Source organism: Rhodanobacter sp. C06 (assembly GCF_002001105.1).
Taxonomy (GTDB): domain Bacteria; phylum Pseudomonadota; class Gammaproteobacteria; order Xanthomonadales; family Rhodanobacteraceae; genus Rhodanobacter_A.
Window position 1 is genome coordinate 1 of record NZ_MUNP01000043.1, and the last position, 56,523, is coordinate 56,523.

The following is a 56,523-nucleotide window of genomic DNA, read 5'->3' on the forward strand; positions in this document are numbered from 1 at the left end:
TGCATCGCCCTGCTTTTGCTCTCGCTGTTGCTTCTGGCGCGCACGATGCGCACCGGCTCTTGTGGGGCCCCTCGGCGGGGGTGAGGCGTGGACGACAAGGCCGCGCAGCGGGCGAGGCCATGGATGGGCTCGCCTTTTCGCGCGGGCAGGAGCCCGCTCGAAAAGCCCGGCCCCGCCTCACGGACTTGCCGGGCAGGAGCCCGGCAAGCGCCAACCGGGGTGTCGTTTCCTCTTGGTTACTTCTCCTTGACTCCGGGCATCCATGCCCTCCGCCCTTCGGGCCGGCTTCGCCGTTCGCACGTGCTCCTGCACGCGCGTGGACAAGCAAAGGAGAAGTAACTCGGGCCGCGGCAGCGGCACGAAACCGCCTTGAAACTTGCGGGAGCGTAGAAGCCCCCCTCACCCCAACCCTCTCCACCAACGGACAAGCTGTTGGGGGAGAGGGAGGCATCTCGCCTGCGGTGAAGGGGAGAGCGGCAAACCACCACCACGGGCGCGCAAACCGCGCCGCCGGCTTCACCCTGCTCGAAGTGCTGGGCGCGCTGGCCCTGCTGGCGCTGCTGCTGGTGGGCGTGTACGGCGGCGTGCGCAGCGCGATCCACGGCGTGCGTTCGGGCAGCGCGGCGATCGCGCGGGTCGACCAGATCGGTTCGGCCCAGCGCTTCCTGCGCGGCGAGCTGGCGCAGGCACTGGCGCAGCCGATCGCGCACACCGACAACGGCCGGCCGATCTACTTCGCGGGCAGCGCGCATGAGATGCGCTACGTGGCGCCGCTGCCGGGTTACCTCGGCAAGCTGGGTCCGCAGTTGCAGGTGCTGAAGCTGGTCGATGACGGCAAGGGCGGCCAGCGGTTGGAACTGCAACTGGCCCTGCTGCCGCCGGACGGCCAGCCGCCGAAGCCGCTGGGCGAACCGCAGGTGCTGCTCGACCACATCAAGGATGGCGGCTTCAGTTATCGCGGCCGCGATGCGCAGAACCGTGAGCTGCCATGGGGCGCGGACTGGGCCGACGGCAGCCGGCTGCCGCAGCTGGTGCGCATCCGGCTGCAGCCGCATGGCGGTTACGGCTGGCCTGAGCTGGACGTGCCGCTGCGGGTCGATCCCGCGGCCGCGGTGGGCCGGGTCGGCCTGCTGCCCGGCAGCATGCTGTCGCCCGGAGGCGTGCGATGAAGCGCGCGCGGCAACGCGGCGTGGCCCTGCTGCTGGTGCTGTGGGCCTGCACCTTGCTGGCGATCCTGCTCGGCGGCTATGCGGTGCTGGCGCGCACCGCCGCGCTGCAGACGCGCTACCAGTTCGCGCAGACGCGTGCCCATTACGCCGCCGAGGCGGGTCTGATGCGCGCGATCTACAGCCTGCAGGACCCGGACGCGAAGCGGCGCTGGGCCGGCGACGGTCGCGTCTATCCGTTCCAGTTCGACGGCGCCGGGGTGCAGGTGACGATGACCGACGAGGGCGGCAAGGTCGACCTCAACGCTGCCTCGCCCGAGGTGTTGCAGGCGCTGTTCCGCGCCGCGGGACTGGACGCGGCGGCGGCCGGCAAGCTCGCCGCCAACGTGGTGGACTGGCGCAGTTTCGTCACCGTGCCGGGGCAGGCCGATCGCGCCCGCGCCGCCTACGTCGCGGCGGGGCGGGACTATGGCCCGCGCCACGGTCCGTTCGCCAGCCTGGAGGAACTGCAGCAGGTGCTGGGCATGACGCCGACGCTGTACCGGAAACTGGAACCGGCCATCACGATCTGGTCCGGGCGTTCCACGCCGGACCCGAACACCGCGCCGCCGCTGGCGCTGGCCGCGATTCCCGGGCTCGATCCGCAGCAGCTGCAGGCGGTGCAAGCCGCACGGCAGCGTAACGCGGGTGCCGGCGGGCCACCCATCGGCAATGGAATCACGCATAGTATCCGCTCGCAGGCCGAGCTGGCCGACGGGACGCGCGCGGTGATCCGCGCCACGGTCCGCCTCCAGCCCGGGGGGATGGGCGCGCAGCCGTACACGGTGCTGCGCTGGCAGGAGGGTGACGGGGAATGAGTGCAGCAACGCCATCGTCGAGGGCGCTGCAGGATCGCCTGCGCCAAGGCTGGCGCACCTCGCCGCTGCCGGGCTTCTTCGCCTGGTGGGGGGGCGAGTTGGGCGCGCTGTTGCCGCCGCGCTGGCGCGCCGCGCTGGCCGACGGCGCCGGCTGGCACCTGCTGCAACAGGTCGACGGCGACTGGCGGCTGCGCCGCGCCGGCCACGCCGAGCCGCTGGCGCGCTGGAGCGACGAGCTCGATCCGGTCGCGCAGCAGGCCGCGCTCGCCGGCGCCTGGCAGGGCACGGACCCCGAGGATCGCCGGCTGGCCCTGCTGCTGCCCGCCCACGCGGTGCTGCGCCGCGTGCTGCAGCTGCCCGTGGCCGCGCGCGGCAAGCTGCACCAAGTGGCGGGCTACGAGATGGATCGGCAGACCCCGTTCGGCGCCGCCCAGGTGTATTACGCCGTGCGCGAGCTGGCGCGACCGGTCGTGGCCGGCCGCTGCGCGGTGGAACTGCTGGTGGTGCGACGCGACACGCTGGATCCGCTGCTGGCCCGGTTGCGCACGCTCGGCATCACGGTCGACGCGGTGGACCTGGCGCAGGATGCCGGCCGGCTCGGCGTCGACCTGTTGCCGCCGGACCAGGCATCCCACCGCACGCGGCCGCGGCGACGCCTGAACCTGTTGCTCGCGGCGGCCTGCGTGCTGTTGCTGCTGCTGGCGATGGGCAGCTGGCTGCACAACCGCGAGAATGCGCTGACGCAGATGCAGGCACAGGTGGAGGCGATGCGCGGCGAGGCGCAGCAGGTGGCCGGCCTGCGCAAGCAACTGCAGGACGATGCCGGCGCGGCCGGCTTCCTGGCGCAGCGCAAGGCACAGCGCGCCACCGTGCTCGGCGTGCTGCTCGATCTCACCAGGCGGCTGCCGACCAGCGCGTGGCTGGAGCGCTTCAGCCTCGACGACAACGGCCAGATCGGCTTCCAGGGTCAGAGCCCGCAGGCGGCGAAGCTGCTTGACCTGCTCAAGGGCTCGCCGCTGATCGACAACGCGAACTTCCAGGGCAGCATCCAGTCCGATCCGTCCACCGGCAAGGAACGCTTCTACATGGTGGCGCAGCTGCACAAGCAGGCGCCGGAGCATGCCGCTGCCGCCCAGCCGGCCAGCGGCGGGAGCGCGCCATGAAGGCGCTGAAGCTCAGCCCGCGCGACAGCCGCATCGCGGCGCTCGGCCTGCTGCTGCTGGCGCTGCTGCTGGCCTACTTCCTGCTGCTGCACTGGTGGTTCGTGGCGCCGCTGCGCGACATCGCCGCGCAGATGGACGACTTGCGCGACACCCAGAGCCGCTACGCCGCGGCGATCGCCGAGCAGCCGCAGCTGCGCCAGCGCATCGCCGCGCTGGGCGCGGGGCAGGCCGCCAGCAGCGCGTTCCTGCCCGAGGACGATCCGAACACCGCCGCCGCCGACCTGATGCAGCGCGTGGTGGACGCGGTGGGCGCGCACACCGAGGGCGGCAGCTGCACGGTGACGCAGAAGATGCCGGTGCCCAACCCGCAGGTGACCTCGGGCGAGCCGTACCGCAAGGCGGCGGTGAGCATCAACCTCAGTTGCGACATCGAGCCGCTGGTGAGCGTGCTGCAGGCGCTGGAGCAGGGTACGCCCTACCTGTTCGTGGACAACCTCAACGTCTATCGCAACCCGGTGGCGGCGCGGCAGGGCAACGGACCGTCGCTGGAAGTGCAGTTCACCCTGTCCGGCTACGTGCGCCCCGGTGGCGCCACGCCCGCGGCAGCAGCCTCGGCGCCCGCGCCCGATGACGCCGCGGACGAAGCGGGAGCGACGCCATGAACGCCGCCAGCCAACGCCGGCTGACCCCGGTCCTGGTGATCCTCGCGCTGCTGCTGGGCGCGCTGTGGCTGGCGTTGCTGGCCGGCTTCGGCCGCGGCGTGCATTGGGACGCACCGCGCGCCGCCGCGCTGCCGCCCGCGTCCGGCAAGCATGCCGGCCTGCCGACGCCGCTGCCGCTGGCGGAGTTCGCACCGGTGTGGCAGCAGTCGCTGTTCAGCCCCGACCGCAAGCCCGAGGCGCACGCCGCCAGCGGCGGCAGCAGCCTGGGCGACCTGGTGCTGACCGGCATCATCCTCACCCCGCAGCTGCACATGGCGCTGCTGCACGACAAGAACGGCAACAAGGAGCTGCGCCTGCGCGAAGGGCAGTCGCTGCCCGACGGCAGCCTGAGCCTGGTCGAGGTGAAGCCGCGTTCGGTGATCCTCGATTCCGCGCAGGGCCGCACCGAACTGAAGCTGCCCGCCGGTGCGCCGATCGACGCCGCGAAGGCAGTGCCCCCGACGGCTGCATCCGCGATGGCCGCGGACCCGATGGGTGCACCACGGGGCGATGCCGGGACCCCCGGCGGCGGCGCCATGCAACAGGTGGTGCCGATGGGCCAAGGCGCTTCGCGCCAGCAGCCTCCGCCATATACCCCGCAGCAACTCGACCGCCTGCGCAAACTCAAGGCCGCGATCCTGCAGCGCCGCGCCGCCAGCCAGGCCGCGAACCACGAAGGAGCTCACTGATCCATGTCCCGCCAGCACACCCTCGCGCGTTCGCGGCCGCTTGCCCGCCTTCGATCCGGCCTGCCGCGCGTCGTCGCGCTGACGGCGCTGACCCTCCTCGCCGGTTGCGCCAGCCTGCCGCCACAGCCCGACGACGCCTCGTTGCAGCGCGAGGCGATGGCCGGCACCCATGCACCGGTGCCGGCGCCGCTGCCGCTCAACAACGGCCAGACCACCACCACGAATGCCGCGGTGCTGCCGCAGATCAGCCGCGGCAGCGGCCAGTTCGTGCGGCCGACCGCGTTGGCCACGCCGCGGCCGGCGGTGTCCGGGGCGAACGGCGTCACCTTCAACTTCGAGAACCAGCCGGTGCAGGCGGTGGTGAAGGCGATCCTCGGCGACCTGCTCAAGAAGAACTACACCATCGTGCCCGGCGTGCAGGGCAACATCTCGTTCTCCACCGCCGAGCCGGTGGACGCCAGCCAGGCGCTGCCGATCCTGGAGACGCTGCTGTCGTGGACGAACAACGCGCTGGTCGAGCGCAACGGCAGCTACGTGGTGCTGCCGGCCAAGGAGGCGGTGGGTGGCAACCTGGTGCCCAGCCTCCGCGCGACGGCACCCGCCGGCGGCCTGCAGGCGCGGCTGTTCCCGCTGCACTACATCGCCGCCAGCGAGATGCAGAAGCTGATCAAGCCGTTCGCGCGGCCGGATGCGGTGCTGCTGGTCGATCCGGCGCGCAACGTGATCGTGATGTCCGGCACCCCGGAGGAGCTGGCCAACTACCAGCGCACCGTGCAGACCTTCGACGTGGACTGGCTGCGCGGCATGTCGGTGGGCGTGTTCAACCTTCAGCACGCCGACGTCGACCAGCTGATGCCCAAGCTGGACGAGATGTTCGGCCCCAAGGGCGACACCCCGCTGGCCGGCATGCTGCGCTTCATCCCGATCAAGCGCACCAACGCGCTGGTGGTGATCAGCACGCAGCCGAACTACGTGGACGAGGTGGGCAACTGGATCGCGCGCATCGACCAGGGCGGCGGCAACCAGCCGCAGCTCTACGTCTACGACGTGCGCAACATCAAGGCCTCCGACCTCGCCAAGTACCTGGCGCAGATCTACGCCAGCGGCGGTGGCGGTGGTGGTTCCGGCGGTGAAGTCGGGCCCGGCCTCAGCTCCGGCACGCTGGGCAGCGCCGAGAACGCGCGCGGTTCGGCCAGCGGCATGGGCAGCACGGCCGGCAGCTTCGGCAGCACCAACACCACGGGTGGCGGCTTGGGCGGCCTCGGTGGTGGCAACGGCGTCGGCGGCATCGGCAACAACGGCTACGGCAACAACGGCGGCAACGGCACGGGTGGCCTGCAGGGCGGCGCGTCGTCATCCACCAGCTTCGGCAACACCAACGCGGCCAGCCAGGACCAGCAGTACGTCTCGCAGGACGGCAGTATCCGTATCGGCTCGGTGGACGCGAACAACCAGCTGCTGGTACGCGCCCGGCCCTCGCAATGGGCCGAGATCGAGGCGGCGATCAAGCGGCTGGACACCATCCCGCTGCAGGTGCAGATCGAGACGCGCATCCTCGAGGTGAACCTCACCGGCCAGTTCCAGTTCGGCGTGCAGTGGTACCTGCAAGGCCTCTCCGGCAGCACCGGCAGCACGGCCGATGGCAGCTTCAAGCCCGGCCAGCCCGGCAACCCCCGCCAGATCGCGCTGGGTGGTGGCGGCAACGCCTACGGCGGCGAACCGCTTTTCTACTCCTTCCTCAACAGCAAGATGCAGGTGGCGGTGCGCGCGATGGAGGACAGCGGCAACACCAAGACGCTGTCCGCGCCCTCGCTGGTGGTGATGAACAACCAGCCCGCCAGCATCCAGGTGGGCAACCAGGTGCCGGTGAACCAGAGCTACATCACGCCGGGCCTCGGCACAGGCGGCAGCACGATCGGCACGCTGGGCCAGGTGCAGTACCTCAACACCGGCGTGATCCTCAGGGTGGTGCCGCGGGTGAACCCGGGCGGCCTGGTCTACCTCGACGTCAGCCAGGAAGTGAGCAACCCCACCACCCAGGACAAGAACGGCAACTACACCATCTCCGACCGCAGCATGCAGACCCAGGTGGCGGTGCAGAGCGGCCAGACCGTGCTGCTCGGCGGCCTGATCCAGCAGAACGAGAGCACCGACGACAACGGTATTCCCGGCCTCAACCGCATCCCCTTCTTCGGCCGCCTGTTCGGCACCACCAACCGCAAGCGCGACCGCACCGAGCTGATCGTGCTGATCACCCCGCAGGTGATCCGCAACAGCGATGAGGCGCGCCAGATCACCGACGACTACCAGCACGGGTTCGAATCGCTGAAGCCGTTGCAGGCGGAGCGGGCGGCAGCGCCTGCAGTAGCGCCGGCGGGCGGAGCGCAGACGGCGCCGTTGAAGCATTGAGGAGGAGGGCATCATGGAGATGACCATGGATCGGATTCGTCGCGCACCCCTGCTTTGCGCCATCATGTTGTCGGTTGCGGCATGCGCATCCGTGCCGCGCGGCCCGGCCGTATTTGGCGGTGAGTACTTCTACAACTTCGAATACGCCGTACTTACTCCTGATGGCAGCAAGGCCAGATGGTGCGTCCACGGAGACATGTCGAAGGCGGAATTGGCCGCCACGGATACTTCCCAACCGTGGGGCACATCGCATGTTGTCGTCGAAGGGACGCTGGGGCCGACCGGACACTATGGCAACCTTGGATCCTGCGAGCGAGTCCTCACTGTTACCAAGATCCTCAACGTGAGCGACATGAAAGGGCGCGAATAGAGCGTGCAGTACGATGGCTGCTCTCATTGAGTGCCATCGCGGCCGGTAAAATCGCCGTGAATGACTACCTCCGCTTCCAGCTTCCCGATCACCCCGCTGCTCCCCGACATCCGCGCGTCGCTGGAAGCGACGCCGCGGCTGGTGCTGGAGGCGCCGCCGGGTGCGGGCAAGACCACCCAGGTGCCGCTGGCCCTGCTCGATGCGCCGTGGCTGGATGGCCGGAAGATCGTGATGCTGGAGCCGCGGCGCATCGCCGCGCGCGTCGCCGCGCAATTCATGGCACGGCAGCTGGGCGAGGACGTTGGGCAGACGGTGGGCTACCGTATCCGCTTCGAGTCGAAAGTGAGTGCGGCCACACGCATCGAGGTGGTCACCGAAGGCATCCTCACCCGACTGATCCAGAATGATCCGGAACTGACCGGCATCGGCGCGATCCTGTTCGACGAATTCCACGAACGCCATCTCGCCGGCGATCTTGGCGCCGCGCTGGCGTTGGACGTGCAGGCCACGCTGCGGCCCGAGCTTCGTCTGGTGGTGATGTCCGCCACGCTGGACGGCGAGCGCATCGCGCGCTGGCTGGATGCGCCGCGCATCACCAGTCCCGGCCGCAGTTTTTCGGTGCGCATCGAGCACCCGCCGGCGCGCGCGCAGGAGAGCGTCGAGCACCACCTTGTTCGCGTGGTGAAACAGGCGCTGGCTGAGAACGACGGCGACGTACTGGCCTTCCTGCCTGGCCGGCGCGAGATCGCGCGGGCGCAGGCGGTGCTGGAAGAAGCCATTGCGCGCGACGCGGTGCTTTCGCTCCCATCCCCCGCGAGCGAGGCCGAATCCGTGGGTCGGGATTCATCCCGACCGGTTTCGCGTGTCGGGCTGAAGCCCGACCCACGTCGGCCGGGTGGGCGAGTGGGAGGCCCGCGCATCGAGATCGTGCCACTGCACGGCGAGCTGTCGCTGGCCGAGCAGCAGTTCGCCTTGTCGCCAGCCGAACCCGGTACACGTCGCATCGTGCTGGCGACCAACGTGGCCGAATCCAGCGTCACCTTGCCGGGCATCCGCGCGGTGATTGACGCCGGTCTCGCGCGCGAGCCGCGCTTCGATCCGAACTCCGGCTTCACCCGGCTGGAGACGGTGGCGATCTCGCAGGCCTCGGCCGACCAGCGCGCGGGCCGTGCGGGACGCGTGGCGGAAGGCACGGCGTACCGGCTGTGGCCGCAGAGCAAGCGCCTCGATCCCGCGCGCTCGGCGGAGATCGCGCAGGCGGAGCTGTCCGGCCTCGCGCTGGAACTGGCGGCCTGGGGCATCACGGCGAGCAGCCGCGACACGTTGCCGTGGCTGGATGCGCCGCCGTCCGGCGCGCTGGCGCAGGCACGCGAGCTGCTGGCGAAGCTCGGCGCACTCGATACGGACGGCCGTATTGCCGCGCTGGGCCGGCGCATGCTGGAACTGGGTGCCACGCCGCGGCTCGCTGCCGCGGCGCTGCGCACGCCGGAAAACTTGCGGCCGCTGGTGGCCGACTTGCTGGCGTTGATGGAGGCGCGCTCGCCGTTGCGCGGCGAGCAAGGACGCAGCGACGACTTCCGCATGCGCGTCGCCGCGCTGCATGCCTGGCGCGACCGCCGAAGCCACGGCGCCGACGCCGGCGCGCTGGCCGCGATCGAACAGGCCGCGAAAGGCTGGCGGCGCCGGCTGGACGTGCGCAGCAGCGCCAGCGGCACGCCCGACAGCCACGCGGTGGGCGACTTGCTGCTGCACGCCTTCCCCGACCGCATCGCGCGCCGCGACGAGGTGAACCCGCTGCGCTACACGCTGGCGAACGGTCGAGGCGCACGCCTGCACGAGCAGACCGCGCTGCTGGGCGAGCCGTGGCTGGTGGCGCTGGACCTGCGCCACGAGGCGCGTGACAGCCTGATCCTCGCCGCCGCGCCGTTCGACCCGCGCGTGCTGGAACGCGACTACCCGCAGCGTTTCGTGCGCGAGCGCGTGCTGCGCTGGAACGAGTCGCGCGACGCGGTGGAGGCCTTCGAGGAACGTCGCTACGCCGCCATCGTGCTGGAACGCCGCAGCGTGCCGGTGCAGCCGGAAGATGCGCTGCCCGCGCTGCTCGCCGCGATCCGCAGCAAGGGGTTGGATGCCTTGCCGTGGAGCGAGTCCGCGCGTCGCCTGCGCCTCCGCGTGCAGGCCTTGCGCGCCTGGATGCCCGAGCTTGGGCTGCCCGATGTTTCCGACGCGCAACTGCTCGCCACGCTGGACGACTGGCTGGCGCCGTATCTCTCCGGCAAGCGCCGACTCGATGCGCTGGGCGCGGAGGAATTGTCGCAGGCGCTGTCGTCCCTGCTTGATCATGCGCAGCGGCAGGCACTGGATGCGCAGGCGCCGGATGCGCTGACCGTGCCCAGCGGGCAGACGCGAAAACTCGAATATGCGCCCGACGCGCCGCCGGTGCTCGCGGTGAAGCTGCAGGAACTGTTCGGCCTCGCGGACACCCCGCGCGTGGGCGGCGGCCGCGTGCCGGTGACCTTGCATCTGCTGTCGCCCGCGGGCCGACCGATCCAGGTCACGCAAGATCTGAAGGGCTTCTGGGAGCGCACCTATCCCGAAGTGAAGAAGGAATTGAAGGGGCGTTACCCGCGCCACCCGTGGCCCGACGATCCGTGGAGCGCCGCGCCCACGCACCGCGCGAAGCCGCGCGGCACGTGATGCCCCTCTCGCGTGGCGCTAGTCCAGCCGATATTCCAGCGTCGCCACCACGCGCACGGTCTTGTTGATCTGCTTGTCCGCCTGCAGCATCGGCGCCTTGTCGCGCGGCAGGATCTCGAACACGCCCTGGCTGGCGCGCTGGATGCCGCCCAGCCGGCTGCCCGAGTCGCGCGCGAACTGCTCCGCCGCGTCGCGCGCGTTCTTCGTGGCCGCGGCGATCATCGCGGGCTTCAGCGCGTTGATGCCGTCGAACAGGTAGGTGGGGCCACCGCTGTTGCCCGGGTTCTCGCCGCCCAGCACCACGCCCGCGTCGACCAGCGCGCTGCTGGCCTGGTAGGCGGCGGCCACCTTGTCCACGTCGGCGCTGCGCACCATCACCGTGCGCACGATGATGTAGCGGCTGGGGTACTTGCCTTCGCCCCAGGTCTGCGCGGCGCGGTCGGTGACTTCGAGGTCGCGGAACGCGATGGACTCCGGCCCCAGTCCCCGCCTGGTGAGAAACGCGGTGACCGCGGCGTCGTCCTGCTGGATCGCCGCCTGCACGGCGGCGAGCTGGTCGCCCGCGCGCACGAAGCGCAGCTGCCACAGCGCGAGGTCGGCCTTCACGTCGCGTTCGGCCAGCCCCTTCACGGTGACGATGCGCGCGTTGCGCCCGGCCTCGAAGCCGTGGCCGGTGAACCAACCGCCCAGCGCGAGGCCGATGGCGAGCAACAGGCTGCTGGCGATCCACTTCATGGCGCGTCTCCGGCGTGGGCAATGCGCCGAGTCTGCCACGCCGCCGCGCGCTACACCTCGGCCTTGAACGTGCGGCCCAGCGCGGGCCCCACGCCGTAGTAATGGCGGAACACGTAGAACAGCGGCCGGTAGCGGCGTGGATCGATGTGCGAAGTGCCGGGCACCACGATGTCGGCGTGCGCATGCACCTGGCACACCTCCAGCTCCAGCGTGACGTAGCCGCCGGCATCGCCGCGCCAGGCTTCCAGCGGGCGTTCGATCGCGTCGAGCACGCGCGCCTCCAGTTGCAGCGGCGCCTCGGCGATGCGCGGTGCGCTCACCCGCAGCGAAGGCAGCGCGCGCCAGCCGGCCAGCGTGAACTTGTCCGGCTCGTGGCGATAGCCGCGCTTCCACGCCGGTACCGGATCGCAGCCACTGGTGGGCGCCAGCCGTTCCACCGCCTCGCGCATCGATTCACTCGCGAGGTTGAGTACGCATTCGCGCTCGCGCAGCAGGTTCGCCAGGCCCTGGCCGCCGCCGGTCAGGCCGATCGTCACGCGGTCGGCCAGCGCCCAGGCCGAGGACATCGGCGTGATGTTGGCCGAGCCGTCGGGATTGCGCGTGGTGATCAGCACGACGGGCGTGCCGAAGTAGAGGATGGAGGGGCGGATCTGCAACGTGTCGGGGGCGTGGTACATGTCCATGCCGGCAGTGTCGCGGCGTCGCCCCGCCGATGTTTCGCTGCACGTCGAAACGAGCGCGCAGGGCGAGCACTACACTGCGCGTATGAGCCGCAGCGGACTTCCCAATCACTACCAACTGGCCGAGTTCGGCGCCCTGCTGGCGGAACCTGCGCGCGCGGCGATGCTGCTGGTGCTGCTGGACGGCAGCGCGCGTCCCGCCGGCGAGCTGGCGCGTGTGGCCGGTGTGGGCGCGGCCACCGCCAGCGCGCACTTGAAGCGCCTGCTCGACGGCGGCCTGCTCGCGGTACAGGTGCAGGGCCGGCATCGCTATTACCGCCTCGCCGATGACGAGGTGGCGGCGTGGCTGGAGGCGATGGCGCTGCCGCGCGCGCCCAAGGCGCCGCGTCCGCCGGGCAGCGATCCCGCCTTGTGCCGCGCGCGCACCTGTTATCGCCATCTTGCCGGCGAGCTGGGTGTGGCGATGTGCAGCGCGTGGCTGGAGCGTGGCTGGCTGCAATCGGCCGGCGACGGTATGCGCCTGCAGGCGCCAGCGGTCGAGGCGCTGGTGGGCGCAGGCTGGCAGGCGGAGCCGGCCGGACACCTGCTGCGCCTGCGCGGCCGCGGCTGCATCGACTGGACCGAGCGCCGCCTGCACGTGGGCGGCCCGCTGGGCGTGGCGCTCACCGACGCGATGCTGGAGGCCGGCTGGCTGCGCCGCGCCAGCCGCAGCCGGGCCCTGCTGCCCAGCGACGATGGCCTGCGCCGCTTCGCGCAGCTGGGCGTGCGGCTGGATTGAGAGCCTTTTCAATATCTCCACGTGGCCCGCGTTGCCTTGCCGTAGCCGTCAGGTGGTGGCGTGCGGCGCAGCGCCTGCCTGGCTGGCAGGTCAAGCCACGCGCTGCCGCATGGCGGCTACGGCAAGGCAACCCGCAGGGCCGGGTCTGTTTGCCCGCATGCCTGCGTCATCACTCGGTCATGGACGGACGTCCACTCCCTCCTTTTTCCTTGGCCTGCGTGCAAACAGCTCCCGGCGCGGGCCACGCGGAGACATTGAACAGGCTCTAAGCAACGCTGTCGACACGGATTTCATTGGCTGCGCGGTTTGATGGGGCTTCCCATACTTGGAGACCTGCCCATGAAATCGCATGGTGTATTCGTCGCGTTGGCGCTGCTCGCGGCGCCGATGCTGGTCCATGCTTCGTGTGATGCGGTGAAGGCGAGCATCGACGCGAAGCTCAAGGCCAAGGGGCTGGAAGGCTACACGCTGACGGTGGTGGCGCACGACGAACCGGCCGGGGACGGCAAGGTGGTCGGCCAGTGCGAGGGCGACAAGCAGATCGTCTACAAGAAAGGTTCGGGCGCCGCCGGTGAGGCGGAAGGCGGCACGACGCCGCCCGCCAAGACGGACACGAAGCCCGCCGCGAGCAAGGATTCGTCGGGCATGCCGCGCAAGAGCGACGAGCCGCAACCGGCCGTGCCCTCGTCCAGCGGGGGGTGAGCGTCAGGGTTTCGGGGCCGGCGGCGAACGCTCGAAGCTGCCGGCATCGCCGGGGAACACTACCGGGCTCTCGTAGCCGTCGGCGGAAACCGCGGACACGCCGAAGAACCAGTCGTCGATCACCACGTCCTTGAGCACGGCGTGGGCTACGTCGCCCACCGCGCGTGCGTGCTGCCATTGCGGCGCGGTGGTGTCGCGCCAATGCACGCGGTAGCCGGCGGCGCCCGGCACCTTGCGCCAATCCAGCGTGGTGTCGGTGGCCAGCGCGCCGTGGATTTCCACGCCGTCGGGCGGTGCGGGCGCGCGGCTCAGCGCGGCCATGGTGATCGCGTTGAGCGCGGTCACCCGCGCCAGGTAGCGGAAGTCGATGCCGTCGATGGTGTCGCCGTAACGCACCCCACTCTCCGTGCGCAGGTCCTGGTGCTGATGCGTGTAGTCCTCGTGTGCCTCGGTGACGCGCACCGCGGGATAGCCGGCTTCGAGGAACGGCACCTGGTCGCCGCCGCGGCCGTAGCGGTCGGTGCGGTAAACCATGCGCACGCGGAAATCGGGCAGGTAGCGGTCGGCCAAGCTGGCCATGGTGCGCGCGAGGTTGCGCGAGGGCGAGTCCACCTCGCCGCCGTGGTAGCGCCGGTACGCCGCCTGCGCGGGCGTCTCATTGGTTTTCGTGCCTTCGGAGAACACCCGCACCACGGTGTTGTCGATCACGCCGTTCTGGCCGCGGCTGTTGCCCACGATGTCGTTGTTGAGCTCGGCCTCCACCTGCCAGCCGTGTGCGACGGCGTAGTCGGCCAGCACCTTGCCGCCGTACAGGCCCTGCTCCTCGCCGGACAGTGCGGCGAACACCAGGGTGGCGCGGTTGTCCTGTTTCGACAGCAGCCGCGCCGCCTCGATCAGCGCGGCCACACCGGAGGCGTCGTCGTTGGCGCCGGGCGCATCGCTGCGGGCGTTCATCACGTCGCTCACGCGCGAATCCAGGTGCCCGGTGATCACGATCACGCGCTGCGGATCGGTGCTGCCGCGCTTGATCGCTACCACGTCCATCACCTCGGTGGGCTGCGGGATGCGCTTGCCGGTGAACGTCTGCGCGGGCGTGACCACTTCCAGGCAGCCGCCGCAGTCGCGCGAGATCGCCGCGAAGCGCGCCTGCACCCAGCGCCGCGCGGCGCCGATGCCGCGCGTGGCGGATTTCGTGTCGGACAGCGTGTGGCGGGTGCCGAAGCCCACCAGGGCGGTGATGGTGGCGCGCAACTCGGTTTCGCTGGGCGCCGTGCCCAGTGCCAGCAATCCGGGATGCTCCCGCGGCACGGCGGGCAACTCGGCGGCATGGGCGGACAAGCTGGCGCACAGGGCGATCCAGCACCACGCGGACAGGATTCGACGCATCGCGACAGCTCCCCGGCAACGATTCGGTTCGGCGGGCCCGCGGCCAGTGTGTTGCAGCAAGCCTGCCCCCGGAATACCCGGTACGACCAATTGATCGATTCGATCACGGCCACGGTATCGCAACTTCATGCCCGGCGCTTCCCTCGCGCTTTTGCGAAATGGCAGCGGTGTCACTCCGATTGGAACGAGATAATCGAAAATAATTGCCGATTTGTATTTGCCACAACTACGGACTTCGGCTTCGACAATTCGTTTCTTGTTGCGTGGATGCCTGCGTTCCGTCGGCGCGGCGATTACCCGTAAGCCGCATGGAATGGGCGTTCTTGTGGCTACGGTGCCGTGACCATTGCGTCGATAAATCGAATGTAATTGCGTTTTCGCTGCGCTTTTTTATGCGATGAAACCCAACATGAAGCTTGCGTAAATGATTAGTGTGCTGTCGGTACGCATTTGCGCTTTTTGGTATTGACGAGTGCAAATTCGATTGCTTAGTTTCGAATGATTCGCCATGGGGAGCATCGGCGAATGGTTCCGGATGACATCTGCGGGGGCGGGTGTCGTCGAGCGAAGCCCCAAGGCCGACCGCGAGAGGGAATCTCTCAGGGGGACGGTGGCCGTAGCGGGCGCTCGGGAATCGTCTGGCAAGCAGAAAAACGGCGTCGCACGCGGGTGCGACATGTCATTGCCACGGGGTCACGCGACCGCGTCAGGTCCGTTCGTCCCGAAATTGGGGAGTCATCCATGCATCACGTTCGCTTGAAAGCACTGGCCGCCGCCATCGCCATGGCCGCGGCCTCTTCGGTGTGCGCCGGCACGGCCCACACCACCAGCAGCGCACTGTTCACCACCGTGCGACACGCCACCACCCTGCACACGGGCGACCGCGTCGTCGGTCCGCTGGAAGTCGCGCAATCGATGCACGTCGCGGTATCGCTGAAGTTGCGCAACAAGGCGCAGCTGGATGCGTTCATCGCCAACCCGCACCATCCCAACCTCACGTCCGCGCAGTTCAACGCGCTGTACGCGCCGACCCAGGCGCAGGCGCAGCAGGTGGCCGACTTCCTGAAGCAGTCCGGCTTCGGCAACGTCACCATCGAGCCGAACCGCCAGCTGGTGACCGCCAGCGGTCGCGCCGACACGGCCGCTTCCGCGTTCCGCACCTCGCTGGTGCGCGTGCACACGCATGACGGGCGCAATGCCTACGCCACCGCCAGCGACGTGAAGATCCCGGTTGCGTTGCAGGGCATCGTGAACGAGGTGCTGGGCCTGCAGACCGTGCACACCTTCCACGTGCTGAGTCCGGTGCACACCAACGCGACCGGCTCGGCCGGCGCGCACAACCCGGCCGATTTCGCCGTGATCTACAACGCGGGCAGCACGGCGACCGGCGCCACGATCCCGGTGGGCATCATCGCCGAAGGCAGCATGACGAACGTGCAGAGCGACTTCAGCTCGTTCCTCAGCCAGAACCCGAGTCTCGGCAGCATCCCGATGAACGTGGTGACGGTGGACGGCGGCAGCAGCGACACCAGCGGCGACGGCGAGTGGGACCTGGACAGCCAGGACATCGCCGGCATCTCCGGCGGCGTGAAGTCGCTCACCCTGTACACCACCTCCAGCCTGAACACGCAGCCGCTGGTGGATGACTTCAACAAGGCGGTCACCGACAACACGGTGCGCATCATCAACGTCTCGATCGGCGGTTGCGAAACCGGCATGGAGACGAGCGGCGCGGCCACGGGCGACAACATCTTCGAGCAGGCCGACGCGCAGGGCCAGACCTTCTCGATCTCCTCCGGCGACAGCGGCGCGGACGAGTGCGGCACCGGCGGCATCGTGCCGAGCTGGCCGGCCGATTCGCAGTACGTGGTGGCGGTGGGCGGCACCGAGCTGTACACCTCGGGCACCACCTGGACCAACGAGACGGTGTGGAACAACCTGAGCTCCAGCGAAGGCGCGACCGGCGGCAGCCCCAGCACCTTCGAGGCGCAACCGAGCTGGCAGAAGAACGTGGGCCAGAACGCCGGCAGTTCCTATCGTGGCCTGCCCGACGTGGCCTTCGACGCCAGCCCGGTCAGCGGCGCGAACGTGATCGTGGACGGCGCCAGCCAGCAGATCGGCGGCACCAGCCTCGCTTCGCCGCTGTTCGTGGGCGTGTGGGCGCGCGTGCTGGCGGCCAAGCCTTCGCTGGGCTTCGCCGCACCGCTGATCTACGCGGATGCCGCGTCGCATTATTCGACCGACTTCCATGACGTCACCTCGGGCAACAACAGCGGCGAAACCGCCGCCGTGGGCTGGGACTACACCACCGGCTTCGGCTCGATCAACATCGCGAACTTCGTGGCGAACGTGGCCGGCAGCAGCACTGTGACGGTGCCCACCGCCAGCAACGGCGCGGTGAGCACCAACCAGAACACCGCGGTGTCCGGCACGCTGTCGGCCTCGGCCGGCGGCGCCAGCATGACGTTCGCGGTGGTGGCCCAGCCCACCCACGGCACGGTGACGATCACCAATGCCTCCACCGGCGCGTTCACCTACACGCCGGCCAGCGGCTACACGGGCAGCGACTCGTTCACCTTCGATGCCAAGGACAGCGCGGGCACCTCGAACGTGGCCACCGAGAGCGTCACCGTGAATGCGGCAGGCGGCGGCACGCCGGTCGCCAACTTCACCGACACGACGAGTGGCCTGACGGCGAGCTTCACCAACACCTCGACCGACACCGGCGGCACGATCAGCAGCTACGCCTGGACGTTCGGCGACGGCGGCACCTCCACCAGCGCCAGCCCGAGCCACACCTACACCGCGGCGGGAACCTACACCGTCTCGCTGAAGGTGACCGACAACACCGGCGCGACCAACACCAAGAGCGGCTCGGTGACGGTCACTGCCCCCAGCGGCGGCACGTTCAGCAACAACACCAGGAAGGCGATCAACGACAACGCCACCATCACCAGCAGCATCAAGGTGACCGGCGAGCCGGGTGCGGCGCCGTCGACGCTGCAGGTGCATGTCAACATCACGCACAACTGGTCGGGCGATCTGGAGATCGACCTGGTTGCGCCTAACGGTGCCTACGCGGTGCTGCAGTCGCCGGACTACAACGACGACGGCAACATCAACACCACCTACACCGTGGATGCCTCCTCGGTGCAGGGCAACGGCACCTGGAAGCTGCGCGTGATCGACAACGATCCGTACTACAGCGGCGACTACGGCACGCTCAACAGCTGGAGCATGACGTTCTGATGCATGGCGGCGCGCAGCGATGCGCGCCGCTTTTTTCCCGGGCTGAAGGCCCGCCGGACCTGCGGCTCAGGGAACTCCGAACAGCAGTTGTCGTACCCGCGAAAGCGGGCGCGATGCCCGGACATTTGTCCATTCCGTCCTTGAAAAAAACCGAATGCATGTGCGGGGGCACATGTTTGCGAACACCTGTTTCCTGATTGGGGAGATCACATGAAAAGCATCGTGTTGAAGACACTCGCGGCATCCGTTCTGCTGGGCCTGATGGCCGGACCGGCGTTCGCCCAGGCCGACGGGGCCACGAACCCGCAGGGCAATCCCTACTCGCCCGCCCACGGGCACAGCTACCGCCGCGGCGTGATTCCCACGCGGGCAGTGCACGAGAAGATGAAGCACTACAAGGACACGCACACGCCCGCCGTGATGACGGCGGCGACCGGCGCCAACACGCTCAGCTACGCCGGCGGCATCGACGGCGTCGGCGTGATGGACGGCCACGTGAAGGTGTACATCGTGTACTACGGCAACCAGTGGGGCTCGCAGAGCACGAACGCGAATGGCGACGATGTGTTCTCCGGCGACTCCTACGGCGCGGCGGCCCAGGCCGAGGAGATGTTCAAGGGTATCGGCACCGGCGGCGAACTGTGGTCGGCCGACCTGACCCAGTGGTGCGACGGCCCGAATGTCGCAAGCGGCGCCACCAGCTGTCCGTCGAATGCGAGCTTCGTGCCGTACCAGAGTGGCGGCGTGTACGCCGGCTCGTGGTACGACAACTCCGCGGCGGCACCCAGCGCGCCGACCGCGACTGACCTCGCGAACGAGGCGATCGCGGCGGCAGCGCACTTCGGCAATACCGCGGCCGGCTCGAACCGCTACACCTACTACATCATCATGTCGCCGCATGGCACCGACCCGGACAATTATCAGGATCCGAACCAGGGCTACTGCGCGTGGCACAACTACACCACCTCGTCCTACGGCGACATCGCCTACAGCAACCAGCCGTACAACATGGATCAGGGCTCGGGCTGCGGAGTGGATTTCGTCAATGCGAGCCCGGGCGGCGACCTGGACGGCTGGACGATGACGCTGGGCCACGAGTGGCACGAGATGATGTCGGATACCTATCCGGCGGGTGGCTGGACGAACCAGGTCAGCGGTTCGGCCGACAACGGCATGGAGAACTCCGACGAGTGCGCGTGGATCGCGGCGGGCCAGCCGGGCGGCGCGGCGAACGTGAGCATGAGCACCGGCACCTTCACCGAGCAGGCCAGCTGGTCGAATGACACCAACGCCTGCGCGATCTCGCATCCGATCGTGGGCGGCGGCAGTGGTGGTGGCAGCACGCCGGTGGCGAATTTCACCGACACGGTGAACGGCCTCACGGTGAACTTCACTGACAGCTCCACCGACACGGGCGGCACGATCAGCTCCTACTCGTGGAATTTCGGTGACGGCAGTGCGGCGGCGACCACGGCCAACCCCAGCTACACCTATGCGGCGGCCGGCACCTACAACGTCACCGAGACGGTGACCGACAGCACCGGTGCGAGCAACAGCAAGTCCGCGTCGGTGACCGTGACCGCTGCGGGCGGTGGTGGCGGCACCTTCAGCAGCACCGACACGCCGGTGACGATAGCCGACAACGCCACGATCCAGGACGGCATCGCGGTGGGCGGCCAGTCGGGCAACGCGCCGGCCACGTTGAAGGTGAGCGTGAACATCGCGCACAACTGGTCGGGTGATCTGGAACTCGACCTGATCGCGCCGGACGGCACCTCGTACACGCTGCAATCGCCGGACTACAACAACGACGGCAACATCAACACCACTTACACGGTGAATGCCTCGGCGGATCAGGCGAACGGCACCTGGCAGCTGCAAGTGATCGACAACGATCCGTACTACAGCGGCGATGCGGGCACGCTCAACAGCTGGAGCCTGCAATTCTGACCAAGGATGCGGTGCGCAGGGAGGCGCGCCGCCGATATTCAAACCAGGCCCGGCCGGTGACGGCCGGGTTTTTCTCCGTACTCGTCCCGCATGCGACCATGCACGGATGACGACGAACAACACACCGCGCTTGGCGATCATCGGCGGCGGCCCCGCCGGCCTGATGGCGGCCGAGACCGCCTGCGCGGCCGGCATCCGGGTCGACCTGTACGACGCCATGGGCTCGGTGGGCAGGAAATTCCTGCTGGCCGGCAAGGGCGGCCTCAACCTCACCCACGGCGAGCCGTTCGCACGCTTCGTCGAGCGCTACGGCGAACGCCGCGACGAGATCGCGCACTGGCTGCGCGCGTTCGATGCCGAGGCGTTGCGCGCCTGGGCTCGCGGGCTGGGCGTGGAGACTTTTGTCGGCAGCTCGGGCCGGGTGTTCCCCGCCGACATGAAGGCGGCGCCGCTGCTGCGCCGCTGGCTGCACCGGCTGCGCGCCGACGGCGTGGCCTTCCACATGCACCATCGCTGGCTGGGCTGGCAGGACGACGGCGAGTTGCGCTTCGCCACGCCGGACGGCGAGCGCCTCGTTGCGGCCGACGCCGTGGTGTTGGCGCTGGGTGGCGCCAGCTGGCCGAAGCTCGGTTCCGATGGCGCGTGGCTGGCGCCGCTGCGTGCCGCCGGCGTGGACGTCGCGCCGCTGCAGAGCGCGAACTGCGGTTTCGAGATCGCGTGGAGCGAACACCTGCGCACGCGTTTCGCCGGCGTGCCGCTCAAGGCAGTGACGGCGCACTGGACCGATCGCCGCGGCGCCGCGCAGGTGCGGCAGGGCGAATGCGTGCTCAGCGAGTACGGCATCGAGGGCAGCCTGGTCTATGCGATCGGCGCGGAGTTGCGCGAGCACATCGCGACGCACGGCGAGGCGCTTCTGCGGCTCGATCTGGCCCCGGGCCTGCCGCAAGGAGCGCTGGCCGAGCGGCTCGCCGCCCCGCGCGGCAAGCACAGCCTGGGCGACTGGCTGCGTCGCCGCGCGCATCTCGATGCCGCCAAGTGCGCGCTGGTGTTCGAAGGCGCGGACAAGGCTGCGCTCGCCGATCCGGTCGCGCTCGCGGCGCGGATCAAGGCGCTGCCACTGCTGCTGCGCGCGCCGCGCCCGCTGGCCGAGGCGATCAGCACGGCCGGCGGCGTGCGGCTGGAGGCGCTCGACGAGCAGCTGATGCTGCATGCGCGGCCGGGCACGTTCTGTGCCGGCGAGATGCTGGACTGGGAGGCGCCCACCGGCGGCTACCTGCTTAGCGCCTGCTTCGCGAGCGGCTTGCTCGCCGGGCGTGGCGTGGCGCATTGGCTGCAGCGCCAGGCTGGCATTTGAGCTTGCTTGAGTCGAGTCGCTCCCGCGCGCTCTCCCCTTTGCATCGGGGGAGGGTCGAGGTGAGACGCGGGGCGCGATGGATTTTCCTGCTTGCCGTGGGGGCTTTGGCCAAGCCGTCTTGTCGCTCGCGATCAGGAATCAGCGCTGGATCAAACGCCCCAGCCGCAGCTCCAGCCACCGGCTGACATCCCCCCATTCGCGGTCGAGGATGGAATAGCACACGGTGTCGCGCAGGCTGCCATCGGGCCGGCGCCGGTCGGCGCGCAGCACGCCATCACGATGGGCGCCGAGGCGCTCGATCGCGCGCTGCGAATCGAGATTGCGGTGGTCGGTGTGCAGCAGCACCGCCACGCAGCCCAGCGTGTCGAACGCATGCGCCAGCAGCAGGCGCTTGCAGGCGGTGTTGAGGTGGCTCTGCTGCCAGCGCTTCGCGTACCAGGTGTAGCCGATCGCCAGCCGCGGCAGTTCGGGCGTGATGTCGTAGTAGCGGGTGCTGCCCACGATCTCGCCGCTGCCCGGTTCGCGCACCGCGAACGGCAACATCGTGCCGTCGCGCTGGCCTTCCAGCGCCTTCTCCACGTAGGCCGCGACCTGGCCGGGGGCGGGTACGCTGGTGAACCACAGCTTCCACAGTTCGCCATCGGCGGCGGCGGCCTCCAGCGCGGGAACGTGATCGAAGCTCAGCGGTTCCAGCGCGACATGCGCGTCGCGCAGCAGGACAGGGTCGGTGAAAGGCATCGGCGGGCGCGTCAGGCGTCGAGGTCGGGGATCAGCTTGCTTTCCAGCCGCGCGATGTGATCCTTCAGCAGCAGCTTGCGTTTCTTCAGGCGGGTGAGCTGCAACTCGTCGCGGCCGATCGCGCTGGCCAACTGGTTGATCGCGCTGTCGAGGTCGCGATGCTCCAGCCGCAATTCGGCGAGCAGTTGGGCGGTTTCGGCGTGATCCTGTACCTGCATGGCGGTGTACGGCGCTGCGGACGGTGCCCCGTAGTGTAGCGCCGCCGGAAGCGGGTGGAGCAGGGCAGGTACAATGGGTGTCCCGTCGCCCGCAAGTTCGCCATGTCCGCGCTGCTCGAAACCGTTGCCACGCCTGCCGCCGAGGTCGAGCGCCTCGCCACCCGGCTGCGCCACCAGGTCGGCAAGGCGATCACGGATTTCCGCATGATCGAGGACGGCGACAAGGTGATGGTGTGCCTGTCCGGCGGCAAGGATTCCTACACCTTGCTGGACATCCTGCTGCAGCTGCAGGCGAAGGCGCCGGTGCGTTTCGGGCTGATCGCGGTGAACCTGGATCAGAAGCAGCCGGGCTTTCCCGAGCACGTGCTGCCGGAGTACCTGGAATCGCGCGGCGTGCCGTTCCACATCATCGAGCAGGACACCTACAGCACGGTCACCCGGGTGATCCCCGCGGGCAAGACGATGTGCAGCCTGTGCTCGCGCTTGCGCCGCGGCGCGCTGTACACCTGGGCGGCGGCGAACGGCATCACGAAGATCGCGCTGGGCCACCATCGTGACGACATCCTCGCCACCTTCTTCCTCAACCTGTTCCACCAGGCCAGCCTGAAGGCGATGCCGCCCAAGCTGCGCTCGGACGACGGTCGCCACGTGGTGATCCGCCCGCTGGCCTATTGCCGCGAGAGCGAGATCGCCGAATACGCGGCGCTGCGGGAGTTCCCGATCATCCCCTGCAACCTGTGCGGCTCGCAGGAGAACCTCCAGCGCAAGCAGGTGCGGCGCATGCTCGACGAGTGGGAACGCGAGTATCCCGGCCGCAGCGAGACGATGTTCCGCGCGCTGGGCAACGTGGCGCCGTCGCAGCTGGCCGACCGCAGGCTGTTCGATTTCGAGGGGCTGGGCGCGGGCGAACGGGCGGCCGGCGACGAAATCTGAGATCATCGGGTGTCCGTCCGATTGGACGTCCATACTTCCATACGAAGAAAAGCGAGAAATCACGTGTCCATCTTTGCTTCCGTTGAAATGGCCCCGGGCGATCCCATCCTCGGCCTCACCGAAACCTACCTCGCCGATCCGCGCAAGGAGAAGGTGAACCTGGGCGTGGGCATCTACGTGGACGAGCAGGGCAAGGTGCCGGTGCTGGACGCGGTGCGCCAGGTGGAACAGGCGTTGGCGCGCGACAACCTGCCGCGCAGCTATCTGCCGATCGACGGGCTGCCCGCGTACAACCGCGCCACGCAGAAGCTGCTGTTCGGCGAAGGCGCGCCCATCCTCGACGCGGGCCGCGTGGCCACCGCGCAGACCATCGGCGGCAGTGGCGCTCTGCGCGTGGGTGCGGACCTCCTGAAGCAGGTGCTGGGCGCGAACGCGAAGCTGGCGATCAGCAACCCCAGCTGGGGCAACCACCATGTGGTGTTCCGCACCGCCGGCTTCCAGCTGATCGACTACCGCTATTACGACGACGCCAGCCACGGCCTCGACTTCGCCGGCATGCTGGCGGACCTGGGCAAGCTGGAGCCCGGCACCGTGGTGCTGCTGCATGCCTGCTGCCACAACCCCACCGGTGTGGACCTGGACGCCGCGCAGTGGGCGCAGGTGGTGGCGCTCTTGAAGGATCGCGGCCTGCTGCCCTTCGTCGACATGGCCTACCAGGGCTTCGACAAGAACGCCACCGCGGACGCCACCGCGGTGCGCCTGCTGGCCGATTCGGGCATCCCCGCCTTCGTGGTGGCGAATTCCTACTCCAAGTCGTTCTCGCTGTACGGGGAGCGCGTGGGCGCACTCAGCTTCGTGGGCGCCGACCGCGACGAGGCCGCGCGACTGCTGTCGCGCATCAAGACCACCGTGCGTGCCAATTACTCCAGCCCGGCCACGCACGGTGGCAAGCTGGTGGCGGGCGTGCTGGATAGCGCCGAACTGCACGCGCTGTGGGAGCAGGAACTGGGCGCGATGCGCAGCCGCATCCACACGATGCGCGCGGCCTTCGTGGACAAGCTCGCCGCGCTGGGCGCGCCGGACTTCGGCTTCATCAACAAGCAGGCCGGCATGTTCTCCTACTCGGGCCTGAGCAAGGCGCAAGTGGATCGCCTGCGCGAGGAGTTCGCGATCTACGCGCTCGGGAGCGGCCGCATTTGCGTGGCCGCGCTCAACACCGGCAATATCGACTACGTGACCAAGGCCGTCGCGGCCGTGTGCCGTTGATTCCTACGGGTCGTCTTACACGCGCATGGCCGCCGCAAGGCGGCCTTCGCTTCTTTAGCATGGATATCGAATGTTCTTCCGCAACCTCACCCTGTTCCGTTTTTCCCCCGCCGTCGCGGATGACTTGAAGCGTCTGGACGAAGCGCTGGGCGAGCACCGTCTGCGCCCCTGCGGCCCGCTGGAAATGTTCACCAAGGGCTTCGTGCCGCCGGTCGGCCGCGGCGACGACGCGCCGCTCACCCACGTGGTGAAGCACTGCACCATGGTCACCGTGGGCGGCGAGGACAAGCTGCTGCCCGCCGCGGTCATCAACGACGAGCTGCATCGCAAAGTGCAGAAGATCGCCGAGGAGGAAGGTCGCAAGGTGGGCGGACGCGAGCGCAAGCGCCTCAAGGAAGACCTGCTCACCGAACTGCTGCCGCGCGCCTTCGTGCGCAGCTCGCGGATGTCGGCTTACGTGGACACGAAGCAGGGCTGGCTGGTGCTCGACACCTCCAGCCGCAAGTCGGCCGAGAACGCGCTCACGCAAATTCGCGAAGCGCTGGGCAGCTTCCCCGCGATCCCGCTGGCGCCGGAGGAAGGCCCGCGGGTGCTGATGACCGACTGGCTCGCCAACGGCACGCTGCCCGCCGGCCTCGCGTTCGGCGACGAGGTGGAACTGCGCGACCCGGCCACCGCCACCGGTGCGATCGCCAAGTGTCGTCGTCAGGATCTCGATGCGGAAGAAGTGAAGGAGCACCTGCGCAACGGCAAGCAGGTGTTCCAGCTCGGCCTGGTGTTCGACGACCGCATGAGCTTCGTGCTGGGCGAGGACCTGATCGTGCGCAAGCTGAAGTTCCTCGACGTGGTGCTGGACGAGATGGGCGACGGCCACGAGGACGCCCAGGCCGAGGCCGACGCCAGCTTCGCCCTGCTCACCCTGGAACTGGAGCGCCTGCTGGCCAAGCTGGAGGAGTGGTTCGGCTTGCCGCGTCCCAACGACGGTTGAGATTGGCGTCAGAACGGGCTTTCCGCAAGCCGTGACCGCCGACCCTTGCGCCGGGACGTGGTTCTCCCCACATACTGTCCCTCCGGGCACGCCGACCACGGCGGCGCCCGGACGTACAGGCAGCAGGCACATGGCGCAGCATCTCGAAGGCGACTGGCTGGAACTGGCGACCGCAGGCGGCAACACCATCCGCGTGCTCAAGGCCGCCCACCCGCGTGCGCGGCGCTTGCGCCTCACCGTGACACCCAAGGGCGCGCGCGTCACCTATCCCGACGGCACCCATCCGGCCCAGGTCAGCGCGTTCCTGCGCCATCACGCCGACTGGCTGGAGCAGAAGCTCGACGAGCTGAACCTGATCGTGAAGCCGCTGCCGCCGCTGCGCGTGGGCCACGCCACTACGCTGCCGCTGCGCGGCGAGCTGGCCACGCTGGACTGGGCCGATGGCGCCTACCCGAAGATCGAGGCGCAGGCCGAAGGCCTCACCCTGGTGATCCCGCGCCCGCACACCCGCGCCCTGCCGGTGGCACGTGGCCTGCTGGCCTCGCATTTCGAATCGCTGATCCGCCGCGACGTGTCACGCTGGCTCGCGTTCTACGTGCCGCAGCTCGGCCTTGCGCCCACCGCGCTGAAGGTGCGGCCGATGAAGAGCCTGTGGGGCAGCCTGGACACCCGCGACCGCATTAACCTCGACCTCGCGCTGGCGCTCGCGCCACCCGCTGCGCTGCGCTACGTGCTGGTGCACGAACTCTGCCATCTGCGCGTGCGCAGCCACGCGCCGCGTTTCTGGGCGCAGGTGGAAGGCTTGCTGCCCGACTGGCGCGAGCAGCGCGACTGGCTGCGCGGCAACGGCGCCACGCTGAAAGCCGAACTGGATCGGCTGGTGGCGGATGTGGCGGATTAAGGGGGCGCGGAGACGATAGCGACTTTCATCGCTGTCGCACCGTGCTTCTACTTGTGGCGTTTCAATTGCCCCTATGATCTGGCGATGTCCGCTTTGGGTCGAAGGCGGGCGTTAGCTGGATGTCTCCAACACTTTTACGGCGGGCTTATAGCCTTGACTCGCCGCCCGTTTCAGCCAGAACTTCGCACGCCTTCTGTCGTCGGGAGCCACTCGAGTACGGAGTAGTGCATAGGCAGTGAATGCACAGTTCGCGCTCCCGTTTTCCGCTCCGATGATCGCCCATCTCAGTGCCTCATCCAGATTGACGGTGACGTTTGAGTAGAAACGCGAAAGGCGAAGAGCTGAGCCCCCCGATCCATCGAGGGCCTCTTGGGAAAGTTGCTGAACTTGCGAAGGCGTCAGAACAAACTCTTGCTCAGCGAATGTTTGATCGGCAGCTAAAAGGCGATTGGAGGGGCACGCCAACGTCATCAAACTGAGCAAGAGTACAAAGTGAAATCGATGCCGCATCGTCTATTCCTGGGTTTGGGCGTGCAGGCTAAATCGGCTTCTTCAGTGCCCGCTCCGTGTCGAAAGAGGGCAGCCGAGTATACGAGTCGCCTGACAACCGTCACTCGATCATGGCGCAGCGCAAGTGCATGCTGACGGCATCGCTCCCGCGGAAGTCACCGCCATGTCCCTTCCCTTCGGCACCGTCGTTTCCCTGATCTGGGCGGCTTGGCTGCTGTACTGGTTCGTCAGCGCGTTTGGCACCAAGCGGGCGGCGCGGGTGGACAGCCTGGGCACGATGCTGGTGTACCGGGTGCCGCTGCTGCTGGGTTTCGCCCTGCTGTTCTCGAACCTCCCCTGGGCGGGATTGGAATGGTTGTGGCGAGCTTTCCTTCCGGCCGCGATGGGTTGGGCCTGGCTGGGCCTGCTCCTGCTGCTGCTCGGCGTGGGCTTCGCCTGCTGGGCGCGCGTGGCGCTGGGGCGCAACTGGAGCGCCACGGTGCAGTTGAAGCAGGGTCACGAGCTGGTCGTGGTCGGCCCGTACCGCTGGGTGCGCCATCCGATCTACACCGGCATCCTGCTGGGCCTGTTCGGCACGGCGCTGGTCATCGGCGAGTGGCGCGGCTTGCTCGCGCTGGCGCTGGTCGCCGCCGGCTTCTGGTTCAAGCTGCGCCACGAGGAGGTCTGGATGCGCGAGCGCTTCGGCGCCGCCTACGTGGACTACATGCGGCATACCAAGGCGCTGATTCCCGGCATCGTGTGACATCGCGGCCAAGGTGAATGGACGTCCATCCGCACTTGTGCGGGCAAGGGCGTGCGGCGCATGCTCGGCCGGTTCTTCCCTGGCCACCGGAGCGATGCCGGACATGAAGCATTACTGCTGTCGATTGCTGGCGCCGCGTGCCACGTTTCCCGGTGACATGACGCCGGCCGAGGCGGCGGCGATGCACGAGCATGCGGGCTATTGGCGCGAGCGCATGCGCGAGGGCAAGGTGGTGGTGTTCGGGCCGGTGCGCGATCCGGTGGGCGCGTGGGGCCTGGCCGTGTTGCAGCTGCCGGACGACGAGGAACCTGCCGCACTGATCGACGGCGATCCGGTGATCCGTGCCGGCCTCGGCTTCCGCTTCGAGATCCACCCGATGCAGGCGGTGCTGCCGGAGTCGTCGCGCGGCTAGCGGCGTCAGCTGTCGAAACGGCCGGCGCCGGCGCGTCTAGGCCGTGGGCGACGCGATGCCGCGTCGCCATCACCGGGAGCCCTGCCATGAATTACAGCATCCTGATCTACGAGACCGCGGCCGATTTCGCCGTGCGCAACGACCCCGATCCCGAGCGGCGCGAAGCCTACTGGTCGGCGTGGCCACCGTATGCCCAGGCGCTGCGCGAGGCCGGCGTGTTCGCCGGCGGCGCCGGACTGGAGCCGCCGGATACCGCCACCACGCTGCGCTTCCGCGGCGACGAGCAGCTGGTGCAGGACGGCCCGTTCGCCGACACCAAGGAGCAGCTCGGCGGCTTCTTCATCGTCGACGTGCCCGATCTCGACGCCGCGCTGGCCTGGGCCGCGCGCGTGCCGCGTTCGCCCGGACGGGTCTGCGAGGTGCGGCCCAACCTGAAACCTATGGGTTGACGCGTTCTGTCGAAACCATCGTTGCCCGCGCGTCCATGTCACGGACGCCCACCGCGCCCGCCCATCCTTCGGAGAACCGCCATGCAATGCACGATCTTTGTCCACGAGCAGGCCCACATCATCGCCATGCGCAACGATCCGGTGCAGCGCGCCGCGCTGTATCCGCCGATCGGCGCCTACCTCGACGCGCTGAAGGAGGCCGGCGTGTTCGTTGCCGGCGCCGGGCTGGAAGAACGGTCCACGGCCACCGTGCTGTCCGCCGCCGGCAGCAGCTGGCAGGCGCAGGACGGCCCGTATGCCGACACCAAGGAACAGCTGGCCGGCTTCTTCCTGATCGACGTGCCCGACCGCGCCACTGCGCTGGCCTGGGCGCGGCGCTGTCCGGTGTTGCCGGGACGCACGGTCGAGTTGCGCGGCAACTTGTGCCGGCCGGAGGAGATGCAACCGGCCGTGCACGCGGTACAGGCATGAGCGCTCGGCTCCGGCCATGAAGGAACGCGCCGCCGCCAGTGTGCCCGTCGATGCCGAGGCGCTGTTCCGCGCGCTCGCCTCGCGCCTGGGCGAAGCGAGCACGGTCGCGCCTGCGCAGCGTTTCGGCGACGGCGCGCTGAAGGTCGATGGCCGCATCTACGCCGCGCTCAGCCACGGCCGCCTCTTGCTCAAGCTGCCGGTCGCGCGCGTGGAGGCGCTGCTGGCGGCGGGGCAGGGCGAACGTTTCCGCTCCGGTGGCCGCGTGATGAAGGCGTGGGTCACGGTTGGGCCGGAACACGGCGAGGAGTGGCTCGCGCTGGCGCGCGAAGCGCGCGCCTTCGTCGCCGGCCCTGCACGATGATGGCGGCCGCATGAGCGTCGACGCGACGCATCGCGCGGTCGAGCAGGCGGCACGCGAATCCTACGGCCGCCTGCTCGCCTTCCTCGCCGCGCGCACGCGCGACGTGGCGGCCGCCGAAGACGCGCTGGCCGAGGCCTTCCATGCGGCGCTGGAGCACTGGCCGCGCGATGGCGTGCCCGCACAGCCGGAGGCCTGGCTGCTCACCGCCGCGCGGCGCCGGCTGATCGATGCGTCGCGGCGCGCACAGGTGCGTCGCGACGCGTTGCCCGCGCTGCTGGTTGCGGCGGATGCAGCGGAGGAACAACTCGTGCCCGATCTCGCGTTTCCCGACGAACGTCTCAAGCTGCTGTTCGTCTGCGCGCACCCGGCGATCGCCCGCGACGTGCACACACCGCTGATGCTGCAGACCGTGCTGGGGCTGGATGCCGCGCGCATCGCCTCGGCCTTCCTGGTGAAGCCGGCCACCATGGGCCAGCGGTTGAGCCGCGCCAAGGCGAAGATCCGCGATGCCGGCATCGCGTTCGAGCTGCCGCTGGCCGGTGACTTGCCGGCGCGGCTCGGCGCCGTGCTGGAAGCGATCTACGCCGCCTACGGTAGCGGCTGGGACGACGTGGCAGGCGCCGATCCGCGTCGTCGGGGCCTGGCCATCGAAGCGGTGGCGCTGGGCCGCACCTTGCTGCAGCTGCTGCCGGCCGAGCCCGAGGCGCGCGGCCTGCTGGCGCTGATGCTGTACTGCGAATTGCGCCGCGCCGCGCGCCGCGACGAGAGTGGCACCTACGTGCCGCTGTCGCGGCAGGACACTATGCGCTGGTCGCGACCGCTGATCGCGGAAGCGGATCGTCTGCTGCAGGCTGCCCAGCGCGCGGGGCGGCTGGGCCGCTTCCAACTGGAAGCGGCGATCCAGGCCGTGCATGCGCGCCGCGCCGTCAGCGGCGTCACCGACTGGGAAGCGCTGGCGCTGTTGTACGAAGGGCTGGTGCGTCTCGCACCCGGCATCGGCGCCCTGGTGGGCCGGGCCGCCGCGGTGGCCGAAGCGCGCGATGCCGAACACGGCTGGGCGCTGCTGCAGGCGATTCCGGCCGAGGCCGTGCGCGACTACCAGCCCTACTGGGCGCTGGCCACGCACCTGCTCGCGCGCCTGCAGCGCCATGGCGAAGCGGATACGGCCCGCGAGCGCGCGATCGGCCTGTGCGAAGACCCGGCGATGCGCACATTCTTGCGGCAACAGGGGCGTCGTCCGCACTGAGTTCCGGTACGGAAGACAACGCCGGCGCGGGCCGATTGAACCAAAACGGCCGAAACGGGCATGAACACATGTCGGGATCAGGCGATCCCGGTGATGGGTCATGCACGACAGCAAGCGAAGACGGCCGGAACCGGCGGCATGGCGGCAAGCGACCACGCCGACTGCTGGCGCACCGATCTGCGCGCAACGCCGTGACCTCGTCTCGCCACGCAACCCGAACGGAGGAACCCTCCATGTCACGCATTCCGATTTCCGCGCCGATCCTGCGCCGTCTCGCCACCGCCCTCGTCGTGGCCGGCGTTGCCACCATCAGCTTGCAGGCGAAGCCGGCGCTCGCCCGCGGCGGCGACGACGGCAACATCCTCGTCGCCGACCAGTTCAACAACCGCGTCGTCGAGATCAACCGCCGGACGCACCAGGTGGTGTGGCAATTCGGCAACGGCTCCGATCTGCCCGGCCCGCACAGCGTCGTGGGCACCAACGACGCCGAGCGCTTCGGCTCGCTCACCCTGATCTCCGGCACCGGCACGCCGCCGGGGCTGCCCGGCTGCAGCGACACGGTGAACGGCTGTCCCGACAACCGCGTGATCGTGGTCGATCCGCACGGCGACATCGTCTGGCAATACGGCCAGGCGGGCGTGGCCGGCGCCGGTCCGGACCAGCTCAACACGCCGGTGCAGGCGCTGTTCCTGGTCAGCTTCCCGGGCCACTACGGACCGCACGTGCTGATCGCCGACCAGGCCAACCAGCGCATCATCCTGGTCAACCTGCGCAAGCAGGTCGTGTGGCAGTACGGCACCACCGGCGTCAGCGGCAGCGGGCCGAACCAGCTCGACAACCCGAACAGCGCCGAGCTGCTGGCCAATGGCCACGTCCTGATCGCCGACGAGAACAACAACCGCGTGATCGAGGTCACCCGGACCGGCGCACTGGTGAAGCAATTCACCGCGCTGGGCACGGTGAGCGGCGCGGCGTTCGCCAGCCGCTTGCCGAACGGCGACACGCTGATCACCGATTCCAACAACAACCGCATCGTGGAGGTGGATGCGAGCGACAACCCGGTGTGGCAGTACTTCACCAACACCGAGGCGGGCAGCAATCCCACGCCCTTGCCCACGCGCGCGGTGCGCCTGCGCAACGGCGACACGCTGATCAGCGACCAGTTCAACGACCGCGTGATCGAAGTGAACATGCTGGGCAAGACCGTGTTCACGCAAGGCGCGCTGAACACGCCCGGCAGCGGCTACGACCAGCTCAACGGACCCTACGACGCCAAGCAGATCGGCGACTTCACCGGACTGACGCCGCCGTTTGGCAAATGAGCGCGTGCAGGGATCGACATTGGAACACGCGACGCTTGTTCGATGTCTCCAGCCTCACAAGCGAAAAAGCGCCCTCTCACCCCGACCCTCTCCCCCAAGCGGAGCTTGGGGGAGAGGGAGACGGGCGCAGCGCGCTCTTCCGAATCCCGGCGGTTCAGTGCGACAGCGCGAACGCGGTGAGGATCTGCGCGGTTTCCTCGGGTTTCTCCAGCTCGGGCATGTGGCCGCAACCGTTCAGCGTGCTGGTGCTGATCGCGCTGGCGTGCGTCAGGCCGTTGCGCAGGCTGTCCAGCGCGGAGATGTCGATCACCTTGTCGTCCTTGCACCACAGGCCCAGCACCGGCATGGTCAGTTGGTCGAGCCGGTTCTGCACGGCGAGGTATTGCGAGGGTTCGCGCAGTTCGCCCAGCACCTTGGCGATGAAGGCGTGGTCCTTCACGTTGCGCGCCACCAGCACGTCGACGAAGCGGCCGGGGATGTCGGGACGCTGGTCGAACACCAGGTCGGCGGCATGCCAGAAGCCGGCGCGATCGGAGAACACGAACGGGTCCTTGCCGGCCAGCGTCGCGCGTGCGAACGCGTTCTCCTTGAACTTCAACCCGAACGCGTCGACCAGCGCCAGCTCGCCCACGTGCTCGGGATGCTCGGCGGCGTAGACGCCGGCGATCGCGCCGCCCATCGAGTGGCCCACCAGCAGGAAGCGACCCAGGCCCAGGGTCTGCACGAAGGTCTGCAGGCGCGCGGCCTGGGCGTCGATGTTGTAGCTCGCGTTCGCATCGCGCGAGGACTCGCCCCAGCCCGGCAGGTCGGGAATGACCAGGTGGAAGTGCGGCGTGAGTTGCTTGGCTACCTCCAACCACACCTCCTTGCTGTCGGCGAAGCCGTGCAGCAGCACGATGGTGGGGCCTTCGCCGCCCTCGTAGTACGACCAGCGCGTGTCACCGGCCTGCACCGAATGCTTCTCCAGGTGCGCGGCCATCGCTTCGCGCGCGATGTTCGCGCGGAACAGCCACTGCGGCGCGAACAGGTAGCTGCCGCCCAGCAGCACGACCAGCGCCACCACCACGATGGCGAGGAACTTCAGGCGCCGAAACAGCATGCGCTGCCAGAGCGGGCGGTTGGAGGGGTTGGACATGGTTTCGAGCTCTCGTCGGTGGGGCGCCCGCCAGTGCGGGCGGGAAGCAAAGCCCGATTTACCTATTTGCCCTTTTTGGCGAGGCAAAAAGGGCCTCCACCGCCTGCTGGGTCAGCGGGTGGTAGCCGTCCTTCGCCTTGGCGTAGACCTGCTCGGCATAGGCGAGGCCCGCCGGTGTCTTCGCGAACGCGCCGTACACCGGCAGGGTGAGGTAGAGCCGGCCGATGCGGGTCATGTGCTCGGCGGCGGCCGGCCACACGGCCTTGTCGCCGGCGGCGATGGCGTGCACGTACCAGCGCATGCCGATCTCGGCGTTGTGCGTACCGGTAAGGTGCCAGGCGGCGTCGATCGCCTGCATGTCGGCGAGCTTGGGCATGTCGGGCAGGCGGTCGAGGAAGTACATCCACTCCTGCGTGTTCCAGCCCTTGGCATCGAGCTTCGCGGCCGGCAGCGTGCCGGCGAGGAAAGCCGTGCGTTCCTTGTCGACGGCATCGAACTGCGGCGAGTCGGGGATAGTCGCGTCCTTCGGGATACCGGTGCCGTAGACCCAGTCCTGCACCTCGTTCCAGCTCATCTTGCCCGGGTATTTGTCGATCAGGTTGGGCTTGAGGTCGGCCAGCATTTGTTCGGTGGTGATGCTGTGCCAGGCGTGGCGATCGAAGTAGCCCTTGAGCCAGGTGTCGAAGTCCTGGCGGCCGAACTTCTGCTCCAGCGTGCGCAGGAACCACGAGCCCTTGCTATAGGCCACGTCGGAGAGCGAGTCGTCGCCGCCGAGGCCCTTGGGGTCGGGCGCGAGCTTCTGCGCGTTCGCGGGCATCGCGCCGATGTCTTTCTGCAGCGCACGGATCGCCAGCAGGTCTTCCTCGGTGGCCTGGCGCTGGCCGTACAGCGCCTCGGTGATGCGGCCCTGCACGTAGGTGGTGAAGCCTTCGTTCAACCAGATGTCACGCCAGGTGGCGGCGGTGACCAGGTTGCCCGACCACGAATGCGCCAGTTCATGCGAGATCACGCTGACCAGGCTCTTGTCGCCCACGATGATCGTGGGCGTGGCGAAGGTCATGTTCGGGTTTTCCATGCCGCCGTAGGGGAACGACGGCGGCAGCACCAGCAGGTCGTAGCGGCCCCAGCGATACGGGCCGTACAGCGACTCGGCGGTGGCGATCATCTTCTCGGTGTCGGCGAACTCGCGCGCGGCGCCGTCCACCACGGAAGGCTCGGCATACACCGCCGAGCGCGGGCCGGTTTCCTTCACCGCGATGTCGCCGGCGGCGATCGCCAGCAGGTAGGAGGGAATCGGATGCGGCTGGGAAAAATCGAACGATCCGTCAAGAGGATGCTTCGCGTCGTTCAGCGCGCTCATCACCACGCGGATGTCCTTCGGCGCGCTGACGTGGGCGTCGTAGGTGAAGCGGATCGCCGGCGAATCCTGCAGCGGCACCCACGAACGCGCATGGGTGGACTCGGACTGCGAGAACATGAAGGGCGCCTTCTTGTCCGCCGTTTGCGCGGGCGGCAGCCACTGCAGGCCGGTGGCGCCGGGCGAGGTGACGTAGCGGATGCGCACCTGCGCCGGGTGCTTCGGCGCCTCGATGGTGAGCTTGCTGCCCATCGCCTTGACGGCCGGCGCCAGCGCGTACTTCAACGCGTGCGTCTTGCCGTTCGCGTCCACCGCCTCGACCGAGGCGACCTTCAGCGCGCTGGTGTCCAGCACCAGCGCGGGCGCCCTGGGATTCTTCCAGTCCAGCTTCAGCGTGGCCACGCCGTCCAGCTGCTTGTGCGGGAAATCGACCCTGAGATCGAGGTCCAGGTGGGTTACCACCACCTGGTCGGGCTGGGCGTAGGAGTTGGGGTCGTTGGCACGGGCGGCCAGCGGCAGCACGAGGGCGCCGAGGGCGAGGACGGGAAGCAGGCGCATGCAGCGGCTCCGGCAGGGAAACGGAAGCGCGGAGTATGCCACCGACACGCCGGCGGCCGCCCGTGACGGAAGCCCGGGTGGGCGTCGGCCCGACCCACCCGCGGCCGCCGGGACGGCTGTTTCTCGACGGCAAAAAGGTGCAAGCTTCCGGCATGGACGCCACCACCTGTCGCGCCCCGGTGGCTTACGGTTTGCAGAGGGAAGCATGCTGGTCGACGCGGATCCGACGGGGTTCGGCTACTTCACCGCCGCGCTGATCGCCACCACCGGCATCGCGCTCGCTTCCGGCGTGCAGTTCGTGGTGATCGGCTTGTGGCGCCGGCGCGAAACCATCCATCTTTCCTACGCGATGCTGTGCCTCTGTCTCGCCGGCTTGGCGCTGGGCAACCTGCTGTTGCGCACCGCCGGCGACCTGGCCGGGGCGACTTCCGCGCTGCGCTGGATGATAGGGATGTCGACCTTGTCCTTCCTGCCGTTCGTGGCGTTCATCGGCGCCTATACCGGCACGACGATCGCCTGGCGCGTGAAGCTGCTGCTGGGCGCACTGACGCTGCTGTTCCTCTGGCTCAACGGGGTGACGGCGACCACCTTGTTCTACACGCAACTGGTGGCGACACCGGGCGACGTGCTGCCCTGGGGCGAGCACTTGTACGGCATCGCCGGCACGGTCTCGATCTGGGGCTGGCTGTTCCATCTGGCGAGCTACTCGTTGTTCCTCTGGGCGCTGTGGCGCGCGTGGCGGCAGTACCGCCGTGGCGAGTCGATGCTGGCCCTGCTGCTGGGCATCTGCCTGCTGGTGCAGTTCGCGGCCTTGTTGTGGGGTGACATCGCGATCGACTGGCTCGGCGTGCGCTCGCCGTACCTGGATGCCTTCGCCTTCCTGCCCTTCGTGCTGCTGATGAGCCTGTCGCTGGCGGCCCAGCTGCGCCAGCGCTCGATGCAGCTGGAGCGCGCGAGGCAGGATCTGGAGGCCGAGGCGCATACGCGCCGCGAGGCCGAGCTGAGTCTGCGCCACATCGCCTACCACGACAGCCTGACCGGGTTGCCCAACCGCGCCCACTTGCTGGACCGCCTCGCCGAGTGGCATGCCGATGCGGTGGCGCGCGGTCAGCACGGCGCGCTGCTGCTGATCGACCTGGACAACTTCAAGACCATCAACGACGGCCTCGGCCACCATATCGGCGACCATCTGCTGCAGGCGATCGCCGACCGCCTGCTCGCGGTGGTGCCGCCGGAAGCGGTGCTCGCGCGCCTCGGCGGCGACGAGTTCGTGCTGCTGCTCGAACCGTTGCGGGGCACGCCGGACGACATGCAGGCGCGGGCGCAGCAGGTCGCCACCGACATGATCGCGCGCCTGGCGGAGCCGGTGAACGTGGGCAGTCGCGTGCTGGCCGTGGGTGCCAGCGTCGGCGTGGCGGTATTTCCCGCCGGCGAGCAGGACGTGGCCGACCTGCTGCGCCGGGCCGACATCGCGCTGTACCGGGCCAAAGCCGCCGGCCGCGGCACGGTGCGTCTGTTCCTGCCGCCGATGCAGCAGGAAGCCGACACGCGCCTGACGCTGGAGCGCGGTCTGCGCGCGGCGCTGGAGCAGGGCAGCATGGATGCGCAGTTCGCCCTGCATTTCCAGCCACAGCTCAGCCCGCAGGGCGAATTGCTGGGTGCCGAAGCGCTGCTGCGCTGGCGCCATCCGCAACTGGGCGACCTGTCGCCGGCCGAGTTCATCCCGATGGCCGAGGAAACCGGGCTGATCCACGCGCTCGGCAACTGGGTGGTCGGTGCGGCCTGCGCCTGCATCATGGCTTGGGATCGCGACGGCGTACCGTTCCGCGGGCGCCTGGCGGTGAACGTGAGCGCGTGGCAACTGGTGCAGCCGCGGCTCGCCGCGCTGTTCGAGGCGCAGGTGCGCGCGGCGGGCATCGAGCCCGCGCGGCTCACGCTGGAGCTGACCGAGAGCGCGTTGCTGCAGGATTTCGACAGCGCGCTGGCGACCATGCAGCAACTCGTGGCGGCGGGTTTCAAGCTCGCGCTGGACGACTTCGGCGTGGGCTACTCCGCGTTGAGCTACCTGCAACGGCTGCCGCTGGACATGCTCAAGATCGACCGCTCCTTCGTCAGCGAGTTGACGCCCGAGGTCGCCAGGCCGCTGGCGGGTTTCATCATCGACGTGGCCCACCGGCTCGGCATCGTCGCGGTGGCCGAAGGCGTGGAAACCGAGCCCCAGCGTCACGTACTGGAGCAGATGGGTTGCGACGGCCTGCAGGGCTACCTGATCTGCCGTCCGCTGGACGATGCCGGTTTCCGCCAGTGGCTGGGCGCCCTTTCCCTGGAGCGAGCGTAGCGCCCAGGGGGCGCTACGCCTGGCCGACCGCGGATCAGCCGTAGCGATCCGCCAGCTTGTCGGTCGCTTGCACCAGTGCATCGACGATGGCCGGATCGGCCGCGCTGTGGCCGGCCAACACGATGCGCAGCTCGGCCTCGGGCCACGCCGCATGCAGGTCGAGCGCGGTCTTCACCGGGCAGATGATGTCGTAGCGGCCGTGCACGATGGTGGCAGGGATGCGGCGGATCCTCGGCACGTCGCGCAGCAGCTGGTCCGGTTCGAGGAACATGCCGTGGCGGAAGTAGTGCGCTTCCAGGCGTGCGAGGCTCACCGCCTTGTGGGGATCGTCGAAATCGCCGCCGGCGTCCGGGTCGTGGACCAGGGTGGTGCTACCGCCTTCGTAGGCGCTCCAGGCCCGCGCGGCGGCGAGGCGCATGGCTTCGTCGTCGCCGTCGAGCCGCTTCCAGTAGGCCTCGATCATCGCGCCGCGTTCGGCCTCCGGGATGAAGTCGCGGAAGCGCGCCCAGCGCTCGGGGAAGATGTACTGCGCGCCGCCGTCCGCCTCGTTGAACCAGCGCAGTTCCTCGGGGCGAGCGAGGAAGATGCCGCGCAGCACCAGCCCAAGCACGCGCTCGGGATGCGCTTCGGCGTACGCCAGCGCCAGCGTGGAGCCCCACGAACCGCCGAACACCACCCAGCGCTCGATGCCCAGTTCCTCGCGCAACGCCTCGATGTCGGCGACCAGATGCGCGGTGGTGTTGTCGACGAGGTCGGCGAACGGCGTGGACTGGCCCGCGCCGCGCTGGTCGAACAGCACCACATGCCAGCGGGCCGGGTCGAAGAAGCGGCGATGGTACGGCGCGATGCCTGCGCCGGGGCCGCCGTGCAGGAACACCACCGGCAGCGCGTCGGGAGTGCCGCATTCCTCCACGTGGAGGGCGTGGCGCGCATCCACCGCGAGGCGGCGGGTGCGGAAGGGCTCGATCTCGGGGTACAGCTCGCGCATGGGATGCTCCTCATGTAGGAGCGCACCCTGTGCGCGAATGCTCTTGCCCTGATCGAGACACAAGGCAATCGCTCACAGGGTGCGCTCCTACCGGTCTGTATTCAGGTGAACTGCAACGTCTCGGTGAGATCCCCCGGCGCCGGGCTGCCCGCGTCGCGCATCGCCTGGTCGCGTATCGCGATGCCAGGCAGCGGTTGCAGCCCGAAGCGGCGGTTGAGGAAGCGCTGGATCGAGCCGGTGTCGTAGACGGTGTGCTCGACGTGGCCGCGCTTCGCGTGCGGCGAGACCACCAGCGCGGGAACGCGCGTACCGGGCCCCCAGCGGTCGCCCTTGGGCGGCGCCACGTGGTCCCACCAGCCGCCGTTCTCGTCCACGGTGATCACCACCAGGGTGTGCGGCCACAGCGGGCTCCGCTGCAGTGCTTCGACGATCTGCACGATGTGCGCATCGCCCGCGGCCACGTCGGAATAGCCCGCATGCATGTTGAGGTCGCCCTGCGGCTTGTAGAACGCCACCGCGGGCAGGGTGCCGTGCTTGATGTCGGCGAAGAGGCGGTTGCTGGCCGCGCCGCTGCCGGTGCCGCCGTCGCGCAGGTGCCGCGCGCGCGCGGCGCTGCCGGGCGCGAAGGCCGCGAAATAGTTGAACGGCTGGTGGTGTTCCTGGAAATTCGGTCCGTAGGGAAAGCTGTCGTGCGTGCCGCGCACGCCCTTGCCGTCCAGCGCCAGCTGCCAGCCGCCCGCGTACCAGGCCCAATCCACGCCCGCGGCACTGAGTCGGTCGCCGATGGTGGCGTGCACCTGCGGCGGCAGCGTGCTGGGGTCGGCGGGGTCGGCCAGCAGCGAATTCTTCGGGTCCCTGGTGAAGGCCGGCGCGTAAGGCGGCCCCATCGTGTTCACCGCCCAGAAGTCGGGCGTGAGCGCCATGCGCGAGGCGAACTTCGGCCGGCCCTGCATCGCGCTAGTGGGCGAATCCGCGGCCAGCTTCGGACGGATGCCGGCGGGGTCGTCGCCGTCCAGTTCGGTGATCTGGAATTTCGCCGGGGCCTGGTCCGCATGCGGAAAGAACGGCGGCTGCGCGGCGACCAGGTACTGGTGGTTGAGGAAGGAGCCGCCGAAGGCACCCATGAAGAAGTTGTCGCACAGCGTGTACTGCTTCGCCAGCTGCCACAGCGCGAGCTTGTCCGCGCTGTCGCCGTAGCGGCCCATCACCAGCGCGCCGCTGTCGCCCCAGGCCACGAAGCCGTCGTTCCTGCCGCCGTTGATCTGCAGCTGGTTGGTGTAGAAGCTGTGGATCAGGTCGCGGGTGACCAGTGCCTGCGGCAGTGGCTGGCCGTCGGGCGTGGCGAGCGCGAACGGCGCGTTGGCGAGGCCGCGGATCGCGTCCTCGCCAATCTGGTACTCGCGGCCGTCCAGCACCTGCTTGTGCGGCATCAGGCCGTGCCAGATCGGCGGCAAGTTGTCGAGCAGTCCACCGTCGCGGTCGCGCTGGCGGTAGCGCTCGGGTGCCAGCGCGGACAGCGGCTGCGCGAGACCGGGGAAATCCCCGAACAGGTTGTTGAAGCTGCGGTTCTCCGCGTAGATCACCAGCACGTGGCGGATGTGCTCGCGCAGCGCGGCATCCAGTGCTTCGCTGGTGCTGCTGGCGATGTGCGCGGCCTGGGTGCTCGTGGCAGTCTTGCAGCCGCCCATGGCCAGCGCGGCGCCGGCCAGCGCGATGCCGCCCAGCAGTCGGCGGCGCGCGGGATCGTTGGGTGCATCGTCGGTGGCGACGGGCGGAATGGGTGGCAGCTTCTCGGTCATGGCGGCGTACTCGTCAGCAGCGAGAGGTGGAGAGTATGCACGCCGCGCGTGGGCGGATGTTCCGACGGAAGCGTCGCATTCACATGACGCCGACAGGCGTCGACGCGACGGGACAGGCATGGTTCATCGACGGACCGCACGCGGGCCTGCATGCACGCCTCCGTCAGTCCAGCGGCAGCTTGCGCGCGGCGTCCCACATCGCGCGGGTGAGCGCGCGGTTCGCGTGCGGCGCCTGCAGCACGATCAGGGTGGTGGTGCTGATGCTGGAATGGATCTTCAGCAGGCGGTCGAGCACGCTTTCGAGGTGGCCGATGGACATCGCCACCACGCGCAGCAGGGCGGAGTCCTCGCCGGCGAGGCGGCGGCAATCCAGCACCTCGGGGATGTCGGCGACGATCTGGCCGATGCGCGCGCAGATGCCGCCGTCGCAGCGCAGCCGCACCATCGCTTCGATGCGATAGCCCAGCCGCTTCGGCTCCACCACCGCGCGATAGCCGGTGATCACGCCGGCTTCCTCCAGCCGCTTCACGCGCTCGGCCACGGCCGGTGCGGAGAGCTTCACCTTGCGCCCCAGCTCGGCGTAGCCCAGGCGCGCGTCGCGCTGCAGGGCTTCGAGGATGTGCCAGTCCTTGGCGTCCAGATCAGGTTTCGATTCCAAGGCGGTATGCTCCGGTTTCGTTTCGACCGACGGCGAAACATTCCGCCGGCCTGTCGATGCATTATTCCGCGGCATCGCGCGCAAGACTAGGATGCGCACTCCCCCGGCACAGAATCCGCCCCATGGTTTCCACCGAACGCCTCGATGCGCGGGCTCTCGTCTGCATCGCCATCGCCCTGCTCACCTGGTCGTCGGCGTATGCCGCGATCGCCTATGCGCTGGCCTCGTTCACGCCGGGCGAAGTGGCGTTCTCACGCCTCGCGATCGGCTCGCTGTGCTTCGCGGCGTTGCTGGCGGCGAAACGCGTGCCGCTGCCGGCGCGGCGCGACTGGCCGCAGCTCGTGCTGCTGGGCCTGATCGGCCTCACCACCTATCACGTCTGCCTCAACTGGGCGGAAACGCGCATCGCCAGCGGCACCGCGTCGATCGTGATCTGCCTGGTGCCCGCGGCGACCGCGGCGGTGTCGGCGCTGTGGCTGCGCGAGCGCCTGAGCCTGCGCACCTGGGTCGGTCTGGGCGTGGCGCTGGCCGGCACGGTGCTGGTGGTGCTGGCCAGCGGCCAACGCGTGGAAGCCGATCCGAAGGCGTTGCTGGTGCTGGTCTGCGTGCTCGCTTCGGCGGTCTATTTCGTGGGACAGAAGCCGCTGTTCGCGCGTTCCAGCACGCTGGCGGTCACCGCCTTCACCTTCTTCGTGGGCACCTTGGGCTGCCTGCCGTTCGCGAGCGGCTTGCCGCAGGCGCTGGCGGCGGCGCCGTGGTCGCATGTCGCCGCGCTGCTATGGCTGGGCATCGCGCCGAGTTTCCTCGGCTACCTCGCGTGGAACGTGGCGGTGCATCGCGCCAGCGCCTCGCGGGTGTCCAGCTTCATCTACCTGTCGCCGCCCATCGCGATCGTGATCGGCTGGGTATGGCTGGGCGAGGTGCCCGGTGCGATGGTGCTGGTCGGCGGCGCGATCGTGATCGGCGGCGTGGTGCTGGCGAACGCGCGGCGTCGTTCCGCGGCACCCGCGGCGACGCTGGCCGAGGCCTGCAAGCCGTCCTGAACTTCCAACCATCGAAAAGGAGTGTCGCGTGTACGAGCTCTACATCGCCAACAAGAACTACTCCTCGTGGTCGCTGCGGCCGTGGATTCTGCTGCGCGAGCGTGGCATTGCGTTCGACGAGAAGCTGGTGCCGTTCCTCGGCGGCGCCGGGGCGAACTGGGACGAGTTTCGCGCGTTCTCGCCCAGCGGCAAGGTGCCCTGCCTGCGCGACGGCGACACCGTGGTGTGGGATTCGCTGGCGATCACCGAATACGTGGCCGAACGCGATCCCGGCGTGTGGCCGGCCGATGCGCAGGCGCGCGCGTGGGCGCGTTGCGCCGCCGCCGAGATGCACTCCGGTTTTCCCGAGCTGCGCAACGTATGCACGATGAACTGCGGCGTGCGCGTGCGCGTCGAGGCGACCAGCGCGGCCTTGCGCAAGGATCTCAGCCGCATCGAGGAGCTGTGGAACGAAGGGTTGGCGCGCTTCGGCGGCCCCTTCCTCGCCGGCAAGGCCTTCACCGCGGTCGATGCGTTCTACGCGCCGGTGGCGTTCCGCATCCAGAGCTACGGCCTGCGACTGGGCGACGCCGCGATGGCTTACGCGCAGCGCCTGCTCGACCGGCCCGCGATGCGCGCGTGGTACGACGCGGCCTTGGCCGAAACCTGGCGCGACCCGGAGCACGAGGACGAGGCGCGGCGGGCGGGCCTCTGGCTGCAGGATCTGCGCACGGCTTGAAGCACCGGAACGCCGGTCATCGCGGGGTGGCCCCGCGATGGCCGGCGCGCTCGTGGATCAACGCTTCGCGCGGTTGTGCTTGGTGCGGTAGATGCGCTTGCTGTCGCGGTTGTCGGCGCGCTGGATGCGCTTCTGTTCGCGCGGGCCAACGCGGCCGTTGTTGGTGCCCGCCACGTGTTCCATGTGGTCGACATGCGCCTGGCGGCCCTGCATGCGCGCGTCCTCGCGGTTGGTGAGCTGGCCGGACTTCACGCCGTTGGCCAGACGTTGCTCCTGGTTCGCGTTGCGCTGCGCGTCGGCCTGCAGTCGGCGCGACGAGGCCGAGTTCGGGTTGCCCGTGATCGCGTCGTGCTTGTCCTTGTAGATAGCGTTGCTGTCGCGGTTCTGCATGTGCTGGATCTGCGCGTTCTCGGCCTTGGTCATCGGGCCGTTGCGCATGTCGCGCTGCTCGGTGCGGTCCAGGTTCGCCTGGCGCTGTTCCAGGTTGGATGCCTGGCGGGTGCTGAGCTGGCCGGACTTCAGGCCCTGGTCGATGCGCTGCTGCTGGTTGGCGTCGCGCTGGGTGTCGCTGGCCGCGTTCTGGGTCGGCGTGGTCTGCGCCTGCACGGCGGCGACGCCGCCCAGCCCGCACAGGCCCAGCAGGCCGACGACCAGCCACTTCTGCGTATGGTTCTGCATGGTGTTCTCCTCCTCTCATGGTGCCGCCCGTTGCACGGGCGGTCTGGAGCGGAGAACGGGGCGTCCGGAACGCCGATGACGCGCCGACCGGCGCCTGTTCAGGCGCCAGTCGAACTGCGGCACGATCCGGCTCAGGCTAGCGGAGTGACCCGCAGCACGGCCGGATCGTCGGCATGTTCCAGCAGCAGCCGGCGCACGCGGTCCTGCCAGGCCGCGCCGAACGCGGCACGCTGCACGGCGGTGGCGTCCGGCTGCATCGCGGCGCCCATCAGGGCGCGTGCCTTCGGCGACGGCGGCACGCTGGAGAGGTCCAGCGCCACCATCACCGACTTGCCATTGTCGCGACGGGTGAAGCGGACCGCCTCGCCGTCCGGCGCATCCGCGAAGCCCAGCAATCCCTGCCGCACGAATCGGCCGCTAATGCCGTGGAAGCCGTTTCCGGCGGCGGCGCCGGTGACCAGGGTGAGCACCTGCGAGATCACGCCGGTGACGCCTTCGTCCTCCGGTGCCGGCATCTGCACCGTGATGCCGCCGCGTTCGGCCGACTCGTGCGGATACAGCGCGCGCAGCGCCGCGCGGGCCATCAGCCAAGCGCCGGCCACGGTGGGGCAGGAGTGGCCGGCCACGCGCACTGCGTCGAGGTAGTGGTATTCGAGCAGGCCGCCCGCGGCCGCGCCGAGCAGGTCGGCCAGCGGGTCGCGCACCAGGATGCGCGGCGCCTCGTCGAAAAAAGCGGGATGCATCGTCATTCCCCCGGCAGGCCGGTGATGCCGAAGTCGATCACCACCGCGTCGGCGTCGCGCTGGCGGTAGGTCACCGTGAGGTGTTCGCCGAGGCGTTCGCGCAACTGGGCGATCAGGGGCAGCGGATCGTGGTCGTTGACGAAGCGCATCGTCTCGCCCGAGCGCAGTGCGCCGATCGCGCCGTAGATCGCCGAGTGGCGGAAACGCCGCGCCACGCCGCGGGCGTCGAAGAGGTGGGTGTGCTGGTCGAAGACGGTGTCGGGGGACATCGGCGTGTGCTCGCGGGAAAGGGAGCACAACCATATGCCGCGTGCCGCGGCGCGCCACTGACCTGGATCAACCGCGTTGTCAGTCGGCTGCCACCGCGCTCAGGCGCCGCAGGGCACGGCGACGGCCGATCGCGGGAAAGACGCGGGCGAGCAGCGGGATCGTCAGCAGGAAGAAGTTGTTGTTGCCCGGCATGTGCGGTGCCGCCAGCAGCGCGGCGATGGCCGCCGTGGGCAGGGTCAGTGCGCGCCAGCGCAGCGCGTTGACTTCCTCAGGCGGTACCCCGGCGCGCACCCGCCCGGGCCGGAGCGCGAGCTGGAACAGCAGCAACTGCAGCAGCCCGGCGGCGAGCAGGGTGGCCGAGTAGAACACCTCCGGTACGCGCGCGAGCGGGTTGGAGCTCATCAGCGCGGTGGCGAAGGGCATGAAGGCGACCACCATCAGCAGCAGCATGTTCGGCCACATCAGGCGGGGTTCGTAGCCGTCCAGCACGCCGAACAGCCGGTGGTGCGCAATCCACAATGCGCCGATGGTGAGAAAGCTCAGCATGAAGCCCATGAAGCTCGGGATCAGGTGCGCCAGCGCAGCGAGGTAGGCGGCATCGTCCAGGGTGTCCAGCCGCGGCACGTGCACCTCGATCACCAGCAGCGTGATCGCGATGGCGAATACGGCGTCGGAGAAAGCCTTCAGGCGTTCCAGTTGCTGCGTTCCCTGGCTCACATGTCGTCCTTCAGAACTTGTACGCCCGATGGATCGCCACGATGCCGTTCGAGAGATTGCGCACCTCGACCTTGCCGAAGCCGGCGCGTTCCATCATGCCCTTCAGGGTGGCTTGGTCGGGGTGCTTGCGGATCGACTCGGCGAGGTACTGGTAGCTGTCGGCGTCGCCGGCGAACAGGCGGCCGAGCTTCGGCAGCACCTTGAAGGAGTGGAAGTGGTAGAGCTTGTTGAACAGCTCGCTCTGCACGCGCGAGAACTCCAGCACCAGCAGGCGGCCGCCGGGCTTGAGCACGCGGCAGATGTCGGCCAGCGCGGTGTCCTTGTCAGTGACGTTGCGCAGGCCGAAGGCCATGGTCACCGCGTCGAAGCTGTTGTCGGGGAAGGGCAGGCATTCGGCGTTGAGCTGGGCCCAGCGCAGGCCGCCGACCAGGCCGCGGTCGGTGAGGCGGTCGCGGCCCACGCCGAGCATCGCGGCGTTGATGTCGCCGACGACGACTTCGCCCTGCTCACCCAGCACCGGCTTGAGCAGGGCGGCGATGTCGCCGGTGCCGCCGGCCAGATCCAGCACGCGGTCGCCCTTGCGCACGCCGCTGACGGCGACGAAGTGGCGCTTCCACAGGCGGTGGACGCCGAACGACATCAGGTCGTTCATCAGGTCGTAGTTCTTCGCCACCGAGGTGAACACTTCGCCGACCAGCTTCTGCTTGTCGGCGACGGGCACGTCGCGGTAACCGAAATGGGTGGTGGGCTGCTCGTTCATGGCGTCATGCAATCCGATGATGGGTCGTCACAGCGGCAGGTCGCGCTGCGTGCCTTCTTCTTCCGCGTCGGCGTTCGTGGGGACGTCGGCAGGATGCGCGCGGTGGCCCTCGTGCTCGGCTTCCACGTGGCGCTGATGCAGTTCCGCACCGGCGTCGGCGGGAACGACGAGCGGCACCGGCGCGGCAGGTTCGGGAGCCGGCTCGTCGGCCGCGACCTCGCGGTCGCCGCCGGGGGTGATCTTGAGGATGGAATGGCGCATCTCGCGCGACAGGATCACCCGTGCGTCGCGCACCATGTCGTCGAGCGCGCTGTTGTAGTCGAGCTTGCCGGCCTCGTCGGTCCACACCACGCGGCGCTCGCGCAGCTTCTGGATGAAGCCGCGGAACAGCGCCTTGTCGAAGAACTCCGGCGCGTTGAGCTCGTTGAGCAGGGACAGCCGCTGCGCGGTGAGCGTGCAGGTGGTTTCCAGCTCGGTGGCGGTGAGCGCGTGCGGGCCGTGCTTGGCCAGCGCGGCGATCGCGATGTAGTAGCGCTCGAAGGCCTGGATCAGGCTGCGTGCGATGATGCGGAGCTGGAACGCGCTGTCGTCCTGGCCGGGCGCGCGTTCCAGCATGCGGCCTTCGCCGGTGGTTTCGAGCAGGCCGCGGCGCACGAAGAAGTCGATGGTGACCTGCAACTGCGCACCGAAGCCTTCCTCGTCCCAGGCCAGGAACAGCTCGCCCTGCAGGAACGGGTAGATGATGCGGCCCAGCCGCTGCACCGAGGCGCGCGACATGCGCCGGTTGTTGAGGAAGCAGCAGGCCACCCACGCGCCGGCGGCGAGCAGGTGCAGCACGTTGTTGCGGAAGTAGCTGAGCAGCACCGCCTGCTCGCCCTCGACGTCGAGCACGTCGCCCAGCGGATGCTTGACGCGGCGGATCCAGCCCATCTGCTCGCCATAGGCGATGATGCCGGCCGGGTCCGTCGGGGTCAGCGTGATGCGGTCGGAGTAGGGCAGCTCCAGCAGCAGCGACTTGGTGAGTTCGAGCTGCGCCAGCAGGTCGTTCTCGGCCATCGCGTGCTTGGGCGTGGCCAGCAGGGTGAGCGCGAGCAGGTTGATCGGGTTGACGTCGGCGGCGCGGTTGACGTTGACCTGGATCCGCTCGGCGAGCTGGTCGATCACGCCGCCCAGCCATTCGGGGCGGCTGTCGGGGTCGGCGCTGGCGCTGCGCCAGTCGGGGCTTGCCGCATCCAGCAGCGGGTTCAGCTCGATCGGCTCGCCGAAGTTGATCGTGACGTGGCCGTAGCGCTGCTTGAACAGCCCGCCGATGCCGCGCAGCAGGGCGAACAGGGTTTCCTTCTCCTTCGGCTGGCCGCTGAGCTCGCCCGCGTAGCTCTTGCCTTCCATCAGCTTCTCGTAGCCGATGTAGACCGGCTGGAACAGCACCGGCCGGCGCGGCGCGCGCAGGAACGCGCGCACGGTCATCGACAGCAGGCCGGCGCGCGGTGCCAGCAAGCGACCGGTGCGCGAGCGACCGCCTTCGATGAAGTATTCCATCGGCACGCCGCGGTCGATCAGCTGAGCCATGTACTCGTTGAAGATCACCGAGTACATCGCGTTGCCCTTGAACGTGCGGCGCATGAAGAACGCGCCGCCGCGGCGCAGGATCGGTCCGATCACCGGCAGGTTGAGGTTGACGCCCGCGGCGATGTGCGGCGGCACCACGCCGGACATGTGCAGCTGGTAGCTGAGCAGCAGGTAGTCGGCGTGGCTGCGATGGCTGGGCACGTAGACCACCTCGTAGCCCGGCGCGGCGGCGCGTGCCTTGTCGAAGTGGTGCATCGCGATGCCGTCGTACAGCTTGTTCCAGAAGTTCGACAGCAGGAACGATACAGAACGCACCACCGGGTGCGAGTAGTCGGCGGCGATCTCCAGCATCATCTTCTGCGCGCGGCGCCAGGCCTTGGCCTCGCTGATCTTCTCCTTCGCCGCGCTGGCGGCGATCGCCGCGCGCACCGGCTCGGCGCGCAGCACGTCGTCGACCACGGTGCGCCGGTGCGAGAGGTCGGGGCCGATCACCGCGGCGCGGATGCGGTGGAAATGGGTGCGCAGCACGCGCGCCAGCTTGCGCGCGAAGCGCGGTGGCGGCAGCTCGCCGGATTCGGCCAGCACCTCGCGCAGCGACACCGGCGCGGCGAAATGCACCGTGGTGTCGCGGCCGTTCAGCAGCAGTGCCAGCAGGCGGCGGAAGCGGCCCACCATCACCCAGTTCTCGGAGAACAGCACGCTGAACCAGCCCGATTCGCGGTTCGGTGCGCGGCCCACGTAGATCGACACCGGCACGATCTGGATGTCGCGCTCGGGCAGGCCTTCCAGCGATTGCACCAGTTGGCCCAGCGGTTCGTTCGGCGAACGGTGGCGCTTGCGCCCGAACAGCCAGCCGTCGCGGCGCATCAGCGCGAACACCGAGCGCCGGCGGCGGGTGCCGGCCAGCGGCTGCAGCGGGCTGGGCAGGCCGGCCTCGCGGCAGGCGCGGTCGAGGATCAGCGCGTCGGAGAAGCCGTCGCGCTCGATCACGTAGCAGACCGGCACGCCGGCCTTGAGCAAGGTGGCCGGTTCGGCCGGGTCGCGGCGGATGCGCACCCAGGGTTGCAGCAGCTGACCCGCCAGGTGGAACCACCAGGGGGCGCGGCGACGAGGGGAATCCGCGATGGAGATGTTCTGCATCCGCCTATTCTACCGGCTGGCTCGTAAAACCATGCTCGCGCGTGTGGTGGGCTGACCGGCCTCCCTTTCTCCCGGGTTGTGCCGGGGGAGACGGTGAGGGCGACGAGCGCATTGGGAGTCCGCAAGCCGCCCCCCCAACCCCTCCCACGCCAGCGAGGGAGGGGAGTCAGTTCTTCGCGGCAGTGCTGGCCGCGGGAGCCGGGAGCGCGGTCAACGCCGTGCTGCCCGCCACGGCCGGTTGCTGCTGCAGGCGTTCGTGCGCCTCGTGCACGTTGTTGATCAGCGACTCGCTGTACCAGCGGCCGTCCTGCTGCACCAGGGTGGATTCGGCGGAAAGCGGCTTGCCGAGCAAGGTGTAGTCGATCTTCACCACCGCACGGCCGTCCTTGCTGGAGAGCGTGCTGAGCTTGACCGAGTTCAGCGTGTCGTCCACCGACAGCCCGTAGATTGCCAGCAGTTGCTTGAGGCCCGCGTAACCGGTGGCGTATTTCGCCATCGCAGCGTCGAAATCCATGCTGCGCAACTGGTCCGGGCTCCTGAGGTCGAGCCTGCGCGCGGTGGCCACCACCACGCCCACGGCCTGCTTGGCCTTGGCCTGGTCGAACCACGGCACCTGCTTCGCCCACGGCACCAGCACGTCGATCAGCTGGTTCGCCTGGGTCTTCTGCTCGCCGTCCAGGTTCTTGTTCTGCGCCACGCCGTTCTTCAGCAGGGCGTCGCCCACGCTGATCATGACCGGCAGCTGGTCCTTGTACTGCTGCTCCATCTGCTTGAGCTTGGGTTGCAGTTCGGCGTAGAGCTTGTTCTCCGCGTCCGGGTCGGTGAGCTTCTGCACGGCCTCGTCGAACTTCGCCTTGTCCGCGGCGCTGACGGGCGGCTGGTTCGCGTTGTGGCGACTCCAGTCCGCGCGCAGGGTGGTGTACTCGGCCGGCGGCAGGGCGTGCTTCCACAGGCCGTTGAAGTCGCCCGCCTTGAGCAGGTCGATCGAACCCTGCACGGCCGCCTCCGGCGTGCTGCCGCCGACCTGGTTGGCTTCGTCCTGGTGGTGGCAGGCAGCCAGCGCCAGCACGGCGACGAGGGGCAGCAGGCTGCGGCGGAGGGAGCGGAAGCGCATGGGCAAGTCTCGTGGTGCGGGGAGATGGACGCGCCGACCGGCGCGGCGAAGGGTCAGGGTAAGCGGCGAGGTAAAGGTGGACAAGGGTCGATCGCAGGAATATGCGAGTGCCATATTGAAAAGTGCGGCCATGGATGGCCGCCCGTGTGACGTCCGCGATCAGGGACGATCGCAAAGGCGATGTAAAAGTGCGGCCATGAATGGCCGCCTGCTTGATCTTCGTGATCAAGATGATCGCAAAAACAAAGAAAAGCCCCGCGGGCGTAGCCTCGCGGGGCAATCCGGCGGAGCCGGTGGGAAATGGCCTTGCCTGCGGAAACGTTTCGGTCAGCAGCAGGTAGGCGAGGCAGATATTACCGGGCCGTTAAACTTGAGGCAACACTTTTGTTTTATGTTGTAACTTTATGTTTTTATTCAATTATATCGTAACGTGTCGAGCTTCTGCTGACGCCGCTGCGCCGGTGGCGCGCTCCAGTCGTTGTTGAACAGCGCCGGCTCCCAACTGCCGTAGGTGGGGTTGGGCAGCACGAACCAGCGGGTGCCGACCCAATCCATGTAGCCGGCGATGGCCTGCTTGCGGCCGGCCTCGGTGTTGGCGACGACATCGACGAAATCGCCCAGCTGGTCGCCGAACTGCATCAGCACGCGGTACTTGCGACCCACCAGTTGGCGGCGGCAACCCTTCTCGGTGCCCGCCTGCTCGCAGCCCGGCAGCACCGTGCCCAAACCGAGGAAAGCTTCGGGGCCGGACACCGGGAAGCCCAGCTTGCGCAGGTTCGCCAGGGTGGCCGTGTCGAGGTCCTGCGCGCGGTTGGAGAGGTAGATCACCGCGATGCCGTGTTCGGCGGCGTAGCGGGTGAAGGCCAGCGCGCCGGGTATGGCGCGGGCGCGTTCTTCCTTGCACCAGGCAGCCCAGCTGGCCTCGTCGTACTGGCCGCCGCTCTTCACCAGTCGGGCCTGGTAAGGCGAGTTGTCCAGCACGGTCTCGTCGATGTCCAGCACCACCGCAGGCGGCAGGCCGGCGGTGGGCGTGGCACGATCCTCCTTCGTCAGCGCGTCCCACTGCGGATCGTGCAGGGCGGCCAGCAGGCGCGACTGGGCGTCGCGGAAGGTCTGGATGTAGATCAGGTCGTGTTCGATCGCGGTCTGCGTCCACACCACCGCGTTGAGGTTGTCGTTGGCGTTGGCTGATGTCGCTGCTGCGGCGGGTGCGATCGCGGGGTGTGGGGGTGTGGCGGCGCAGCCGGCGAGCAGGGTGAACGCGGCCAGGGCCAGCGGCAGGTGAAGTCGCATGGGGCGGGGGATCTCCGGAAGGGGCGGCGAGTCTGGCAGGATTTTACGACAGAGCCGTGTCGGGGGCTGGTTGCCGCCACTGTGGACTGACAGACTGGCCGTCATCCCCCATCCCCGGAGCCCGCATGCACGATCCGACGTCCGCCGCGTCCCGCGCCAGCTCGCCCGCCATCCGCGTCACCAGCTACGTGCTGGCGGCGCTGGCGCTGTGGCTGGTGCTGCAGCTGCACCTGCTCTCCGCCCTGCTGGCGGGCCTGCTGGTGTACGAACTGGTGCAGGCGGCGGTGCCGCTGCTGGGTCGGCGCATCCCCGGCGACCGTGCCCGGATGGTGGTGGTGGCCGTGTTGGGCGCGCTGGTGGTGGGCCTGCTGGTGCTGCTGATCCTGGGCGCGATCAGCTTCTTCCGCAGCGAGCTGGGCAATCCCGAACTGCTCTGGCAGCAGCAGCTGATGCCACTGGTGGAGAAGGCGCGCCAGCAGCTGCCGGCGATGCTGGTCGACCACCTGCCCGACAGCGTGGACGACCTGCGCGACGGCGTGGTCGAGCTGGCGCGCAAGCATGCGGTCGAGCTGCAGCTGGCGGGCAAGGAGGCGGCGCGCGCGTTCGTGCACATCCTGATCGGCCTGGTGCTGGGCGCGATCGTGGCGCTCAGCCGCACCCGCCCCGCGCACCAGGTGGGGCCGCTGGCGGCGGCGCTTGGCCAGCGCAGCCATCGGCTGGCCCAGGCCTTCCGCGACATCGTGTTCGCCCAGATCAAGATCTCGCTGGTCAACACCGCGCTCACCGCGATCTTCCTGCTTGGCGTGCTGCCGCTGATGGGCATCCACGTGCCGCTGTCGAAGACGCTGGTGGCGATCACCTTCATCGTCGGGCTGTTGCCGGTGGTGGGCAACCTGCTGTCCAACACCGCCATCACGATCGCCGCGCTGTCGGTCTCGCTGGGCGTGGGCATCGCCGCGCTCGGCTTCCTGATACTGATCCACAAGCTGGAGTACTTCCTCAACGCGCGCATCGTGGGTTCGCAGATCCATGCGCGGGCATGGGAGCTGCTGATCGCCATGCTGCTGCTGGAGGCTGCCTTCGGCCTGCCCGGCGTGATCGCCGCGCCGATCTACTACGCCTATCTCAAGGGCGAGCTCGAAGCACAGCGTCTGATCTGAGGGCCTGGTTCAATCCGCCTTCCCGATGCCGGCCCCGGCCAGCAGCCAGCGCAGATCGCGCAACTGGTTCTCGTAGTGTCGCCAGTGACCCACCGCGTCGCGGTAGATCGATGTGCGCACCTGCCAGGCGTTGGGCGTGTTGACCGGCGCGGCATTGCTTTCCGGGCGCAGGCAGGCGTCGTTCCAGGGCAGCTCGCAGAAGTCCAGCAGTTCGCGTGCGGCGGCTTCCGTATTCTCGACCAGCGACTCGTACTGCACCTCGTGGATGCGTCCGGGCAGCACCTTGCGCCAGTGCGCCAGCAGGCGGTCGAACTGGATGTAGTAGCGGCCGATGTCGTCGAGGCCGAAGGAGTAGTCGTAGAACCCCGATGTCTGCTCGAACAGGTGGCGGAAGTTGCCGATGCAGGTATCCAGCGGGTCGCGGCGCAGGCAGACGATCTTCGCGTTCGGCAGCGCGCGGGCGATGAAGCCGGCGTAGAGGAAGTTGTGCGGCATCTTGTCGATGAAGCGCGGCGTCTCTCCCGTGGCCGGTCGCGTGCTGGCGAGATAGGCCGCGCCCAGCTGCTGCCAGTCGACATGGCGGGTGCGGGCGGCGATGTCCGCTTCGCCCAGCAGCGCGGCGGGACAGCCGGAGGCCCGCTGCAGCAGGGTGGGGAAGTTCTGCAGCTCGCCGGTGGAACACACGTCGGGGTGGCTGGAGAGGATGCGGTCCAGCAAGGTGGTGCCGGTGCGCGGCAGTCCGATGATGAAGATCGGCTCGCGCGTGGGGTCGCCCGTGGCGGTTTCCGCATCGGCGGCCGGAAAGGCGCGGATCAGCGCATCGAACATCGTCTCGTCGCGCGCGAACGCATAGGGCCGCATGCGCCGGCCGGCTGCCTTGCCGTGCGTGTAGTGCTTGAACGCGGCCGGATAGTCGGCAAGGTCGTCGCATTCCTTGCCCAGCGCGATGTTGAGCAGTAGCTGCGCGCCGGGATCGTCGCCGTGGCGTTGCAGCAGTTCGTGCAGCCGCACGATGTGGTTGTGTCCCGTGGTTTGCCGTTGCAGCTGGGCGAGCAGCAGGTGCGCGTACCAATGGCGCGGTTCGAGCCGGATGCAGGCTTCCAGCTCCTGCTCGGCGCCTTCGGTGTCGCCCAGCGCATTCAGGGCGTAGGCGAGGTTGAGGCGGGCGATCGCGTGCTCGGGCGACAGCACCACGGCGCGGCGGAAGGCGTTGGCCGACTGCATCAGGGCGTTGGCGTGCCGGTAGACCATGCCCAGCGTGTCCAGGGTCATCGCGTCGTTGGGTGACAGGGTCATCGCGCGATCCGCGACCAGCCGCGCCTCGCGGAACCGGCGCGTCTGCGCCAGCGCCTTCGCGTATTGCGCGACGTAGTCGGCGCGCCGCGGTTCCAGGTGGGTGGCCTTCAGCAGGTGCTCCAGGGCCTTCGGCATCTGCTGCACCTGCTGCGTCTGCAAGCAGGCGATGCCGACCATGAAATGCACGCGCGCGTCGTTCGGCGCGATGGTCAGCAACTGCACGGCGCGCTGCTGCACCCGCGGCCAGTCGTTCTGGTTGAAGGCGGCGACGAGCTTGGTATAAGCCCGGGTCGAGTCGATCACGGTATTCCCCCTGGCGCCGGGGCAGAGAGGCGGCCGGACGCCATCCACACAATGAAAGGCAGGCGCCCGATCGTCAACTAGGCGCCCGCGAGCATCGCCTTGATCCGCGCCATGTGCGATTCGGCCGTCTCGCGGGTCGTTTCCTTGTCCGCTTCCGGGTCCTTGCCCTGCCAGTGCAGGTCGCCCTGCGGCAGCTCGTGCAGGAAGCGGCTGGGCTGGTTGCCGTGCACCTCGCCGTAGCGCTTGGTCTTCGCCGACCAGGACAGGGTGAGCAGCTCCTTGGCTCGGGTGATGCCCACGTACATCAGCCGGCGTTCCTCGTCGATGCGGCCCTCGTCGATCGCGCCGTCGTGGGGCAGGGTGCCGTCCTCGCAACCCACGATGAAGACGAAGCGGAACTCCAGGCCCTTGGCAGCGTGCAGGGTCATCATGCGCACCGCGTTGCCGGGGTCGTCGCGGTCGGCGTGCGAAAGCAGGGCGAGCTGGGCGGCGAGGTCGCCGGCGCTGTCGCCCTTCTGCATCGCGCGGAACCAGTCGGTGAGTTCGCGCAGGTTGCCGAGCTTGCGCTCGCGCACGGAGACATCGGGCGTGGCGGCGGCGAGCTGGGCCGCGTAGCCGGTGCGCTTCAGGAGGCGGTCGACCAGGTCGGCCGCGCTTTCGTGCAGCGCGGCGCTGCACAGTTCGTCCATCAGCTCGGAGAAACCCGCCAGCGCGGCGGCCGGGCGCGGCGAGAGCTGGCGCAGCACGGCGTCGCTGCGGGTGGCTTCGAGCAGCGAGCAATGCTTCGTCTGCGCGAACTGGCCCAGCTTTTCCAGCGTGGTGGCGCCGATCTCGCGCTTGGGCACGTTGACCACGCGCAGGAATGCGGCGTCGTCGCTGGGGTTGGTCAGCAGGCGCAGGTAGCACAGCACGTCCTTCACCTCGGCGCGGTCGAGGAAGGAGAGTGCGCCAGTGAGGTGGTAGGGGATGCGCGCGAGGCGCAAGGCCTTTTCCAGCGGCCGCGCCTGGAAATTGCCGCGGTAGAGGATGGCGATGTCGTGCCAGCGCGTCTTGTGTTTCTCGGCCAGGGTGGCGGCTATCGAGGCGATCTTCTCGGCCTCGTGCTCGGCCTCCTTGCATTCCAGTACGCGGATCGGTGCGCCTTCCGGATGTTCGCTCCACAGCTTCTTTTCGTGGGCGTGCGGATTGTTCGCGATCAATGCGTTCGCGGCGCGAAGGATGCGCTTGCCGCAGCGGTAGTTCTGTTCCAGCTTGATCACGCGCAGGTTCGGCCAGTCGCGGCCGAGCTGGTCGATGTTCTCGGGGTTCGCGCCGCGCCAGGCGTAGATGCTCTGGTCGTCGTCGCCCACGCAAGTGATGCCGCCGCGCTCGCTGACCAGCGCCTTCAGAAGGCGGTACTGCGCGTCGTTGGTATCCTGGTATTCGTCCACCAGCAGGTAGCGCAGGCGCTCGCGCCAGACGGCGCGGCATTCGTCATCCGTTTCCAGGATGCGCAGCGGAAGGCGTATCAGGTCGTCGAAGTCCACGGCGTTGAACGCAGCGAGGCGCGCCTGGTACATCTCGTAGATCGTCGCCGCTTCGAGTTCACGCGGACTGCGCGCGGCAGCCAAGGCCTCTTCCGGCGTGAGGCCGGCGTTCTTGGCGCGGCCCAGCAGGTTGCGCAGGCCGAACAGCACGTCGGGCTTGGCACCCTTCGGTGCCAGCTCCTTGACGATGCCCTCGCTGTCGTCCGCGTCCAGCACCGAGAAGCCGCGGCGCAGCCCGGCGCGTGCGTGCTCGATCTGCAGGAATTTCAGTCCCAGCGCGTGGAAGGTGCACACGGTGAGCGCGGCGGCGTCCTCGTTCGATACCAGCTTGCCCACGCGCTCGCGCATCTCGCGCGCGGCCTTGTTGGTGAAGGTGATCGCGGCGATCTTCGACGCCGCCAGCTTCCGCCGCTGGATCAGGTGGGCGATCTTCTGCGTGATCACGCTGGTCTTGCCCGAACCGGCGCCCGCCAGCACCAGCAGCGGGGTGTCGCAGTGTTCGACGGCGGCCAGTTGTTGCGGGTTGAGCATGGAGCGAAGGCGATGTGAGGCGGCGGCCGATGGTAGCAGAGGGATCGGCAGTGGCCCGGCGGGTTACCATGCGCAATCCGGCATCCGGCGCAGCGACATGGCCAAGCTCTACTTCTATTACTCGGCGATGAACGCCGGCAAGACCACCACCCTTCTGCAGAGTGCGTACAACTACCACGAGCGCGGCATGCGCACGCTGATCCTGAAGCCGGATATTGATACGCGCGAGCATGACAGACCCCCATCCGGCCCTGTGGGCCACCTTCCCCCGCAGGCGGGGGAAGGGAAACAGACGCAGCCTGCGGCTGCGGATACCACGATGGTGGCCTCGCGCATCGGCCTCAAGGCGAACGCGCGGCGCTTCGCGGGCGAGGAGAACCTGCTCGCCCTGGTCGAGGCCGACATCGCCGCGCACGGCACGCTGAACTGCGTGTTCGTGGACGAGGCGCAATTCCTCACCCGCGCGCAGGTGTGGCAACTCAGCGACGTGGTGGACAAGTTGCGCATCCCGGTGCTGGCCTACGGTCTGCGCACCGACTTCCGCGGCGAACTGTTCGAAGGCAGCCGTTATCTGCTGGCCTGGGCCGACGAGCTGCAGGAGATCAAGACGATCTGCCATACCGGCAGCAAGGCCACCATGGTGGTGCGCGTGGACGAGCAGGGCCGCGCGGTCACCGACGGCCCGCAGGTTGAGATCGGCGGCAACGACCGCTATGTCTCGGTGAGCCGCGCCGAGTTCAAGAAGATCACCGAACAGAAAATTTGCGCCCCCGCAAATTTTCAAAATAAGTAACGGCTGTGGCTTCGAACTCCGCCGCACCCACTCAACTCCAGGCAACCCGATGACCGAAGCCCAACAACCCCCCGAGTGGCCGCGCCCCTACTGGCAACCGGGTTCCGGTGACGACGCGCTGCTGCAGTTCTACGTGTTCGGCAAGTTCGAGCGCGAGCTGGTGATCCCGGCGCAGCGTTACGGCAGCCCCGGCCTGCCCGCGGGCGTGGAGCTCAAGCGTTTCCAGAACCTCGAGCTGCGCAAGTGGGAGGGTTATCCGCTCAACGGCTCGCTGGGCGAGATCCTGCGCGAGGACGCGCCGGAAACCTTCGAGCAGGCGCGCATCGCGCCCGAGGTGCTGGTGGTGCGCGGGCAACTGGCCGATCGCGCCAGCCTGGACTACCTGCGCGACACCTTGGGCGTGCTAGCCGCCCTGCTCGACATCGGCGGCCGCGCGATCCTCGATCCGCAGATTCTCGGCCTGTTTGACGCCGAGGCGTGGCGCGAGCGCTACCTGGTGCCGGGCGGCGCGCCGCCGCGCAACCATGTGCTGATCCTGCGCAGCGACGAGCCGGGCAGCGACCGTTCCTGGGTGCACACCCGCGGCATGCGCA

General features: G+C 68.8%; 50 protein-coding genes (1 of these 50 only partly in view). 30 read left to right on the plus strand and 20 right to left on the minus strand.

The window, feature by feature from the left end; all coding sequences use genetic code 11:
• Positions 1-461 precede the first annotated feature (461 nt).
• Genes B0E52_RS07530 through hrpB form a run of 8 tightly spaced genes read left to right on the plus strand, consistent with a single transcriptional unit; the run spans position 462 to position 10,052 of the window.
• Positions 462-1,169: a prepilin-type N-terminal cleavage/methylation domain-containing protein gene (locus B0E52_RS07530; RefSeq protein WP_254426737.1), complete on the plus strand. Its 708-nt coding sequence runs from the start codon at positions 462-464 to the stop codon at positions 1,167-1,169.
• A complete protein-coding gene (locus B0E52_RS07535; protein ID WP_077483182.1) occupies positions 1,166-2,023 on the plus strand; it encodes a type II secretion system protein GspK in 858 nt (285 codons plus the stop codon). Before B0E52_RS07530 ends, B0E52_RS07535 begins: the two co-directional genes overlap by 4 nt.
• Complete coding sequence (locus tag B0E52_RS07540) at positions 2,020-3,186, plus strand: PilN domain-containing protein (protein ID WP_077483184.1); 1,167 nt, start codon at positions 2,020-2,022, stop codon at positions 3,184-3,186. Before B0E52_RS07535 ends, B0E52_RS07540 begins: the two co-directional genes overlap by 4 nt.
• Positions 3,183-3,848, plus strand: a complete 666-nt coding sequence (gene gspM, locus B0E52_RS07545; protein ID WP_077483186.1) for a type II secretion system protein GspM — start codon at positions 3,183-3,185, stop codon at positions 3,846-3,848. Before B0E52_RS07540 ends, gspM begins: the two co-directional genes overlap by 4 nt.
• Positions 3,845-4,576 carry a general secretion pathway protein GspN gene (locus B0E52_RS07550; protein ID WP_077483188.1) on the plus strand — a complete coding sequence of 244 codons (732 nt, stop codon included), beginning with the start codon at positions 3,845-3,847 and terminating at the stop codon, positions 4,574-4,576. The genes gspM and B0E52_RS07550 overlap by 4 nt, the downstream gene beginning before the upstream one ends.
• A 3-nt stretch (positions 4,577-4,579) precedes the next feature.
• Positions 4,580-6,985 (plus strand): type II secretion system secretin GspD, encoded by a 2,406-nt coding sequence (gspD, locus tag B0E52_RS07555; protein WP_077483189.1) that lies wholly within the window; start codon positions 4,580-4,582, stop codon positions 6,983-6,985.
• Positions 6,986-6,998: 13 nt separating this feature from the next.
• Entirely contained in the window at positions 6,999-7,355 is a 357-nt protein-coding gene (locus B0E52_RS07560; protein ID WP_077483191.1) for a hypothetical protein, read from the plus strand.
• Between the two features lie 60 nt (positions 7,356-7,415).
• The gene (hrpB, locus tag B0E52_RS07565) at positions 7,416-10,052 is read left to right on the plus strand and encodes an ATP-dependent helicase HrpB (RefSeq protein WP_077483192.1); all 2,637 of its coding nucleotides are present in this window, start codon (positions 7,416-7,418) and stop codon (positions 10,050-10,052) included.
• An 18-nt stretch (positions 10,053-10,070) separates the two neighbouring features.
• On the opposite strand, the gene B0E52_RS07570 is transcribed toward hrpB, so the two are convergent.
• Positions 10,071-10,787 carry an SIMPL domain-containing protein gene (locus B0E52_RS07570; protein ID WP_077483194.1) on the minus strand — a complete coding sequence of 239 codons (717 nt, stop codon included), beginning with the start codon at positions 10,785-10,787 and terminating at the stop codon, positions 10,071-10,073.
• Positions 10,788-10,837: 50 nt separating this feature from the next.
• Positions 10,838-11,464 (minus strand): flavin reductase family protein, encoded by a 627-nt coding sequence (locus B0E52_RS07575; protein WP_343124495.1) that lies wholly within the window; start codon positions 11,462-11,464, stop codon positions 10,838-10,840.
• Between B0E52_RS07575 and B0E52_RS07580 the strand changes: the two genes are divergently transcribed.
• Both B0E52_RS07580 and B0E52_RS07585 read left to right on the plus strand, forming a co-directional pair.
• Positions 11,463-12,245, plus strand: a complete 783-nt coding sequence (locus B0E52_RS07580) for a helix-turn-helix transcriptional regulator (protein WP_254426738.1) — start codon at positions 11,463-11,465, stop codon at positions 12,243-12,245. The two genes, B0E52_RS07575 and B0E52_RS07580, sit on opposite strands and share 2 nt — an antisense overlap.
• Positions 12,246-12,584: 339 nt before the next feature.
• Positions 12,585-12,947, plus strand: coding sequence for a DUF1161 domain-containing protein (locus B0E52_RS07585; protein ID WP_077483198.1), 363 nt, complete (start codon positions 12,585-12,587; stop codon positions 12,945-12,947).
• A 3-nt stretch (positions 12,948-12,950) separates the two neighbouring features.
• Here B0E52_RS07585 and B0E52_RS07590 read toward each other — a convergent pair whose 3' ends face one another.
• On the minus strand, positions 12,951-14,333 hold the full coding sequence (locus tag B0E52_RS07590) for a M20/M25/M40 family metallo-hydrolase (protein ID WP_077483200.1): 1,383 nt from the start codon (positions 14,331-14,333) through the stop codon (positions 12,951-12,953).
• Between the two features lie 741 nt (positions 14,334-15,074).
• Here B0E52_RS07590 and B0E52_RS07595 point away from each other — a divergent pair.
• The 3 genes from B0E52_RS07595 (at position 15,075) to B0E52_RS07605 (ending at position 20,886) form a co-directional block, all read left to right on the plus strand.
• Positions 15,075-17,582, plus strand: a complete 2,508-nt coding sequence (locus B0E52_RS07595) for a protease pro-enzyme activation domain-containing protein (protein ID WP_077483201.1) — start codon at positions 15,075-15,077, stop codon at positions 17,580-17,582.
• A 210-nt stretch (positions 17,583-17,792) separates the two neighbouring features.
• Positions 17,793-19,532 (plus strand): proprotein convertase P-domain-containing protein, encoded by a 1,740-nt coding sequence (locus B0E52_RS07600; RefSeq protein ID WP_168174157.1) that lies wholly within the window; start codon positions 17,793-17,795, stop codon positions 19,530-19,532.
• Positions 19,533-19,638: 106 nt separating this feature from the next.
• Positions 19,639-20,886: a TIGR03862 family flavoprotein gene (locus tag B0E52_RS07605; RefSeq protein ID WP_077483203.1), complete on the plus strand. Its 1,248-nt coding sequence runs from the start codon at positions 19,639-19,641 to the stop codon at positions 20,884-20,886.
• A gap of 138 nt (positions 20,887-21,024) precedes the next feature.
• Here the strand turns inward: B0E52_RS07605 and B0E52_RS07610 are convergent, their stop codons facing one another.
• Positions 21,025-21,624, minus strand: a complete 600-nt coding sequence (locus B0E52_RS07610; protein ID WP_077483205.1) for a GNAT family protein — start codon at positions 21,622-21,624, stop codon at positions 21,025-21,027.
• Positions 21,625-21,635: 11 nt separating this feature from the next.
• Entirely contained in the window at positions 21,636-21,842 is a 207-nt protein-coding gene (locus B0E52_RS07615; RefSeq protein ID WP_077483207.1) for a DUF465 domain-containing protein, read from the minus strand.
• 102 nt (positions 21,843-21,944) lie between these two features.
• Here B0E52_RS07615 and ttcA point away from each other — a divergent pair, with 102 nt between their 5' ends.
• From ttcA to B0E52_RS07670, 11 genes are all read left to right on the plus strand, one after another.
• Entirely contained in the window at positions 21,945-22,775 is an 831-nt protein-coding gene (gene ttcA / locus B0E52_RS07620; protein WP_077483208.1) for a tRNA 2-thiocytidine(32) synthetase TtcA, read from the plus strand.
• A 63-nt stretch (positions 22,776-22,838) separates the two neighbouring features.
• The gene (locus B0E52_RS07625) at positions 22,839-24,041 is read left to right on the plus strand and encodes an amino acid aminotransferase (RefSeq protein WP_077483210.1); all 1,203 of its coding nucleotides are present in this window, start codon (positions 22,839-22,841) and stop codon (positions 24,039-24,041) included.
• Between the two features lie 70 nt (positions 24,042-24,111).
• A complete protein-coding gene (locus B0E52_RS07630) occupies positions 24,112-25,029 on the plus strand; it encodes a recombination-associated protein RdgC (protein ID WP_077483212.1) in 918 nt (305 codons plus the stop codon).
• A gap of 130 nt (positions 25,030-25,159) precedes the next feature.
• A complete protein-coding gene (locus B0E52_RS07635; RefSeq protein WP_077483214.1) occupies positions 25,160-25,930 on the plus strand; it encodes a YgjP-like metallopeptidase domain-containing protein in 771 nt (256 codons plus the stop codon).
• A 673-nt stretch (positions 25,931-26,603) separates the two neighbouring features.
• The gene (locus tag B0E52_RS07640; protein ID WP_077483215.1) at positions 26,604-27,182 is read left to right on the plus strand and encodes an isoprenylcysteine carboxylmethyltransferase family protein; all 579 of its coding nucleotides are present in this window, start codon (positions 26,604-26,606) and stop codon (positions 27,180-27,182) included.
• Between the two features lie 103 nt (positions 27,183-27,285).
• Positions 27,286-27,594 carry a YciI family protein gene (locus tag B0E52_RS07645; RefSeq protein ID WP_077483380.1) on the plus strand — a complete coding sequence of 103 codons (309 nt, stop codon included), beginning with the start codon at positions 27,286-27,288 and terminating at the stop codon, positions 27,592-27,594.
• A gap of 86 nt (positions 27,595-27,680) precedes the next feature.
• A complete protein-coding gene (locus B0E52_RS07650; RefSeq protein ID WP_077483217.1) occupies positions 27,681-28,043 on the plus strand; it encodes a YciI family protein in 363 nt (120 codons plus the stop codon).
• Positions 28,044-28,124: 81 nt separating this feature from the next.
• Positions 28,125-28,514, plus strand: a complete 390-nt coding sequence (locus B0E52_RS07655) for a YciI family protein (protein WP_077483219.1) — start codon at positions 28,125-28,127, stop codon at positions 28,512-28,514.
• A 16-nt stretch (positions 28,515-28,530) separates the two neighbouring features.
• The gene (locus B0E52_RS07660) at positions 28,531-28,875 is read left to right on the plus strand and encodes a hypothetical protein (RefSeq protein WP_077483221.1); all 345 of its coding nucleotides are present in this window, start codon (positions 28,531-28,533) and stop codon (positions 28,873-28,875) included.
• Between the two features lie 10 nt (positions 28,876-28,885).
• Complete coding sequence (locus B0E52_RS07665) at positions 28,886-30,121, plus strand: DUF6596 domain-containing protein (protein WP_077483223.1); 1,236 nt, start codon at positions 28,886-28,888, stop codon at positions 30,119-30,121.
• Positions 30,122-30,354: 233 nt separating this feature from the next.
• A complete protein-coding gene (locus tag B0E52_RS07670) occupies positions 30,355-31,443 on the plus strand; it encodes a hypothetical protein (protein ID WP_077483225.1) in 1,089 nt (362 codons plus the stop codon).
• Positions 31,444-31,597: 154 nt separating this feature from the next.
• Here the strand turns inward: B0E52_RS07670 and B0E52_RS07675 are convergent, their stop codons facing one another.
• Together B0E52_RS07675 and B0E52_RS07680 are read right to left on the minus strand one after the other, a co-directional pair.
• Entirely contained in the window at positions 31,598-32,542 is a 945-nt protein-coding gene (locus tag B0E52_RS07675) for an alpha/beta hydrolase (protein WP_077483381.1), read from the minus strand.
• A gap of 94 nt (positions 32,543-32,636) precedes the next feature.
• Entirely contained in the window at positions 32,637-34,493 is a 1,857-nt protein-coding gene (locus B0E52_RS07680) for a M1 family metallopeptidase (protein WP_077483227.1), read from the minus strand.
• A gap of 205 nt (positions 34,494-34,698) precedes the next feature.
• Between B0E52_RS07680 and B0E52_RS07685 the strand changes: the two genes are divergently transcribed.
• Entirely contained in the window at positions 34,699-36,831 is a 2,133-nt protein-coding gene (locus tag B0E52_RS07685) for an EAL domain-containing protein (protein ID WP_077483229.1), read from the plus strand.
• Positions 36,832-36,865: 34 nt separating this feature from the next.
• On the opposite strand, the gene pip is transcribed toward B0E52_RS07685, so the two are convergent.
• From pip to B0E52_RS07700, 3 genes are all read right to left on the minus strand, one after another.
• Complete coding sequence (pip, locus tag B0E52_RS07690; RefSeq protein ID WP_077483230.1) at positions 36,866-37,819, minus strand: prolyl aminopeptidase; 954 nt, start codon at positions 37,817-37,819, stop codon at positions 36,866-36,868.
• A gap of 101 nt (positions 37,820-37,920) precedes the next feature.
• The gene (gene acpA, locus B0E52_RS07695) at positions 37,921-39,618 is read right to left on the minus strand and encodes an acid phosphatase (RefSeq protein WP_077483232.1); all 1,698 of its coding nucleotides are present in this window, start codon (positions 39,616-39,618) and stop codon (positions 37,921-37,923) included.
• Positions 39,619-39,781: 163 nt separating this feature from the next.
• A complete protein-coding gene (locus B0E52_RS07700; RefSeq protein ID WP_077483234.1) occupies positions 39,782-40,276 on the minus strand; it encodes an Lrp/AsnC family transcriptional regulator in 495 nt (164 codons plus the stop codon).
• A 122-nt stretch (positions 40,277-40,398) separates the two neighbouring features.
• Between B0E52_RS07700 and B0E52_RS07705 the strand changes: the two genes are divergently transcribed.
• Complete coding sequence (locus B0E52_RS07705) at positions 40,399-41,319, plus strand: DMT family transporter (RefSeq protein WP_077483236.1); 921 nt, start codon at positions 40,399-40,401, stop codon at positions 41,317-41,319.
• 28 nt (positions 41,320-41,347) lie between these two features.
• Positions 41,348-42,037, plus strand: a complete 690-nt coding sequence (locus B0E52_RS07710) for a glutathione S-transferase family protein (protein ID WP_077483238.1) — start codon at positions 41,348-41,350, stop codon at positions 42,035-42,037.
• Positions 42,038-42,094: 57 nt separating this feature from the next.
• On the opposite strand, the gene B0E52_RS07715 is transcribed toward B0E52_RS07710, so the two are convergent.
• From B0E52_RS07715 to B0E52_RS07750, 8 genes are all read right to left on the minus strand, one after another.
• Entirely contained in the window at positions 42,095-42,715 is a 621-nt protein-coding gene (locus B0E52_RS07715; protein WP_077483240.1) for a hypothetical protein, read from the minus strand.
• 131 nt (positions 42,716-42,846) lie between these two features.
• On the minus strand, positions 42,847-43,458 hold the full coding sequence (locus B0E52_RS07720; RefSeq protein ID WP_077483382.1) for an FmdE family protein: 612 nt from the start codon (positions 43,456-43,458) through the stop codon (positions 42,847-42,849).
• A gap of 2 nt (positions 43,459-43,460) precedes the next feature.
• On the minus strand, positions 43,461-43,727 hold the full coding sequence (locus B0E52_RS07725) for a DUF2249 domain-containing protein (RefSeq protein ID WP_077483242.1): 267 nt from the start codon (positions 43,725-43,727) through the stop codon (positions 43,461-43,463).
• Between the two features lie 79 nt (positions 43,728-43,806).
• Positions 43,807-44,445 (minus strand): TMEM175 family protein, encoded by a 639-nt coding sequence (locus tag B0E52_RS07730; RefSeq protein ID WP_168174158.1) that lies wholly within the window; start codon positions 44,443-44,445, stop codon positions 43,807-43,809.
• Between the two features lie 10 nt (positions 44,446-44,455).
• Positions 44,456-45,205 (minus strand): bifunctional demethylmenaquinone methyltransferase/2-methoxy-6-polyprenyl-1,4-benzoquinol methylase UbiE, encoded by a 750-nt coding sequence (ubiE, locus tag B0E52_RS07735; protein ID WP_077483245.1) that lies wholly within the window; start codon positions 45,203-45,205, stop codon positions 44,456-44,458.
• Between the two features lie 27 nt (positions 45,206-45,232).
• Positions 45,233-47,914 (minus strand): glycerol-3-phosphate 1-O-acyltransferase PlsB, encoded by a 2,682-nt coding sequence (gene plsB, locus B0E52_RS07740; protein ID WP_077483247.1) that lies wholly within the window; start codon positions 47,912-47,914, stop codon positions 45,233-45,235.
• Between the two features lie 166 nt (positions 47,915-48,080).
• Complete coding sequence (locus B0E52_RS07745; RefSeq protein WP_077483249.1) at positions 48,081-49,028, minus strand: hypothetical protein; 948 nt, start codon at positions 49,026-49,028, stop codon at positions 48,081-48,083.
• A gap of 414 nt (positions 49,029-49,442) precedes the next feature.
• Positions 49,443-50,321: an HAD family acid phosphatase gene (locus B0E52_RS07750; RefSeq protein ID WP_077483251.1), complete on the minus strand. Its 879-nt coding sequence runs from the start codon at positions 50,319-50,321 to the stop codon at positions 49,443-49,445.
• Between the two features lie 125 nt (positions 50,322-50,446).
• Here B0E52_RS07750 and B0E52_RS07755 point away from each other — a divergent pair, with 125 nt between their 5' ends.
• The gene (locus B0E52_RS07755) at positions 50,447-51,481 is read left to right on the plus strand and encodes an AI-2E family transporter (RefSeq protein WP_077483252.1); all 1,035 of its coding nucleotides are present in this window, start codon (positions 50,447-50,449) and stop codon (positions 51,479-51,481) included.
• A 9-nt stretch (positions 51,482-51,490) separates the two neighbouring features.
• Here the strand turns inward: B0E52_RS07755 and B0E52_RS07760 are convergent, their stop codons facing one another.
• Both B0E52_RS07760 and B0E52_RS07765 read right to left on the minus strand, forming a co-directional pair.
• Positions 51,491-53,080, minus strand: a complete 1,590-nt coding sequence (locus B0E52_RS07760) for a sulfotransferase (RefSeq protein ID WP_077483253.1) — start codon at positions 53,078-53,080, stop codon at positions 51,491-51,493.
• A gap of 77 nt (positions 53,081-53,157) precedes the next feature.
• On the minus strand, positions 53,158-55,137 hold the full coding sequence (locus tag B0E52_RS07765; RefSeq protein ID WP_077483254.1) for a UvrD-helicase domain-containing protein: 1,980 nt from the start codon (positions 55,135-55,137) through the stop codon (positions 53,158-53,160).
• A 97-nt stretch (positions 55,138-55,234) separates the two neighbouring features.
• On the opposite strand from B0E52_RS07765, the gene B0E52_RS07770 reads away from it, so the two are divergent.
• Both B0E52_RS07770 and B0E52_RS07775 read left to right on the plus strand, forming a co-directional pair.
• On the plus strand, positions 55,235-55,930 hold the full coding sequence (locus B0E52_RS07770) for a thymidine kinase (protein ID WP_077483255.1): 696 nt from the start codon (positions 55,235-55,237) through the stop codon (positions 55,928-55,930).
• 49 nt (positions 55,931-55,979) lie between these two features.
• Positions 55,980-56,523 carry the 5' portion of a hypothetical protein gene (locus B0E52_RS07775; protein ID WP_077483256.1) on the plus strand. It continues 230 nt past the right edge of the window, so the window shows 544 of its 774 coding nt (coding positions 1-544); the start codon lies at positions 55,980-55,982; the stop codon falls past the right edge of the window.

Bases quoted from the DNA above. Each gene is read 5' to 3' on its own strand.
- B0E52_RS07535 (WP_077483182.1), top strand. From the start codon at position 1,166: ATGAAGCGCGCGCGGCAACGCGGCGTGGCCCTGCTGCTGGTGCTGTGG.
- B0E52_RS07540 (WP_077483184.1), top strand. From the start codon at position 2,020: ATGAGTGCAGCAACGCCATCGTCGAGGGCGCTGCAGGATCGCCTGCGC.
- gspM (WP_077483186.1), top strand. From the start codon at position 3,183: ATGAAGGCGCTGAAGCTCAGCCCGCGCGACAGCCGCATCGCGGCGCTC.
- B0E52_RS07550 (WP_077483188.1), top strand. From the start codon at position 3,845: ATGAACGCCGCCAGCCAACGCCGGCTGACCCCGGTCCTGGTGATCCTC.
- gspD (WP_077483189.1), top strand. From the start codon at position 4,580: ATGTCCCGCCAGCACACCCTCGCGCGTTCGCGGCCGCTTGCCCGCCTT.
- B0E52_RS07560 (WP_077483191.1), top strand. From the start codon at position 6,999: ATGGAGATGACCATGGATCGGATTCGTCGCGCACCCCTGCTTTGCGCC.
- hrpB (WP_077483192.1), top strand. From the start codon at position 7,416: ATGACTACCTCCGCTTCCAGCTTCCCGATCACCCCGCTGCTCCCCGAC.
- B0E52_RS07570 (WP_077483194.1), bottom strand. From the start codon at position 10,787: ATGAAGTGGATCGCCAGCAGCCTGTTGCTCGCCATCGGCCTCGCGCTG.
- B0E52_RS07580 (WP_254426738.1), top strand. From the start codon at position 11,463: ATGTCCATGCCGGCAGTGTCGCGGCGTCGCCCCGCCGATGTTTCGCTG.
- B0E52_RS07575 (WP_343124495.1), bottom strand. From the start codon at position 11,464: ATGTACCACGCCCCCGACACGTTGCAGATCCGCCCCTCCATCCTCTAC.
- B0E52_RS07585 (WP_077483198.1), top strand. From the start codon at position 12,585: ATGAAATCGCATGGTGTATTCGTCGCGTTGGCGCTGCTCGCGGCGCCG.
- B0E52_RS07590 (WP_077483200.1), bottom strand. From the start codon at position 14,333: ATGCGTCGAATCCTGTCCGCGTGGTGCTGGATCGCCCTGTGCGCCAGC.
- B0E52_RS07595 (WP_077483201.1), top strand. From the start codon at position 15,075: ATGCATCACGTTCGCTTGAAAGCACTGGCCGCCGCCATCGCCATGGCC.
- B0E52_RS07600 (WP_168174157.1), top strand. From the start codon at position 17,793: ATGAAAAGCATCGTGTTGAAGACACTCGCGGCATCCGTTCTGCTGGGC.
- B0E52_RS07605 (WP_077483203.1), top strand. From the start codon at position 19,639: ATGACGACGAACAACACACCGCGCTTGGCGATCATCGGCGGCGGCCCC.
- B0E52_RS07610 (WP_077483205.1), bottom strand. From the start codon at position 21,624: ATGCCTTTCACCGACCCTGTCCTGCTGCGCGACGCGCATGTCGCGCTG.
- B0E52_RS07615 (WP_077483207.1), bottom strand. From the start codon at position 21,842: ATGCAGGTACAGGATCACGCCGAAACCGCCCAACTGCTCGCCGAATTG.
- ttcA (WP_077483208.1), top strand. From the start codon at position 21,945: ATGTCCGCGCTGCTCGAAACCGTTGCCACGCCTGCCGCCGAGGTCGAG.
- B0E52_RS07630 (WP_077483212.1), top strand. From the start codon at position 24,112: ATGTTCTTCCGCAACCTCACCCTGTTCCGTTTTTCCCCCGCCGTCGCG.
- B0E52_RS07635 (WP_077483214.1), top strand. From the start codon at position 25,160: ATGGCGCAGCATCTCGAAGGCGACTGGCTGGAACTGGCGACCGCAGGC.
- B0E52_RS07640 (WP_077483215.1), top strand. From the start codon at position 26,604: ATGTCCCTTCCCTTCGGCACCGTCGTTTCCCTGATCTGGGCGGCTTGG.
- B0E52_RS07645 (WP_077483380.1), top strand. From the start codon at position 27,286: ATGAAGCATTACTGCTGTCGATTGCTGGCGCCGCGTGCCACGTTTCCC.
- B0E52_RS07650 (WP_077483217.1), top strand. From the start codon at position 27,681: ATGAATTACAGCATCCTGATCTACGAGACCGCGGCCGATTTCGCCGTG.
- B0E52_RS07655 (WP_077483219.1), top strand. From the start codon at position 28,125: ATGCAATGCACGATCTTTGTCCACGAGCAGGCCCACATCATCGCCATG.
- B0E52_RS07660 (WP_077483221.1), top strand. From the start codon at position 28,531: ATGAAGGAACGCGCCGCCGCCAGTGTGCCCGTCGATGCCGAGGCGCTG.
- B0E52_RS07665 (WP_077483223.1), top strand. From the start codon at position 28,886: ATGAGCGTCGACGCGACGCATCGCGCGGTCGAGCAGGCGGCACGCGAA.
- B0E52_RS07670 (WP_077483225.1), top strand. From the start codon at position 30,355: ATGTCACGCATTCCGATTTCCGCGCCGATCCTGCGCCGTCTCGCCACC.
- B0E52_RS07675 (WP_077483381.1), bottom strand. From the start codon at position 32,542: ATGCTGTTTCGGCGCCTGAAGTTCCTCGCCATCGTGGTGGTGGCGCTG.
- B0E52_RS07680 (WP_077483227.1), bottom strand. From the start codon at position 34,493: ATGCGCCTGCTTCCCGTCCTCGCCCTCGGCGCCCTCGTGCTGCCGCTG.
- B0E52_RS07685 (WP_077483229.1), top strand. From the start codon at position 34,699: ATGCTGGTCGACGCGGATCCGACGGGGTTCGGCTACTTCACCGCCGCG.
- pip (WP_077483230.1), bottom strand. From the start codon at position 37,819: ATGCGCGAGCTGTACCCCGAGATCGAGCCCTTCCGCACCCGCCGCCTC.
- acpA (WP_077483232.1), bottom strand. From the start codon at position 39,618: ATGACCGAGAAGCTGCCACCCATTCCGCCCGTCGCCACCGACGATGCA.
- B0E52_RS07705 (WP_077483236.1), top strand. From the start codon at position 40,399: ATGGTTTCCACCGAACGCCTCGATGCGCGGGCTCTCGTCTGCATCGCC.
- B0E52_RS07715 (WP_077483240.1), bottom strand. From the start codon at position 42,715: ATGCAGAACCATACGCAGAAGTGGCTGGTCGTCGGCCTGCTGGGCCTG.
- B0E52_RS07720 (WP_077483382.1), bottom strand. From the start codon at position 43,458: ATGCATCCCGCTTTTTTCGACGAGGCGCCGCGCATCCTGGTGCGCGAC.
- B0E52_RS07725 (WP_077483242.1), bottom strand. From the start codon at position 43,727: ATGTCCCCCGACACCGTCTTCGACCAGCACACCCACCTCTTCGACGCC.
- ubiE (WP_077483245.1), bottom strand. From the start codon at position 45,205: ATGAACGAGCAGCCCACCACCCATTTCGGTTACCGCGACGTGCCCGTC.
- plsB (WP_077483247.1), bottom strand. From the start codon at position 47,914: ATGCAGAACATCTCCATCGCGGATTCCCCTCGTCGCCGCGCCCCCTGG.
- B0E52_RS07745 (WP_077483249.1), bottom strand. From the start codon at position 49,028: ATGCGCTTCCGCTCCCTCCGCCGCAGCCTGCTGCCCCTCGTCGCCGTG.
- B0E52_RS07750 (WP_077483251.1), bottom strand. From the start codon at position 50,321: ATGCGACTTCACCTGCCGCTGGCCCTGGCCGCGTTCACCCTGCTCGCC.
- B0E52_RS07755 (WP_077483252.1), top strand. From the start codon at position 50,447: ATGCACGATCCGACGTCCGCCGCGTCCCGCGCCAGCTCGCCCGCCATC.
- B0E52_RS07765 (WP_077483254.1), bottom strand. From the start codon at position 55,137: ATGCTCAACCCGCAACAACTGGCCGCCGTCGAACACTGCGACACCCCG.
- B0E52_RS07770 (WP_077483255.1), top strand. From the start codon at position 55,235: ATGGCCAAGCTCTACTTCTATTACTCGGCGATGAACGCCGGCAAGACC.